Origin of the sequence: Acinetobacter sp. HA, assembly GCF_000264725.1 — a bacterium.
GTDB lineage: Bacteria > Pseudomonadota > Gammaproteobacteria > Pseudomonadales > Moraxellaceae > Acinetobacter > Acinetobacter schindleri.
Map to the genome: position 1 here is coordinate 1 of NZ_AJXD01000013.1, position 49,220 is coordinate 49,220.

A 49,220-nucleotide genomic window follows, 5' to 3' on the forward strand; every position below is an offset into this window, starting at 1 on the left:
AAGGGCGATGTCCTAGGCCTCTAGACGATAGGGACGTTGCGAGGTGATAGCTATGTTAAGGACTAAGCTAAGCTTTGTCAAAAGGCTTTTTGCTAAAAATGAATTAACAGATTAAACATTAAACAAGAACAAAGGATTAACGTGATTTCTGATTTTAAACTAGCGTATCCATCAGTTTATAGCATCAGAAATCGACATTAAAACCTCAAATTCCCGTCAATTTACAGGAGTTTAAGCAGTGTGGATTTAATGGTCAGGTGTTTGGGATTCGGCCGGTTGACTGGCTGGAACCATTTGTTCCGCAGGTGCTTCGGTTTTATCTTCACGATTGACGATATAGAGGTACAGTGCGGAAGGCGCTAAAATCACTAAAACCAGTAAGATCTTTTTTAACATGGCACAAATGCAAGAGATGAAATTGCAGTAATTATAGCCTAAGCAAATTAAAAAGAGCACCTGAGTGCTCTTGTCCATGAGTTAGAATTTAAAAGTGATATCTGCGATAAATTGGCGGCCAATTTCAGAGTACAGTTTGCTTCCACTCACATATAAATTATTGCGGTTAGTAATATTATTGACCGTTAAGCCAAAAATCGCTGAATAATCTTTTGAAACTTTCCAATCATAGGTGGTGCGCACATCCCATGTAAAACGAGGTTTTACATCTTGTAGCGTATAAGTATCGATTTTAACGCCATCATGCACCACTTTGTCAGCAGAGCTCGCTTCTAGCACTTGCTCATAGGTGTCTTTATAGCTAAAGAAGTTGGAAATTTTTAAAGGAAGAGAATCAAAGCCAATATTCCACATGACACGTGCAGTAATCGGTTGGTTATAGTTTGATGCAGGACGGTCACCATAAGGCATGATTTTGCCATCATAGGAAATCAGCTCCTGAAGATCTTCTTCGGTAAAGTTTTCCGTATAATCTGGTGCGCTACGGTACACCTCCGAGTAATTGACCGCTAAGCCTAAATTATGTTGAGTGCCTTTAAATTTAAGTGGCTCAATCGTATTAAGTTCTAGCGTTACGGTATCATTTTCGCCATAACCGCTGTTATCAAACTCATAAGAATAAGTAAAATAGTCATTTGGAATATCAGTTCTATTACGGGTGATTTCATCATCATACTGACGATTCACCCATTTTAAGCTAAGATTGGTGTTTTTAAATTGGCTATTAAACCCAAGGACAAATTCATCTGCAAATGGGGTTTTAAGATCCTTGCGGCGTGTATCATTGGCTGAAACTTTTGCTTCTTCAACCCATTCAGAATTTTGATCAGCACGGCTGATGTCAAAATCTAATGAGGTCAGATGTTGACGCAAGTCCGTCATATACGTTGGGGCATTATAGTAGCGGTTCCAACCTGAAGTCAGGGTTAATAATTTATTGGAAAAAGGCTGATAACTAATGCTGCTACGTGGTGCAAAGTTAAGATTATTATTTGATTCATCATAATCAGCACGCACACCTAAACGGGCATTGAGGTTGTTCCAGCGAATATTATCTTCTAGATACAAGGCTGCTTGATGATATTGACCAGCAAAGCTGCCTGCTTTGTATACATTACCCTTTTTAAAGTATTGGCCATCAAAGACCGTAGGGACTTTATTGTTCAGGAATACAGCTGTGGTATTTTCATCGCAGAGGGGATCATTGATTTGACATTGTTGACCTTTGAGATCAAACAAGTTTTGGGTTTTCCCTGATGTTACGCCATAGAAAGTTGAAAAATCTTTGGTACGTTCCCATTGCACATCATCATAATGATAGGCAAAACCGGCGCTGATTTGATGGTCGGTGTCTGCAAATTTAAAGTTATTAAATAGCGCATTTAACCCATAACTCACAGAAGATTGTTTTAAATCAATATCTGCAGAGGTTGCACCTTCCCATACTTTTTCAGTATTCGCCCAGTCTTTGCTCCCTGCTGCATATATCCAGTTCATACCGCGATCAGATGATGATTCACGTGCATTGTCAATTTGCTGGTAATTGAGCTGGTGTATTAATTGTCCCCAATCTTGTTTTTGTTGCATCTCTGCGAAAATCAAAGCTGATTGATTATTAGTGCTGCTGTGAGAGTTGCGACGTTTGTCTGCGTAAGTATTGTCTTCCAAATCACCTAAAGCGAAACCGAATTTCATACTGGTGTCTGCATTTGGATCGACATACAAGGTTCCGCCGACATTGGTGTTACGTTTTTCTTGATCAATTTGTTTTGGTACAGGTAAGCCACTTTCAACAGGAATTGTTGATTTACGTTGTGAAGCATAGAGATCGAACCCATAGACCTCTGAAAGCTTAGCAAAAATATTGGCACTAACACCTTGGCGAACATACTCTTTTTGGTTTGACTGGGTTGATGCACCTTCAAAGAGTCCTTTGTCTGCAGCAGTTTTTAAGTGGTAGCGGTTCCAGTCACTTTCTGTATAGTCATAAGTGATGCTACCATGGACTTTGCCAACTTCAGATTTAGGTGCACAGGTTTCTGCCTGAACCACACCACCGGTGAAGCCACCGTGTTTTGCACTAATGTTGCTGTCTAATACTTCTAAATTACACAATAAATCGGTGTTGATTGCCACACCTTGTGAACCGCCAGACACTGCACCGTAGTTGGTTGTTCCTGAACCAGCAGGGTCGAGGTTATTGCTGTTGCTGACGCCATTGACCACAAATTTATTATTAAATGATTGTGCACCATGAATCGAAATTTCAGTCGGTTTTAAATCAGCTTGTGAGCTGGCTGCCATATGTTCATTGCTAAACTGCACATTCGGATTTACTTTTAAAAAGTCAGTAATATTTTTAGAGCTATTCGGCGTCTTTTCTAAGTCTTCTTTTGAATAAATGGTTTTTCCAAATTCATTTTCTTGCTGAACTTCAATAATAATCGTGTTGAACTTAACCGTAGCTTCATTAAGGATGGATTCTTGATAATTTGATTCTTCTGCAAAGCTAGAGGTTGATAATGTTGTTAGAACTGCAATAGAAAGTGTTGAATAAGCAAAACGCATGAGAAGGGTTGAATCTGTAAAAGATAATGAAAGTGATCATCATTAACTTTGGTGTAATAATCAATAATAATGAGAATTATTTGCATTAATGGGTTTTTTATGTGTACGGAATTTAATCGGCTTAAATAGCTGAATAATAGAAATAAAAAGACAGAGGAAAATAGATGGCGTCCCTACGGGGATTCGAACCCCGGTTACCGCCGTGAAAGGGCGATGTCCTAGGCCTCTAGACGATAGGGACGTTTAGAAGATGGCGGTATCTTATTGATCCGCCACCAAAGTGTCAAGCAGGTGTGGGGTGAGTTTGTTTAAAATATAGCAAAATAGTTCAGCTGTCTTCTGCGTGTCGTATAATGCAGAATGGGCTTCTTTGCCATCAAACTCGATACCGGCCTGAATACAGGATTTTGCCAGTACTGTTTGACCAAACATCACCGCGCTCAAAGTCACTGTGTCGAAGACAGAAAAACTATGAAATGGGTTCTGGTTTTTGGTTCCTGTGCGGGCAATAGCTGCCTGTACAAAGCCTAAATCGAAATGGGCGTTATGACCGACCAGAACGGCATGGGTACAGTTTTGCTGGCGGCGTACTTCATTGACAGATTTAAAAATACGTTTAAGCGCAGTTTTCTCATCTTCGGCCATTGCAATACGCATCGGATTAGAGGGATCGATCCCAATAAAGTCCAGCGAACGGCGGTCAAGGTTTGCCCCTTCAAATGGATTGATATGTGCATGGTGAGCAGGGCCCGGCACAAATTCACCTTTCTCATTAAAAATAATAGGAATGGCAGCGATTTCCAGCAAGGCATCAGTTTGTGCATTAAAGCCTGCTGTCTCTACATCGACAACAACAGGCAGGAATCCACGGAAACGTTGACCAATGACTGGGAGAGTTTCATTTGTCACACTTTTCTCCATTGAATGGTTTTACCCGCATATAACGGAATAATCTGTTCACCATCCAAATAGTCCAGACTCTCAGGAATCACTTGATCTTGTTTTACCAGGGTAATGGTATTGGTATTACGAGGAAGGCCATAGAAGTCAGCACCAAAGTGGCTCGCAAAACCTTCCAGACGGTCAATTTTGCCGACCTGATCAAATGCCTGAGCATAAAGTTCAATTGCAGTGGGCGCACTATAACATCCTGCGCAACCACATGCATTTTCTTTGGCATTTTTTGAGTGCGGCGCACTGTCAGTTCCGAGGAAGAATTTTGGATTCCCACTCGTTGCGACTTCCAGCAGAGTTTGCTGATGCGTCTGGCGCTTTAAAATCGGCAGGCAGTAGAAATGCGGTTTCACCCCGCCAACCAGCATGTCATTACGGTTAAACAGTAAATGTTGTGGCGTAATAGTCGCAGCCACATTACGGTCCTGTTCCAGGACAAAGTTTGCCGCTTCACTGGTGGTGATATGTTCAAGCACCAGCTTCAGCTTCGGAAACTGTTTTAATAATGGAGAAAGTACTTCGTCCAGGAAACGTTTTTCACGATCAAAAATGTCGACATGGTTATGCGTGACTTCGCCATGTAGCAATAAAGGTACCTGATGTTCTTCAAGCTGCTCAATTACTGCATACACTTTAGAAATATCGCTTACACCGCTATCCGAGTTTGTAGTCGCACCAGCAGGATAAAGCTTGATGGCATTCACATACTCAGATTCTTTGATTTTTTAACTTCGGCAGGTGAAGTATTATTGGTGAAGTACAACACCATGCGTGGGTCAAAGTTGCAGCCTTCCGGCACATGCGCCATGATGCGTTCACGATAGCTGTTTGCCTCTTCCACGGTTTTTACTGGTGGAACCAGATTTGGCATACAGATTGCGCGGGAAAATTGTTGAGCTAGATCAGGAACAGTACGTTTAAGTGCTAGACCATCACGTAAGTGAGCGTGCCAGTCATCTGGCTGGAGAATCGTAATCGTATTCAAGGCGAATTCAATCAGAGAAATAATATGAATGATAATGCATCTATACCGAAAATGGTAATGTGAAATACTGACAAAAGATGCATTAACTATGAATTAATTTAAAAAAGTATGTTATTTTAAAAACACTAAAAAATTACATACATGCTTGCCATGGAATATAAGTATAATTTAGCAAAACTGCAGGATCAAAAGGAAAAAGTCGAAGAGCTTATTGCTGGGCAGAAATTGAGCCGAGTTTTTCCTCAACCGCTTGAAGATGAATTCTGGACCAAAAATCTGGAACGTGCCCGTAAGCACACCGATCAGTATGTCTGGGCAGGATTATTAATCTATTTTATCGGCATCCTTATCCTTATTCCTACCGATTACTGGATCATCGATAAACAATATTTTGTACATGATTTTGTATTGTCTTTAATAGGTATTATTAATGGCGGAATTAGTTTATTTGTTTTCTATTTATTCTCAAGTTTAGAACGCTTAAAACCTTTTTTTCAGCCTGCTTCACTGGTCTTGATATTCTGGGCACTGGTTTCAATTTCATGTCTGACTATGTCTATTCAGACCGCAGCCTTGCAACATCAATCCATGGCAATTGTCACCATTATTTATGTGCTGGGTTATATCCTTACTGGTGTCAAGCCGATTCAGATGATGATCACTGGTGTATTGGCAGCTGGAACTACGATTATTTGCCTGACCCTGGTTGGGGCTAACTTTAATCTTTTGGTATTTGGCCGAATTCTGTTGGGAAGTTGCCTGCTCGGTTTTGTTATTAGTCATATGATTTTTGCACGTGAACGGATGATTTTTCTTTATTCCATGCGGGCGCGGATCAGTGAGCAGATTCACCGGATTCACAATACCGAACTGTTACATCTGAGCCAGCATGATGAGCTGACCAAAATCTCGAATCGCCGTACCTTTGATGAAATGCTGGAAATTTACTTTTCTACCGCTCAGCGTCAGGAAAGCTCTTTGGCTATTTTATTTATCGATGTAGATTTCTTTAAGAACTATAACGATTTTTATGGACACCAAAAGGGTGATAATGTGATTTCGACCATCGCCAAAACTATCAAGAATGCGATCCGGCATATGGACTTTGTTGCACGTTATGGAGGTGAGGAGTTTGTGGTGCTGCTTCCAGAAACTGATGCGCATGGGGCTTATGCAGTATCTACCAATATCTTTAAAGCAATTGAACGTCTGGAAATACCACATGAAAAATCTTTGGTATCCAAGCAGATTACGGTAAGTCTAGGCATTACGGTTTATCGTGGTGAGCAAGCCATAACCAAAGATGAATTACTCGGCATTGCAGATCAGGCACTGTATCGTGCCAAGCAACTAGGGCGCAATCAGATTTATTATCAGAGCATTGCTTCGGTAAATTCAAAACCGCTGCATATCAGTTGAATTTTTCGTGAATTACAGACAATAAAAACCGCGCAGTTTGCGCGGTTTTTTTTTGACACAACTAAAACTTAGTTTTTGTCTTTTAATTGTGGAACAGCTGAACCGGTACCCACTGCAAGTAAACCCGCACCTGTGTAGATACCCAGTTTTGCACGCGTATCCGTAATGTCCAGGTTACGCATAGTTAACTGACCGATACGATCCATTGGCGAGAACATAGAATCACCTTTTTCCATCGTCAAGCGTTCAGCTTCGTATGTCAGGTTTTCAGATTCAGTGTTCATAATCGTGTAGTCATTACCACGACGTAGTTCTAAAGTTACAGTACCTGTGATTGCTTTAGCAACCCAACGCTGAGCAGTTTCGCGAAGCATAAGCGCTTGAGAATCGAACCAGCGACCTTGGTAAAGAAGACGACCCAAACGAAGACCGTTGATACGGTATTGTTCAATGGTATCTTCGTTATGAATACCCGTCACCAGACGTTCATAAGCAATGTGAAGCAGCGCCATACCCGGAGCTTCGTAAATACCACGAGATTTCGCTTCAATGATACGGTTTTCAATCTGATCCGACATACCTAGACCATGACGGCCACCGATACGGTTCGCTTCAAGAATGAACTCAACAGGATCTTCGATACGTTGACCGTTGATTGCAACTGGGAAGCCTTCTTCAAAAGTGATCGACACTTCTTCAGGTTTGATTTCAACTTCTTCTTTCCAGAACGCAACACCCATGATTGGGTCAACGATTTTGATGCCTGCATTCAGGTATTCAAGATCTTTGGCTTCGTGAGTTGCACCCAACATGTTTGAGTCAGTTGAATAAGCTTTCTCTTTTGACATTTTGTAGTCAAAGCCGTTGTCGATCAGGAACTGAGACATTTCAGCACGGCCACCAAGCTCGTCAATAAATGTCTGGTCTAACCAAGGCTTATAGATTTTAAGATTCGGGTTAGTCAACAAACCATAACGGTAGAAACGCTCGATGTCGTTACCTTTATAGGTTGATCCGTCGCCCCAGATGTTGACGTCATCTTCTTTCATTGCGGTAACAAGCATTGTCCCTGTTACTGCACGGCCTAGTGGCGTTGTGTTGAAGTAAGGAACACCACCAGTTGAGATGTGGAACGCGCCACATTGAATTGCAGCAATACCTTCTAATGCAAGCTGTAGACGGCAGTCGATTAAACGTGCTTTTACTGCGCCATATGCTTCAGCTTTCTTTGGAATCGCATCGTAATCATCTTCATCAGGCTGACCCAGGTTTGCAGTATATGCATAAGGTTCTGCGCCTTTTTGTTTCATCCACAACAGGGCTGCTGAAGTATCTAGACCACCAGAAAAGGCAATACCAACTTTTTTGCCTACAGGTACATTCTGTAAGATAGTTGCATTATCAGACATTGTTAATCCTAACGATAGAATAATATAGGCACCACTTATATTGGTGGCCAAAGAGAATTTTGAATGCAGATATTGTAACACCTTTCAAATGGCAAGTTTTCGCAAAAAAAATGCAAAATCTAAAAAATAGACAAAAAAATAAACAATCTAATGCAAATAGAGCCATCACAAATGGCCTTGAATTAGCCAAATCCAGGGTTTTAAAGCGGGCTAAGACTAAAGTTCTATAGGCTTCATTTTATCTCAACCTTTGCTCCTTTCAACCTGTTAAATACCCGATGTTGCTTAGCTTTCGCTCATATTGAATTCCATCTTTTAATATAAAAAATTGGTCATACCAATTATATTTTAATGATTTAACTGTTGCGGTATTTTAAATATTTTATTAATTTTAGCTACCTCAAAGACCGATATTGGTCTGTTTAATGTTAAATTGGTCATACCAATAATCTTTTGGACATGTCCTGTAATGACATAACAAACAAGCATTTCAAGGAGTAGAGAATGCTTCAACAGTGGCAACAAATCTACGATCCAATCGGAAATATTTGGATTTCCAGTGCGATCGCCCTCATTCCAATCGTATTCTTTTTCCTTGCTCTTGCTGTTTTCAGAATGAAGGGCAGTGTAGCTGGAACGATTACTGTGGCTTTGGCATTTCTGGTGTCAATGTTCCTCTACAAAATGCCAGTCACTATGGCATTGGCTTCCATGGTCTATGGGTTCTTCTACGGCTTATGGCCGATCGCCTGGATTATTATTGGAGCAGTATTCCTTTACAAGATTTCAGTGAAAACCGGTCAATTTGACATTATTCGCTCATCGATCCTGTCATTAACCGAAGACCAGCGTTTGCAAATGTTATTGGTTGGCTTCGCTTTTGGTACTTTCCTGGAAGGTGCTGCAGGCTTTGGCGCACCGGTTGCAATTACTGCTGCGTTATTAGTAGGTCTTGGATTTAAACCATTGTATGCCGCGGGTTTATGTCTGATTGTGAACACAGCACCTGTGGCTTTTGGTGCGATGGGAATTCCGATTATTGTCGCTGGTCAGGTATCAGGCGTAGACACCATGGAAATCAGCCAGATGGTAGGACGTCAATTGCCAATCATGGTACCCATTGTACTGGTGTGGATTATGGCAATCATGGATGGCTGGCGTGGTGTGAAAGAAACCTGGCCTGCAATTTTAGTCGGTGGTGGTTCTTTTGCCCTGGCGCAGTTCCTGACTGCTAACTATGTGGGTCCTGAATTACCCGATATCACTGCAGCGATTGCATCTTTGGTGAGCTTAACGGTATTACTCAAGTTCTGGCAGCCAAAACATATTTTCCGTTTTGATAATGAAAAACAAGTCGATAGCAATATTGCTTTGGCAAGCCAGCAAAAATATAGCATCGGTCAAATTATTAAAGCGTGGTCGCCATTTGCGGTACTGACTGCCATGGTAACTTTATGGAGCATCAAACCCTTTAAAGATCTGTTTGCCAAAGATGGGGCTTTAAGTGATTTAGTAATTTCCATTAAAGTGCCTTTCCTGCATCAAATGATTCAAAAGTTGCCGCCGGTGGTCGCTGAAGCGAAAGACTACGACGCGATCTATAAATTTGACTGGTTGTCAGCGACGGGTACAGCGATCATGATCGCTGCAATCATCACCATCATTTACCTGAAAATGAAACCGAAAGACGCAGTAGCGACCTTTGCTGAAACAGTAAATGAGCTGAAAACACCGATTTACTCAATTGGTATGGTATTGGCATTTGCTTTTATTGCCAATTACTCAGGCTTATCGGCAACCTTGGCATTAGCCTTGGCACATACAGGACAAGCATTCACGTTCTTCTCACCATTCCTGGGTTGGGTCGGTGTATTCCTGACAGGGTCTGATACTTCAGCAAACGCATTGTTCTCGGCTTTACAGGCAACTACGGCCCAGCAGATCGGTGTACCTGAAGTATTACTGGTGGCTGCGAATACCAGCGGTGGTGTAACCGGTAAAATGATTTCACCACAATCGATTGCAATTGCCTGTGCCGCAGTAGGTCTTGTCGGTAAAGAATCGGATTTATTCCGCTTTACCGTAAAACACAGTATCACCTTCACGGTGATGATCGGTATCATTATCACCTTACAAGCTTATGTGTTCCCATGGATGATTCCATAACACCATACTGAGGGCGATGCAATGAAAGTCTCTGATAAAGTCGTACAAAGTCTGCGTAATCTGATTGAAAAAAATCATATGCAGGTCGGGGACCGTTTGCCCGCAGAACGTAAATTATGTGAACAGTTAGGTGTGTCGCGCTCTTCGTTGCGAGAAGCGCTGCAACATCTGGTTAGCCAGGGCATGCTGGTGAGCCGTGTTGGTGCCGGTACTTATTTGCAAGAACTGCCGAATCACTGGTCACAGCATCATATTGTGCAGCCTTTAAGTGACCTGATGGATGTCGATCCTGAATACCGTTTTGATGTTCAGGAGTCTCGTCTGATTCTGGAAGGCGGTACAGCCTGGTATGCGGCACAGCGCGCCACACCCGATGATATAAAAAAAATCAGACAGTGTTATGACCAGATTGCGCACTATCAGCTGTTGGGTGATGACGATGAAGCAGCCCGCGCAGATGCCCGTTTTCATCTTGCGATTGCCGAAGCATCGCATAATGTGGTGCTGATCCAGTTGATGCGCAGTCTGTTCGACCTGCTGCAATTTAATGTGGTACTCGGACGACGCAAAGTCTATTCCGAGGCCCACCGTTTTGATCAGTTGCAGGACCAGCACTTTAAGGTGATGGCCGCAATTGAGCGTCAAGATCCAGAAGCTGCACGTCAGGCAGTTTGTGGACACATTGAGTTTGTCATTCAGCAAGTACGCACGATTGATGAGGATGAAGCCCGTCAGCAGCGTATGAGCCGATTAAACAGGATCTAAATTATGATTATCTCTTCTGCAAATGATTACCGTGAAGCCGCACAACGTCGTCTTCCACCATTCCTGTTTCATTATATTGATGGTGGGGCTTATGCAGAATACACGCTGAAACGCAATGTAGAAGATTTATCAAAAGTAGCGCTGCGTCAACGTGTCTTGAATGACATGTCAGCACTAAGTCTGGAAACTAAATTATTTGATGAAACCCTTTCGATGCCGGTGGCCTTGTCACCTGTAGGCTTGACCGGTATGTATGCACGCCGTGGGGAAGTACAGGCAGCAGTTGCGGCAGACCAAAAAGGTATTCCATTCACCTTGTCGACGGTATCTGTGTGCCCAATTGAAGAAGTGGCACCAGCGATCCAGCGCCCAATGTGGTTCCAGCTCTATGTCCTGCGTGACCGCGGTTTCATGAAAAATGCCTTGGAACGTGCCAAAGCTGCGGGTTGTTCAACGCTGGTCTTTACCGTGGATATGCCAGTGCCGGGTGCACGTTACCGTGATGCACATTCTGGCATGAGTGGACCAAATGCAGCGATGCGCCGTTATATGCAATCTTGCATGCATCCACACTGGGCCTGGAATGTTGGCTTAATGGGTCGTCCACACGACTTGGGTAATATCTCGAAATACCTTGGTAAACCGACAGGCCTTGAAGATTATATCGGCTGGTTGGGTGCCAACTTTGATCCTTCTATTTCCTGGAAAGATCTGGAGTGGATCCGTGACTATTGGGATGGTCCAATGGTGATCAAAGGGATTCTGGATCCTGAAGATGCTAAAGACGCTGTGCGTTTCGGTGCGGATGGCATTGTAGTATCCAACCATGGTGGTCGTCAGCTAGATGGTGTGTTATCCACCACACGTGCCTTGCCACCAATTGCTGATGCGGTAAAAGGTGAACTGAAAATCCTGGTCGACTCTGGTATCCGTAATGGTCTGGATGTGGTGCGTATGCTGGCAATGGGTGCGGACACCTGTATGCTCGGTCGGGCCTTCGTTTATGCATTGGGTGCTGCAGGCGGGGCTGGTGTCAGCAACCTTCTTGATCTGATCGACAAGGAAATGCGTGTTGCCATGACCTTAACAGGTGCCAAGACCATTGCTGACATTACACAGGATTGTCTGGTAAGGCTCGATCGCGAAATTTCACAATAAAACCAATCAGGATGACCACTCTAAATCGTGGTCATCCTAGAGCAATTCGGAACTACATAATTACTGCTATTTCATCTATTCAAGATTAAAAATCCAAAACATGCTTATGGCTAATTTTATAAAAAGATAGCTATAAAAATGAAACGGGGCTCTACTATGCAAAACTCATTTGACCCTACTGCGACCTTAAACAATCTGGTCGCTGTGGTCGGCCAGCGACATGTGTTGACGGACGATCACGATACTCGTCTGTATCGGCAGGGCCGGCGTTATGGTTCAGGTGAGGTGTTTGCGGTCGTCACTCCAGGTTCATTACTGGAACAATGGCAAGTATTGCAAATTGCTGTTGCAGTAGACTGTATCGTAATTATGCAGGCAGCCAATACCGGTTTAACTGGTGGTTCAACGCCGTTTGGTGAATATGACCGTCCAGTGATTGTGATGAGTACTCGCCGTCTGACAGGTATTCAGGTGATCCAGGAAGGCAAACAGGTTATCTGTTTGCCGGGTGCAACACTTGATGCACTGGAAAAACAGTTAGTGCCATTTAACCGTGAACCGCATTCGGTGATTGGTTCATCCTGTATTGGTGCTTCGGTGCTGGGTGGCGTGTGCAATAACTCCGGTGGAGCCTTGGTTCGCCGAGGGCCGGCCTATACTGAACTGGCATTATATGCGCGTGTGAATGAACATGGCGAACTGGAGCTGGTGAATCATCTCGGTATCCATCTGGGTCATAGTCCGGAAGAGATTCTGAAAAATCTGGAGCAGAAACAATATAACGAGCAGGATATCCAGCAGCAGGAACATCGCTGTGCATCTGATCATCGTTATAGTCAGGATGTGCGTCAGGTCGATGCTGATACTCCGGCACGCTTCAATGCTGATCCAAGCCGTCTGTTTGAAGTCTCTGGTTCTGCTGGCAAGGTGTGTGTTTTTGCAGTACGTCTGGATACTTTTGAAAAAATCCCGAGTCAGGTGTTCTATGTTGGCACCAACTCACAGGATGATCTAACAAAAATCCGTCGCTTTCTGCTCAAAGATCTGCCAGGTCTGCCGATTGCTGGAGAATATATTCACCGTGTGGCTTATGACATCGGTGCGGAATACGGCAAAGACACTTTTATGTTCATTGAAAAATTTGGTACTGCCAAAGTGGCTGCCGCATTTGCCATGAAAGACAAGGTTGATGGGATATTGCAGAAAATGGGGCTACGTGGCTTAAGTGACAAAATTTTGCAAATGATCAGTAAAATGCTGCCATCACACTTGCCAAAACGCATGAATGAGTACCGTGATCTGTATGAGCATCATCTGATTCTCAGAATTGAAAATCAGGATGTGGCACAGGTACAGGCCTTCTTTGAAGGCTACTTTAAGACCCATCCTAACGGGAACTATTTTCTCTGCACCGAAGACGAAGGACGTAAGGCATTTCTGCACCGTTTTGCCGTAGCAGGTGCAGCAATTCGTTATCGTGATACTCATTTAAGTGAAGTAGAAGATATTGTGGCGCTGGATATTGCGCTGCGTAGGAATGACCGCCAATGGGTAGAAACCCTGCCACAGGAAATGGAGGAGCAGATCTTACATAAACTTTATTATGGTCACTTCCTGTGCCATGTATTCCATCAGGATTATATCGTGAAAAAAGGGGTTAATCCGCTGAAAATGGAACATGCCATGTGGAAGCTGCTGGATGATCGTGGTGCGGAATATCCGGCTGAACATAATGTAGGGCATCTCTACATTGCCAAACCGGCATTAAAAAATCATTACCAGAAGCTGGACCCGACCAATAGTTTTAATGTTGGGATTGGGCATAGCTCAAAGCTGAAATATTGGAAATAAGCAGAAAAACTGGGAATAACAACAATAAAAATATGATCTGGCCTATCTCATGCAGTGCTCGCACTGCATTTTTTTATCTATAAAACATTGGAAAAATACAGGGTGTACGAATCTTGCAATAGATCGAAAAATTGCTGATTTAAATCCAGTCTTGGGGTTTAATATGCCAAGTAGAGATCATGATCTGTTCCTGATACGATAAAACCAACAATAACAAGTTTTTAGGAGTCTCTTATGAATTCAAGTATCACCCCGCCACAGCTGCCACGACTACATGAGCGTAATCAGACTTTGTCTGTATTGCATGGCATTTATGCCGGCCTGTTGATCTTTAGTGGCGCAGTATTTCTTTATCTTGAATCTCAGCAAAGAACCGCTTCAACCATCAGCCTGGGATTTGTCATTCTATTAATGCTGGTATTGATCTATTTCAATATTCAGGCAGCTCTGAAAGTTAAGAAAGGTCAGGGCGAGGGACGTACACTTTCCCGAATTATGGCGGTGCTGATGCTGTTGAGTTTTCCTGTAGGAACAGTACTGGGGGCAATTGCATTATGGAAAAGCTCGGCGAAACAGTGGGAGGCCTGAGTTGACCTGAGAAAGCAATAATTTTGTGAAAATGCCATAAACAAAAATAAAAAACACGCTAGAGTAATATGCAACAAGTTGCAAAGCCATCATCAAAGGGAATAGCCATGACAACGACTCGTTATGCGAATATTTTAAAACCGCTTCATCTGGGATTTACCACGATTAAAAACCGGGTGGTGATGGGTTCAATGCATACCGGGCTGGAGGATCGTTTCTATAATTATCCCAAACTGGCAGCTTATTTTGGCGAGCGTGCCAAAGGTGGGGTAGGGCTGCTCATCACGGGTGGTATTTCTCCAAACCGTCAGGGCTGGTTACTGCCTGCAGGTGGGACCATGAATACCTTGGGAGATATTGCTCCGCATCGACTGGTAACCCATGCCGTGCATAAGCATGGTGCCAAAATCCTGTTGCAGATCCTGCATGCCGGCCGTTATGGCTACCAACCTTTTGTGGTTTCAGCGAGTCCAATCAAGTCACCGATTTCTCCTTTTAAACCACGCCAGCTTTCAGAAAAACAGATTCTGGATACTATTCAGGACTATGTAAAAACTGCCAGTCTGGCAAAAAAAGCCGGCTATGATGGTGTGGAAATCATGGGTTCAGAAGGTTACCTGATTAACCAGTTCCTGAGTCGTCATGTTAATCAGCGCAATGATCGCTGGGGTGGTTCGATCGAAAACCGGATGCGTTTTGCGGTGGAAATTGTCAAAGCGATTCGGGCCGAGATTGGTGAAAAATTTATTATCTGCTTCCGTCTGTCTTTACTGGATCTGGTGCATGATGGCAATACCATGCAGGAAGTCATTACCGTCGCTAAAGCATTAGAGAAGGCCGGAATTACTTTACTTAATACCGGGATCGGCTGGCATGAAGCACGTATTCCAACCATTGTTACGTCTGTGCCACGGGCTGCTTTCGTCGAGTACACTGCAGAAGTAAAGAAAAATGTTACTGTTCCGGTGATCGCATCGAATCGTATCAATATGCCAGATACTGCTGAAGAAATCCTGGCATCAGGGCAGGCGGACATGGTGCAAATGGCACGTCCTTTACTGGCAGATGCTTTCTGGGTCAATAAAACAGCGACCAACCGTGTTGATGAGATCAATACCTGTATCGCCTGCAACCAGGCTTGTCTGGATCATACGTTTAAAAACCAGCGTGCTACCTGTTTAGTGAATCCGCGTGCTGGATATGAAACTGAACTGGTTTATGTAAAAACCAAAAAACCGAAACGGATCGCCGTTGTGGGTGGTGGCGTTGCAGGTATGTCAGCGGCAACGGTGGCTGCCGGACGTGGTCATGAGGTGACCCTGTTTGAAGCAACGAACGATGTTGGTGGCCAGTTCAATCTGGCAAAAGTAGTGCCGGGTAAAGAAGAATTTCATGAAACCATTCGTTATTTCAAGGTTCAAATAGAAAAGACTGGGGTTGAATTACGTCTGAATACCAAGGTCAATCGTGAACAGCTGGAACGTGAAGGTTTTGATGAGGTGATTGTGGCGACTGGCGTTGTACCACGCGCCTTGAAGATTGCGGGTAGTGATGCACCACAGGTCTTGTCCTATACCGAAGTGTTGAATGGAGCATCTGTCGGAGATCGAGTTGCCGTGATTGGTGCAGGTGGGATTGGTTTTGATGTATCTGAATTTTTGCTAAAACCGCCATTGCAACCCCAGCCAATGCCTGTAGAGGAATGGAAGCGTGAATGGGGAGTAGATCCAAATCCAAATTATGTAACGGAAGGGGGGATGCAGCCTGCAGAGGTTGAAGCACCAGTCCGGGAAATTTATCTGCTTCAACGTAAAACCACACCACTTGGTGCGGGTTTAGGCAAAACCACAGGCTGGGTACATCGCGCACAATTGAAAAACATGGTGTACGTATGCTGCGGGGTGTGCAGTATAAGTCGGTTACTGATGAAGGCTTATGGATTGAAGTGGATGGACATGACCAATTGCTACGCGTAGATACGATTGTGGTATGTGCCGGTCAGGAATCAGTGAAAGAAATCATGCCAGTTGAAGGTCAAAAAACTATAGCTAAGTATCATATTATTGGTGGTGCCAAACTGGCGGCAGAGCTGGATGCCAAACGCGCGATTCGTGAAGGTGCTGAACTGGCAGCCAGATTGTAAGGATTTGATGAAACTATATGCAGTTGATTGCATTCACTGTAATTTTCACTTGTCAGGTGAGAAAAAGCTCCGTATGATGGCGCACATGGAAGCGTGGCAGAGCGGTTTAATGCACCGGTCTTGAAAACCGACGAGGGCTTATACCCCTCCGTGAGTTCGAATCTCACCGCTTCCGCCAGATACGAAAAACCCCAGTCAATGACTGGGGTTTTTTTATTGCCTGGATATTTTGAGTTACGGGTATAGGTAATTGAATTATATAATAAATTAGAATATGCGGACATATAAACAACTGATATAGATTGACAGTGACAAAGTAGTAAAAAGTGCCAAAAGCTAAAACCTACACCTTTTTTTGCATGGTGAATGGGATTACATGTGGTTTAAGTCAATTAGCCGCTATAACCACTATAGAGGTTAAAAAAGCAGAACTTCATCTGGACAAAATAATAAAGCTGCCAGCTGGCGAAAATCTTGATCTATGTATTGATACTGATCCTCATGGGAGCAAGTGCTCAAACTTAAATAACAGAAAATAAAATTTCAGCTTTAGGGGGAATTTTATTTTCTGTTTGCATGATTATTAGAGTTCTTTCATAAATTATGTTTAATCACTATCAAGACAGTTCCTTCTCCTTATAGAAGATTTGCGAAACAGGCTCCTTAGGAAGAGCTTTCCACCCCCTCATCCTGTTGCGAGGCAGTGCTTCTTATCCCAAAGAGAGAAGGCACTTTTAGTATCCATTTAAAGATAAATAGCACGATCATTTTTTGATTTATAAAAGAGATCTATTAAATTCAAATTAATTTTGAATATATCGTCGAATTTTGATGGTCAGTCCTACTGGCTGACGCTGCTGAAATCCAAGGTGGTATTGATAATTACCTAGCAAGCTTTTAACCAATGCCAGTCCCAGACCATGGCCGTGCTGCTGAGCAGATTTTCGCCAGAAGCGTTGTCCTAAATGTTGGATATCCTTGGCTGTAAGTTGTTGTCCATCATCTTCAATCACCAGGCCATGAGACTGCATGGAAATCCAGATATGGGTAGCCTGTGCATGCAGCAGTGCATTTTCAAGCAGATTTTTCAGTACCGTATACAGCACAAATTCAGGTAGCTGAATTTCGCCTAGACTTTCCCAGTCCACCTGTATTTTTTCATTAATTTCAGGATAGCGTGTACTTAAGTCTGCAAGCACCTTCTCAAGCGTGGGGCGAAGCCAGATGGTCTCAGTCATTTCCTGGAGACTGTTTTCTGATTGGGTCAGCAATAAAAGCTGCTCGAGTAACAGCGTATAACGCCGGATGCTCTCATTGGCCTGCTGCAAATTGTGCTGAATGGATTCAGGCAGGTTCTGCTGCTGACCGATCAGCTGGGCCAGTTGTACATGGGTTTTAATTGCGGTCAGGGGACTGCGTAATTCATGTGCAGCATAGGCACTAAAGGCTTTCTCCTGTTGCAGACTGTCATTGAGTTTCTGAATCAACTGCGTGGAATTGTTGACAAAAGGCTGTACTTCCTGAGGGATGCTTGCAGGCTTGAGCTGCATTAAAAAATCTGCCGCCTGTGAATAGTTGAGGTTTTTCTGGTTCAGGTATTGACTGAGCTGATCCAAAGGCCGGAACTGTCTGCGGATAATAAAGATGATCAAGGCAATACAGATCAGCAGTGAGAAGACCAAGGGAACCAGTACGGACTGCAGAATCTGCTGTAGTAGCATATCCCTCAAGAACATGCGTTCTGCCGCCACCACCTGAATATCGCCACGACGCAGGACATAACTGCGCCATTCCGTATCACCCTGCTGCCAGGTACTGAATCCTTCTGGTCGCTGGCTTAAATTTTTTGGGGCACCGCGTGTTTTGGCAATTACCTGATTGCCTAACGAGATGTCAGAGCTAAAAAGAGAGACTTCACAGGCAATTAACTGGTTTGCATCATCATTCTTGGCTAATTTGGATAAGGTTGCATCCCCCAGACTATCCAGTGGTAACTGCTGAATCAGCCGGGCAACCATTTGTGCAGATGCCGATAAGCGTTGATCCAGTGTGTCTTGTAAGCGTTGTTTCAGGTCAATATACAGCCATGAAAATACCGCACTCCACAGCACAATAAACACGGCCAAAAGACTCATGACCAGACGCCATTTCAAGCTGTGACTAAACATGACGATGCTCAAACGGTTTGAAAATATATCCCACACCGCGAACGGTTTGAATCAAGTCTGGATGCAGTTTTTGTCTCAGGTGATAAATGTGTACATTCAGGGCATTGCTCTCAATAGCGTCCTGAAAACCATAGAACTTATCAATAAGCTGTTCATTTTTCAGGATCTGATTGGGGTGGCTCATCAGGGTTTTCAGCAGGCTGAATTCACGGCGAGATAAATTCACGGCCTGGTTTTGATAGGTCACAGTCTGGGTATCCCGGTTTAGAACCAGTTCATCAAATTGCAGGGTATTCGATGCAAAGCCGCGGTGGCGACGGGTGAGGGCATGAATCCGGGCAATCAGTTCCTCCAGCTCAAAAGGTTTGGTCAGGTAGTCATCGGCACCGGCATTCAGGGCCTGAACGCACTGATCGGTCCGTAGCCGCGCCGTCAATACCAGTACTGGGAGATCAATTTGGTCGCGTCGCCAGCTATGCAGCAGCTCCAGGCCATCCTGATCCGGCAGGCCTAAATCCAGTAAACACAAATCGACTGCAGTATGCCGGATAAAATAATCCGCAGCACGTGCGTGACTGACATGCTCTACTGAAATATTCAGATAGTTCAGAGCAGCACAAATGCTCTGTGCGATATAGGGATCATCCTCAACCAATACAATAAACATAGAACATCCTGATCAAACTGCCATTATTTTATAAATGATTTGCGCTGTTAATGTTGCCTTAATTTTAGTTTTTCAATAATGCAGTCCTAACAGGAGGAGAGCAGCTGGATGTTGAAGTGGATATTGGGTGCCGTGATCGGCGGTGGAATCATGACGGGAACTGCATATGCAGATTTTTTACCACCAGATCAGGCATTTCAGTTTCAGGTGGTTTCTACAAGTCAGGATCAGGTAGAGCTTAGCTGGAAAATCGCAGAGGGTTATTATCTGTATCATGACCAGCTTAAAGTGTCTCATCAGCAGACCCCAGTTAAGTTGGCACTGCCCAAACCCGAAGACAAAGACGATCCCAATTTCGGTTTGACCCAGGTGTATTATGGGCAAGTCAAAACCAATATGAATGTGCAGCCCAACCAGCAGTTTGTGGTGCAATGGCAGGGCTGTGCAGAAAGTGGTTTATGTTATCCGGTGCAACGTACCACAATAACAACTGATGCAGATGGTTTATTTCCAGCGCAAAACTTAAGCAAGCCTCAAAAGCTGCTGGTCAGCACTACACAGCCAGAAGCAAACAAACAGATTCTGACTGCTCAGAAAGATGAGCTCCAAGCTATAGAGCAAACTCCAAGTACAAATCAAGCGCTGGCTGAAGAAAAGGTAGAGGAAATGCAAGTCGCTGCAGTTTCTGAACCTGTGGTGCAGCCTGAGGTGGAATTAACAGAGAAAAATGACCCGCCTATTGCAGACCCTAAAAATCAAACTTCGTCAGCAGGCATGAATAGCCAGTGGAACAATGACCAGTATTTTTTAAGTCTGCTGTCAGAACAAGGTCTGTTAATTAATGCTCTGATTTTTCTCGGGCTTGGCATTCTGCTGGCATTTTTACCATGTTCTTTACCTTTAATTCCAATTTTAACGGGAATTCTGGTTCAGCAGCACCGGGGCTACCGGGCGGCACTGATTGCGCTGGTCTTCGTTTTGGGTATGGCACTGGTCTATGCGGTCATGGGACTTGCTGTGGCACAGCTCGGTTACAGTTTTCAGCGCTGGTTTCAAAGTCCGGTATTCATCAGTATTTTCAGCATTCTGTTTGTTTTGTTCGCGCTTAATCTGTTCGGAGCATTTCAACTGTCCCTACCCCAGGGAATGTTACAGCGTCTGGATCAATGGCAGCAAAAGCAGAAGGGTGGCACGCTGATTGGTGCTGGTCTCATGGGTATGATCGCCGCACTGATTGTCGGACCATGTATGAGTGCACCGTTGGCCGGTGCCTTAATCTATGTGTCTCAGCTCAATCAACCGATGCTGGGAGCCAGTTATCTGTTCGTCTTAGGCTTTGGGCTGGGCTTGCCGCTATTTATTGCTGCCGTATTTGGGTCCCATCTTTTACCCAAACCTGGCATATGGAGGGATCGCCTGAAGTTTAGCTTTGGCTTTGTCATGCTGGCGCTGGCCTTGTATTTCGCCCGTCCATTATTGCCCAGCATTTTATACCTGAGCCTTTTGGGTGTGGTACTGATCACCTGTTCAGGCTACTTCTTGTTCAAGATGCTGCCCCATGTGCATCGGTCTGTATCGAAAATAGTCTTGATGCTGCTCAGTGGTGTACTGGTCTATGCAGGAGGTATGCAGCTCTATCATGTCTGGAGCCAGGTACAGGTCGCCCATGTGGAATCACGGCTTGAATGGCAGAAGGTCAGCACAGCCGCACAATTGCAACAGGTTTTAGCCAAACATCCTGCACAACCGGTGGTGATAGATGTCTATGCGGACGGGTTTGTGGCTTGTCAACCGATTGAAAAAGAAGTGATTCCACGTAGTGATGTTCAGGCTGCTTTACAAAATGTGGTTCGTATCAAATTGGATCTGACCCACTATCATCCAAGTCAGGATGAGCTGCTAAAAGAATGGCAAATCCTCGGCCCACCCACCTTTATATTTTTAAATGCAGCGCATCAGGAACAGCGGGACTTGCGTTTGACCGGAAGCTTTAGTGCGACACATTTACTAGGCACATTGCAGCAACTGCAAGGGGAGTAACCATGATGATTTCCAGTGATGCATTGCATCTGGGACCTTTGATGTTGCCCTGGACACTCATAATTGTTGCCACTGGCTTGATGCTGTTATCTGCCGTTTTGTTTGGATTAGCCAGAAAGTATTCATGGTCTAAACAGCAGCTTGGACAAAGTCAGGATTTGCTCTGGAGCAGTTTTTTGCTGGGGATGCTGGGTGCACGTCTTGTTTTCGTCCTGCTCAATGCCGAGCTGTATTTTGCAGCACCCATCGACATACTGAAAATCCAGGATAAGGGTTTTCATTTATGGGGCGGGGTGCTGATTGGTGCTTTGTGGTATCTCATTCGAAACAGACAGTTGCAGATCCGATTCAAAGCCATCTTGTTGATCATCTTTATACTTTGGATCGGGCTTGGGCTCGCATTCAAATCCAGTCTAAAAACTGAAGTGGCGTTTCCTGATCTAGCCTTTGCTGGGCTAGAACAGGCGCATCTGGGTACAGACAAGATTCCACTCAGCCAATTCATTGGCCAGCCCACGGTAATTAATTTGTGGGCAAGCTGGTGTCCACCGTGTCACCGCGAAATGCCAGTGTTGGCCAAAGCAGCCCAGCAGCATCCTCAAGTGAATTTTGTCATGCTCAATCAGGGTGAGGAGGTAGCCACCGTAAATGCCTATTTAAGAAAACATCAGTTTCAATTTAAACATGTCCTGCTGGACCCATATGGTGAACTACCCCAGCAGCTGAATAGTTTTGGCCTGCCAACGATGCTGTTTTTTAATGCTCAAGGCCAGCTGGTCGAGCGGCATATGGGGGAACTCAGTCCGGCCATGTTGCAGCAATATTTAAACAGAATTTCAGATCAACCTTAAAAAATGGAAGGACTTAGTATGAACAAAATTTACCAGGTGCTTGGTGCAGGTATGTTCCTGATCATGAGCATGCACACGCAGGCAAATATAAAACAGAACATTGAAAAACAGGGTTTTGTGTTTGTAAAACAGATTCCGGCACCACAAGGAATGACCGGCTGGGTAGGGCATGAAGACCAATACTCCAATACGCTCTTTATCTCCAATGATAATAAATACTATATCAAGGGCGAACTGTTTGATGCGCAAGGGAAAAGCCTGTCCAATGAGCAGATTGAAAAGCATATGAAAAAAGCGGTATTGGACGATGTCTGGAAAACCCTGGAAAAATCGACCTGGATTCAGGATGGCAAGCCAGATGCACCACGGGTGGTCTATGTCTTTTCCGATCCGAATTGTCCATATTGCTATAAATTCTGGCAGGCGGCCCGGCCTTGGGTCGAATCAGGCAAGGTACAGCTGCGTCATATTCAGGTCGGCGTGATCCGTGAAGAAAGCCGGGGTCAGGTGGCAACATTGTTAATGTCGAAAGATCCAGCGGCAGTTTTTAACGATATGAACAAGAATAAAGGCAAAAAGCAGCTCAAGAAAATGGAAAAGATTCCTGCCGAAATTGCTGAAAAGATTGATGCCAATCAGGCCTTGATGGGGAAATACGGCTTTTTTTCCACACCGTCGATGGCCTGGAAAAATAATCAGGGTGAATTTAAATCTACTCAAGGCCTGGCGATGGATGTCAAGGAAATTTTTGAACAATAATATTTTAACTGCATGATAGAAAAGTAATTTTTACTTAAAACATCTATACATGATAGGGAGGCAGATTTACATTGGTGGATAGGCTAAGCATGAAGAGCAGATAAGAAATTTCAAATTTGGATGATCCACGGGTACTGCTTGCTTTGGAACGAACCGCTCTGGCGTGGAATCGGAGTGGTTTGGCATTAATTGCTTTTGGTTTTGTGATTGAAAAATCCAACCTGCTAGTGCAACTGGTGGACCCAGACACTTATGCACAGAAAATAGCTTATTCACAATGGCTGGGAATTGCGGTGATTGTATTTGGTATGTTGGTAAATTTCGCCTCAATCCTGCAATATCGACGGGGGTTGACATCACTGCGACCGCCGGAATTTATTGAAGGTTATTACACCCAGTATCCCGTATGGCTAAATCTGTTTACTGCTTTTAGCGGACTGCTTCTGATCATTTCTTTTTGGCTGCACTAAGAAGAGGGCTGGGCGCAATACAGCTCGTACAGCTTTTGCATCAGGCTCAAGACCTTGGGGTCACTCAGACGATAGAAAATCTGTTTGCCCTCACGTCGGGTGCCAACCATGTCGGCCTTACGCAGTACAGTCAGCTGTTGTGAAAGTGTAGGTTGATGAATATTGGTAGATTCTTCAATTTCCTGAACATTCATTTCCCCGTCGACTAAGATACATAAGATTTTCAGACGATCAGGATTGGCTAAAACTTTTAGGCATTGGCTGACGAAATCGACCTGTGAAAAATCAATTTTGGCATTTGCAGCAATCATATCCATAGATGTCCTCGAAACCTTTGATGTAGCCCGTGCAGTTTACACAATTTACCATAAAACTGCTTGATTATTATTTTTTATTATATAATATAAAAAAGTATATTGTATAGGGATTGATTCATCATGCATGACTTCCTCATCGCATTTATTGGCGGTTTAATGCTCGGACTTTCAGTGGTCGGCTATCTTTACGTCAATGGCCGTATTGCAGGAATCAGTGGTTTGGTTGGGCAGGTATTAAACCCAAAAACCGTATTTAAAACGCCTGCGATCTGGTTTTTATCAGGTTTAATCATCACACCGTTTATTTATGGTCTGTTTGTACAACCTGAAATTGAATTGAATGCCAGCCCATTGATGATGATTGTGGCAGGTCTGCTGGTAGGCTTCGGGACACGTTTGGGGTCGGGCTGTACCAGTGGTCACGGAATTTGTGGCATTAGTCGGCTGTCTAAGCGTTCTATTGTCGCGACGATGACTTTTATGTTTGCAGGTTTTGTCACCGTTTATATTATCCGTCATATCACAGGAGCATTCTAAAATGAAAAATGTGTTTGCCTTTTTATTTGGTGCTCTGTTCTCTGTGGGTCTGATGGTGTCAGGCATGTCCAATCCTGAAAAGGTACTCGATTTCTTGGATCTGTTTGGTGATTGGGATGCCAGTCTGGCCTTTGTGATGATGGGCGCGATTGCGGTGGCCTTTATTCCCTTCCAGAAAGCATTACGTAAGGCTCAACCGAAAACAATATTTAATGAGCCTATTGATTTGCCTAAAAATAATCAGATAGATAAGAAACTGATTACGGGTGCGGTTTTATTTGGTGCAGGTTGGGGGATTGCGGGCATCTGTCCGGCACCAAGTTTCACCTTGATCGGTTTGGGTCACTATCAAGTGCTCTATTTTGTTGTAGCAATGCTGGTGGGTGTATGGATTCACCGTAAATGGTCAGGAGCTTAACTATGCAAGATATTTCAATGGAAAAACAGGTACAACAACCGGTTGTGCAAGATTTCTTTGAAGAAAACACCAATACCTTCAGTTATGTGGTGAGTGATCCTGCAACCGGACATTGTGCCATTATTGACAGTGTCCTGGATTATGATGCGGCCTCGGCCAGCACATCGACTACACATGCAGATCGTATTATTGCCTATGTTAAGGCACAAAATTTAACTGTCGAGTGGATTCTGGAAACCCATGTTCATGCCGATCATCTGACAGCAGCGCAATATCTCAAGGCAGAACTGGGTGGAAAAATTGCCATGAGCCAGAAGATTTCTGTGGTACAGGAAACCTTTGGGGCGATTTATCATCTGGACATGAAACAGTTTAATGCCCTGCAGCCATTTGACTACCTGTTTGAGGATCATGAGCATTTCAAGATTGGTGAAATGGATGCCTATAATATTCCTACGCCAGGGCATACACCGGCCTGTCTCAGCTATGTGATCGGGGATGCGGTATTTGTGGGTGATACCCTGTTTATGCCGGATTATGGTACGGCACGTTGCGATTTTCCGCGTGGTAGTGCATCGACCTTATTCGATTCGGTACAGTCACTGTATCAGCTTTCGCCTGAAACTCGGATGTTCTTGTGTCATGACTATTTGCCTGCAACGCGTCATGATTATGTCTGTGAAACTGATGTACACACCCAGAAAACCCAGAATATTCATATCCAAGAAGGCACCAGTAAAGCAGAGTTTGTCGAAATGCGACATCAGCGTGATGCTACTTTAAATATGCCGAAACTGATTTTGCCGGCAATTCAGATTAATATGAAAGCAGGGCAGTTCCCTGAACCTGAAGCCAATGGTATGTCTTATCTGAAATTGCCATTGAATTATTTTAAATAGTTTTGAACTGCTGCTTCTGTAAGCCCTGTAGATACAGGGCTTTGTTGTTTATAAGACTTGATTATAAAAGGGAAATGCCAGCTCATTTTATTTCCTTCCTATGCTTCACCTCATTCTGTGCCACACTACATTTAAGCATCGGAGGAAAAAAGCAGCTTAGTCTTGATAAATTAAAATAAGTATTTAACTATCCTAAATAATTTTAAAAACTTAACATGACCTGAATATGAGTTCCCCGACCTGAAGACAGGATATTCAGTGTACCATTTGCACGTTGAGCACGTATTTTCATACTTTGTAGCCCTATATGCTTGGCTTCTATAATACATTCAGGATCAAAACCGACGCCATTATCCCGAATATTCAGGATTAATGCATGCTCTGTCTGTTCAAGTCCGATACTAATCTCGCTTGCCTGACTGAACCGTACCGGGTTTATCGGAGCGCAGTATAGCCAACTAGATACAAAAGCATTCCGCGAATCGGCGTTAGAAAGTACAGATCCATTGGCTTTACAGTATGAAAAAACGAGTGTCTATAGTGCGCCGTTATTCATCGGTGCGCAGTTTGACAAAAACTTTGTCTTTAGCGAAGGCGTGATTCAGCCATATGCCCGTTTTGCATTCAGCCATGAGTTGTCTAGCAAACGAGAAATGGATGCAAGTTTTGTTTCTGCACCAGGTTATGTCTTTAGGACACAAGGTGGTGAACCACAACGTAATAGTTTTGATATGAATGTGGGCTTTAAAATGACCTCGATTACCAATCTGTCAATTTTTGGTCAGTACTATGGAAAGTACGCTTCATCAAGTTCGAGTGATCAAGGCGGAAGTATCGGTTTAGAGCTGAACTGGTAATAGATGAGTTAATAAAAACCGGCATAGGCCGGTTTTTTATTAAAGATAAATCTTTAAAATATCAATAAATTACTGGGATATTTTTTTATAGATTTTTCATAAAATTTATAAGTTTTCTGAGTATTTACACATTAAATAAAGAGCTTTTAATGACGACAATATTATTTTTTGACTTCAATTTTCACTAACGCCAAAGCAATCCTGTCCACATGCTGATAAGCCGGTTGTTCTAATTCTTCTCCAAAGATGTCCGGGTCAATCTCTTCATAAGACCAGCTGATATTTTTATACTGCTTCATTAATTTTTCTAAATACTCTACAAAACGATTGCCATCCTGAGTGACGGTAACGCCTGTATATAAGAATATACATCCCCGTAGATTAAGATGCTGGATACCTTCTTTAATGATGCGAAAAGAGAGAGCATTGCCATCTAGCTCATCACCGCCATGCCGGTATTGACGTTGATGTGGGTCGATTAAATAGGGGGGATTGGCAAAAATCAGGTCAAACCGGCCTTGCAGATTTGCAAATAAATCACTCTGTACCGGATGGATTTTTTTTAAACCAGCAAAGTCGATATTCATTTGACTATATAACAGGGCTTTCGGATTAAGATCCGCGACAATCAACTCATCATAATCTAGAAAATTTTTTGCGATACTGACGGCAGCTGCCGAAGTACCACAACATAATTCAACTGCGCGTTTCAATGGATCAGATCGGCTCGCTAAATATTGCTTCAAGTGATAGGCAAAACGATAAGTATCTGGGCCAAAAAATACTGCATCCTGTTCTATGGTCGGAAAGGCAGAGTGAATAAATAACGCATTGTTAAGAGAAGCTACTCGTACCTGACTTAAATATAAGTTTTCCTGAATTTTGAGAAGCTGATGTTCTTCGAGTATGGAAAAAAGCGCAGGATCAAGATCTGTTTTTTTAAATCCAAGATTCCAGCCAAATATATCCTTTAGCGTAATTTCTTTGTTTACATCATTTTGTTTACGATCCAGAATCCGTTGATGAGAAAGTGGGGTAATTGCAGTAAATTGATAGTCTTGCTGTTTTAAGAAATTCAATAAATAAAGTAAAGCCTGTTGTTGGCTGGTTTTTATATCTAAGATCTGGTTCATAAGGATTTTCTCTTGTGATTCTTAGAAAATATCAAGTAATCATTCTGTTGTGCTCATAATAAAAAATGACTCAAAGGATAGCCATAAGAATTGGTTAAGTTTCTTCGTACGTGATAGACAGGTACTTAAAATGAATAAGCTTAATCATCGCTGAAAATGGGAAACTCTTAGGTAAAGAAGTGCTGTGGATTGGTATTATTTATTTTTATCTGCAATCTTGCATAGAGAGAAATAAGTTCACGATATAAAAAATAAAGGCTATCCACCTTACAGATGAATAGCCTTTTAGAATTAAAATTGATAAAAGTCTTAGTCTTTGACTTCCGGTAAATCAAACCAGATTACTTGAGCATCATCCAGAGCTCTCATATCTACTTCATCCAGGAAAGCGATTGCATCACCTGCATTTAAGGTGTATTCGGCAATCTGTACTGAACCTGAAATCACATGCACATAGTTAATATGCTGAGTGGCTTTGATTGCTAAAGCCTGATCTTTTTTGATCACTGCGGTTTTCACTTCAGCATTCTGGCGAATATGCATCGGTGCGTTATCATTTGGTCCACAAATGAGATGCCACTGGTTAGGTTGTTCACGTGGATCCAGCTTAATTTGCTGATAGTTCGGTTGTGCATCATGTTCGTTTGGAATGATCCAGATTTGTAGCAAATGGACCTGTTCATCACCTTGGTTCATTTCACTATGGCGAACACCTGTACCGGCACTCATCAGTTGCCACTCACCCGCAGAAATCCCGCCGTGATTGCCCATGCTGTCCTGATGGGTAATCGTACCTTTAAGTACACAGGTCAGGATTTCCATATTGTCATGTGGGTGTTGACCAAAGCCTTGGTGACCATCGATCAAGTCGTCATTAATCACACGCAGTGCGCTGATACCCATATATTTAGGGTTATACCAGTTACCAAATGAAAAGCTGTGTTTAGATTCCAGCCAGCCCATTTTGACATGACCACGGTTTTCGCTTTTATGCAGGAAAGCATCCATTTTTCATCTCATCTATTTTTTTAACATGATCCTATCTTAGCGTTGTATTTATTTTATAAAAAGCCTATCCATGCGACAGATCATTGCAGTTTTGCAACGATCTGAATTTTATTGAAGCATAAAAAAGCCCACTCGAAAGCGGGCATTTTTTATATAGAACTGATTATTCCAGGAAGCGGACAGTTACACCTGACTTCACTTTACGGCCAAGATCATTGGCATCCCAGTTGGTCAAACGGATACAACCGTGTGAATAAGACTTGGAAATCATCGATGGATTTGGCGTACCATGAATACCAAATGATTTCTTGCTCAGACCAATCCAGATATTACCGACTGGACCATTCGGGCCAGGGGGTAAGGAAAGCGGTTTGGTGTTATTACCTTGAACAAAGTTAGAAGGTGAATAGCTATAATACGGGTTACGCGCCACACCTGTTACTTTATAAGTACCCGTTGGAGAAGGCGTACTAGTATTACCAATACTTGCCGGGAAAGAGGCAATCATTTTATTTTTGCTGTTAAACAGATACAGCTGTTTGGCACCTTTGTGCGCTACAATCAAATGAATGTCTTCAGGCAGGTTGTTACGGACATTAGCAACCAGAAGTTTTTGGCCTGCTTTACTGAAGTTTGCTCCTGGATTGAGCTGTTTCAGGAATGCTTCATCCATGTGGAATTTTTCAGCAAGCATTTCCGACATGCTGGTGTAGTACAGACCAGGCATTTTAGCCTGTAGCGCATAATCAGATGGAATTGATTTTGCCAAAGGTACTTTCAGATCGTCTGCTGAAATGGTGTATTCGACAAATGCAGGCTTAGACGCTTGCAATTCTATCAACTTATCCCAGGTTTCTTTGGTCAATGTACCGGTCGGCTTGATACCATTCATTTGCTGGAAAGAAGCCAGCGCTTTCAGGGTATTTTTACCACTAGTTCCATCAATTGCACCTGGCGAAGCATGAGCATTGTTCAGCATGACATGTGCACGTGCGTAAACAGGGAACTGACCTTTACCAATATCTTCATACCATTCAGCATTATTCAGACCATCTAGCGTCCAAGATGCTTTATTGGCATGAGCAGATGTACTTTTAGCGGCTGCTGTTGGGGCAGCACCGATATCCGCATTTTGATCTTCAGCTGCCTGCAGGCCATCCAGGGTCTCAGAAGCCTGAGTAAGATCGCTTTGTTCCCGAGCTGAAATAGGAGTATCTGTAGATTTGGCTGCTGATGCTTCTGTAGCAAGCGGATCGATCGGGTCTTGAACCGTAACATCAGTCGCTACTTTTTTGGGATTTAATGGCTGTTCAGTAGCAGAAGCAGCGAAGGCAGTACCTGCAATAATGCAACTTAAACTCATTGCGAGCATTGTGCGAACGAACATGTAATTCAACCTAATTATTCATAAACTATTTAAATAACGTAATAAGTATTACAGAAAAACTATGGAGATGCAGTAGTTGTTTTGTGACACCCTTAATTCTTCACTTATGATGATCGATTTTTAAAGTAATGTGAAGTTATTAAAAATGGAGGCTTTTTGCTATGATGTCCTGAATGTCAAAGATTGATGGTAATGTGAATGACGACCTTAAAAAATGATCGTTTTCTGCGTGCATTGTTGCGTGAACCTGTAGATACCACACCCGTATGGATGATGCGCCAGGCAGGCCGTTATTTACCAGAATACCGTGAAACACGCGCCAAGGCAGGGGATTTCCTGTCTCTTTGCAAGAATACCGAATTTGCCTGTGAAGTGACCTTGCAGCCGCTGCGCCGTTATGAACTTGATGCAGCCATTCTATTTTCGGACATTTTGACTGTGCCGGATGCATTAGGTCTGGGTCTGTATTTTGAAGCCGGTGAAGGTCCTAAGTTTCATAAAACCGTACGTACCGAGCAGGATGTAGCGAATCTGCCAGCATTTAATGCCAAAGCAGATCTAGACTATGTCATGAATGCGGTTACTACGATCCGTTCAGCATTAGGTGGACAAGTTCCCTTAATTGGCTTCTCGGGCAGTCCATGGACACTGGCGACTTATATGGTTGAAGGTGGTTCCAGCAAGGATTTCCGCTTTACCAAACAAATGATGTATGCACAGCCTGAAGTGCTGCATGCATTACTTACACGTCTGGCAGATGCAGTAACGGATTACCTGAATGCCCAGATTGATGCAGGTGCTCAGGCGGTGCAGATTTTTGATAGTTGGGGTGGTGCACTAGCGCATCGTGAATATATCGAATTTTCACTTAATTATATGCAGAAAATTGTCGCAGGTTTGCAGCGTGAAAAAGAAGGCCGCAAGATCCCTGTGATCCTTTTCACCAAAGGTGGTGGCCAGTGGCTTGAACCAATGGTAGCAACAGGTGCAGATGCTTTTGGACTGGACTGGACTACGCCGTTGAATGTTGCCCGTCAGACTGTTGCTGGTCGTGCAGCACTACAAGGCAACCTTGATCCTGCAACCTTATATGGTTCTCCAGACGCAATTGCTAAAGCTACCCGGCTGATGCTGGACGATGCATATGCTAATGGTGAAAAGACCGGTTATGTGGCAAATCTTGGACATGGCATTACACAATGGGTAGATCCAGCCCATCCTAAAGCGTTTATTGATACCGTGCATGAGTACAGCGCTAAATATCTTTAGGATGTAAACCTTGATCAACCTACTCAAATCAGGGTTTGAATTTTCTTATAAGGCAGCATCGGCTGCCTTATTTGGGATCTTACTCCTGCTGGCTTTTGCTTTTAGCGCTTCAATGGGGAGTGAACTCTTTTACGGCTTCTACCGTTATGACTACCTTCTATTTTATGCTCTGGTGATTCAGGTCATTCTGTTATATGCCAAATTAGAATCCTGGCCAGAAGCCAGAGTCATTGCGCTATTTCATATTCTGGCGATGGTGATGGAAATTTTTCTAACCCATCCTGCGATTGCTTCCTGGCATTATCCACAACCCGCCATTTTCAAGATCTTAACCGTCCCGTTGTTTGCAGGATTTATGTATTCAGCGGTTGGCAGTTTTTTTGCGCGTTCATTACGTCTGTTTCAGGTCTCTTTTAATCACTTACCTGGTTTTGCCAATATGATGGCACTGGCCTTGTTGTCCTATATTAACTTCATGAGCAAGTTCTTTATTCCAGACTATCGTATTCTTCTTTTTATCTGGAGCGCGCTGATCTTCTGGAAAACTCAAATCCGCTTTCAGCTGAACCGGCATTCCTTTCAGTTGCCGATGTTACCGGTCCTGGCTTTACTGGCCTTTATTATCTGGATTGCAGAGAATATCAGTACCTTTTACCAGATCTGGCTCTATCCAAGTCAGGTAGAAAATTGGCATATGGTCGGCTGGGCAAAATTAGGTTCCTGGTACTTGTTATTATTGCTCAGTCTGGTGCTGGTTATGAAGATTTTAGGGGTACGTGATTCTAGAGGAAATTGGCAGTTGAAAGCTTCTTCATAAAATTAATGTTTTCTTTGGTTAACATGGACGTTTTTAACATTTCGTATCGATCAGCTTCCAGCTAATCTGCTTAATGTGTAATATAAATTACATAATTATATCAATAACAAAGATGCAGAGAATAACCGGAGAATAAGTATGTTGAAAAAAATTATGCTCGCAGCAGTATTAGCGACTGGTTCGAGCCTGGCGATGGCTGACAATGATGTTGGTTGTGGTGTCGGTAGTCAGGTGTGGGCAGGTCAGTCAGGCATTATTCCTAAACTGCTTGCTGGTACTACAAACGTTCTGTTTACTAACCAATGGCTAGGGATTACTTTCGGTACCTTGGGTTGTAGTCAGGGAGGAACAGTCACGGCACAAGTTGTGACGTTTACCAATGAAAATGCGGAAGCATTGGCACGCGATATGGCTGTTGGTGAAGGTGAAAGCCTGAATGTACTTGCAGAATTGCTGAATATTAAATCTGAAGATAAGGCACGCTTCTTTACTTTATCCAAGCAGAATTTCTCTGAAATCTATTCAGAAGAAAATCAAAATACTTTACAGGTTTTGAGCTCATTACAAAACGTGATGGCTAAAGATGAAGTGTTAAAATCTTACATCTAACGGATCCTTAAAAAACCCTGCTACTGGCAGGGTTTTCTTATGACTATAAAAACCCGAGAATACGTTGACTGAATGAAATATGCCTTTTTACTCATAGCTTTGCTATCGAGTCCCGTAAGTTTTGCTACGACCATTTCCCCAGATATTCAGCCTTATCTTGATCAGGCGGTACAGAAGCAGCTGTTTAAGGCGGAAACCTGGCAGCGTTTAATGTATGCCAATAGCAAAGGTCAGAGTGAGGTCAGCTACTCTGGTTATTTTCTGGCAGAGCAGGGAGGAAGTAACCTGCAACAGGAAATGCAGCAGAATATACAGGCATTATTTTTAGCAGCTGCCCCCAACCAGTCCGTGCGCTGCAAGTTTCCCGCACGTAGTCACTGGCTCATGCAGCAGTTAAATATCTCTGAGCAGCAATTGCCTGAGCTAAGTTGCCCTGATCTTGAACGCTGGATTGGGGAGGTTAAGCCTTATAAAGCTACCCTGATTTATGCGACAGATTTTATGGGGAATCCGAGCTCAATGTTTGGGCATACTTTGCTGCGTCTGGACCCTAAAGACCAGCAGGAACTCAAGCTGATTTCTTATGCAGTCAATTATGCAGCGACCGTAGACAGCAATGATAACTGGTCTTTTGCCTGGAAAGGCTTAACCGGGCAATATCCGGGTGAATATTCACTGATGCCTTATTATCGTAAGGTCAAAGAGTATGGGGATTTTGAAAGCCGAGATTTATGGGAATATGAACTTAATCTGACGCCCGAAGAAACCACTTTTCTAGTACAGCATCTGTGGGAAATGCAACAGGTCAATTTCCCTTATTATTTTATTAATGATAATTGTTCATATCGTCTCTTAGGTCTGCTCGACTTAGTCCGACCTGGACTGAATCTGCAAAAACAGTTCGGTACAACCGCTATTCCGGTAGAAACCCTAAAAGTTGTCGAGCAGCAGGGGCTGATTCGGGAAAAAATCTATCGACCAGCCCTCGAAACCCAGTTGCTGGCTCAATCTCGCCAGCATGGTAAAGTTCTGGCAAAAACTGCACATCAGGTCGCTTATGTAGAAACTGCTAAGATGTCTGAGATCTTGCACAACTATCCTGCTGAAGATCAGGCCAAGATACTGGAAATGGCCTATGATCATTTATATCTGGATTTTCTGCGTCAGGAAGTAGATGAAGCATTTGCCCAACCACGCTTTCGCAAGTTATTGGGATTAAGAAGCCAGCTGGCCATAGAGAAACAGCGTCAGCAGCCAGAAACTCCAAAAGTAGATCCGACCCAAAGCCATCATGCACGTAATTTCGTATTTAAGGCTGGACAGGTACAGGATCAAACTGCGATTCAGTTAGGTTTCCGTCAGGCTTATCATGATCTGATGGATCCACAAGGCGGATTACGCACAGGCACTCAATTATTATTTCTCGATGGTGCGCTGCAATACCGTGATGATCGTATCAAACTGGAACATCTAGACCTGTTAACAGTTAATTCTTATAACCCGATTCATGCATTTAAGGTTCCGTTGTCTTGGGGCTTTAATCTGAGCTGGAAACAGGAAGCTCTTGACCGGGAAGGAGGGTTCAGTACTGAGCAGCAGCATGGTGTAGCCAATTTTCAGGTACAGGGTGGCTATAGCTGGGCTAATGCCGAACGTGAACATCTATGTTATGTGCAATTACAAACGCATGTGCAGGCTGGTAAAGCACTTGATGAGGGCTGGCGTGCAGGTCTGGGGCCAACCGCAGGCTGTCAGAATATCTGGACAGACCGAATTAACAGTCTGGTACAGATAGAGCTCCCGTATTGGCATGACAGTCAGCAATGGATGCTCAACCTGAATACAGAACTGCAATATAGCCTAAATATGCAAAATGCCATTCGGATTGGATGGCAATACCAGCATCAGGGAAGCCTAGACTGGCAGGCATTGCATTTACACTATATTCGTTATTTTTAAGTGAATTTTCGAGTAAAATCTCTAAAAGTTACTGATTTAAATAAAAAATAGAAGTTACAATAATATAAGGATTTTGTGGCTGTTTTAGATGTTGTTTCATCAAAATTATGGATGCATGGGGTAACGATAGCTTATAAATTTGATATATTGTTCACCTAATTTATTGGGGTGTTTGAGTATGGACAATGAATGTATGGATATGCTAGCGGGACAGTGGCAGCATATATGCCAAAATTATTCATCAGATGATTTAGTCCATGCCTTCCAGTTTATACAGGATAATGCCCTGATACTGGTGGAAGAGTTTTATAAAAATATGCGGCTGGAAAAAGAGTCGGCAGAGTTCTTTTCTGACGATCTGATTCAGCAGCGTCTGCGCAACACCTTGCATCAATGGCTGTTAGAAAGTTTTAGTGTCGGTATCAATAAGCACTATTTACAGGCTGTACAGAAACAGCATACCGTCGGTCATGTCCATGCCCGGGTAGGTATTCCGTCCTGGCTGATTATGCGTGGTGTACGTGAAATTGAACGCAAGATATTTGAGCTGTTAGAAGAAGATGATCAGTTGCTGACACTGACGACCTGTAGCTATCTGGTACAGGTTATGAGCTTCGCTACTGAAATCATGTGCCGTTCCTATGAGGCAAAAACTGCCAAAAATCAGGAAATCAAGCACAGTTATCGTCTGTTCTCTGCCATGCAGGATGTTGCAGTACAAAAAGATAAGCAGCGTAGTTGCTTACTCGACTGGGAAAATGAGCTGATGTACAAAGTGTTCTCAGGTCAGGAAACCCTACGTCATCCACTACTGTCCAAATCTGAATTTGGCCTATGGTTTATTCATAAAGCCTCGTATGCATTTACTGGCTCAGATCAGGTTCAGCTAATTATTGAACGCATTCATCAGGTCGATACGCTAAATCAGATCATTTTAGAATGTCAGGATGAAGCGAAAAAACTGAACCTGATTCAGCAGATTCGTGAGCTGAATCGTGAGATTCAGCATCTGATTGATCAGCTATTTCAGGTGGCAGAATATATTGAATCGGGTAATGATTCCCTGACTCAATTACTCAATCGTCGCTATCTAAATACCATTATTTCCCGCGAAATTACTTATTCACGTCAGAACCAGACACCGCTTGCCTTATTGGCGCTGGATGCCGATTTCTTTAAAACCATTAACGACAAATTTGGTCATGCGGCGGGTGATCTGGCTCTGAAATTTATTGCGGATGGATTACAGCAATACAGTCAGGGCAGTGACTATGCTTTCCGTGTGGGGGGCGAAGAATTCTTGCTATTGCTGGTTGATACCGATCAACGCCGTGCCATGCATATTGCAGAAAATATCCGTAAATTTGTTGAAGAAGGCATAATCACGACTGCACAGGGTATTCAGTTCAAGTTTACCGTGAGTATTGGCTGTGTGATTTATGATGGTCATCCGGACTACCAGAAGTTCCTGGATACTGCCGATACAGCTTTATATGCAGCAAAAAATACTGGTCGTAATCGGGTGTATCTGGCAAAAAATGACCCGGATACGCGGGTGTTGAATACACCATCACTGACCTAAATTATTGATGGGATTGCAGCGATTCAATCCAGTCTTTAAATTGCTGTTTTTGCTTAATGTACTCGGGATGAAGTTTGGCTTCATCCCATTTTTTTTTAAAGATACGTGCTGCGGCAGCTTTAACGGGATCTTCTCGCTGACGAGGCAATTCGTCTCTGCCGTGGGCGCCGCTCAATCCTTTTTTGTCATCTGGCACCGGACCGTCATATTTTTTACCGCCTTTATGATTAGCATAGCGGCGGGCACGGGTATAGCCCATCTGCAAGAATTTACGTGCCATATCCGCACCAATAAAATCTTCTTTTTCCAGATAATCTATAAACATGGCATAAATCTTAGTACTGCTCGCTTGGGCTTTCTCTTCATCGGCAAAACGCCAATGTGGCAAAATTTCCGATTTATACGGTTCAACTGAAAGCACGCCCTGTTCACCACGTCCAATCCTGTACAATTCAGGCCGTTTTCTAAAATCAATTTTTTCAAAATCCAGCGAGTAATCAAAACTGGTCGAAACTACCCGCGAGGTTTTACGGGGAACATTTTTTGAAGATTTTTTAATCGTCATATTTTCTCCTTATGTATCTATATTTCCCTATAACCATGAATGCCTGTCTGTATTTTTGAAGTCCATGAGCTTTCTTAAAATGTATGTATTTTTTATTAAGTGCAATAGACAAGCAGATCAATCTGCATAACTGAACAGATGATCAGGAATAATGTAGGATGGAAGTGTGCTAAAGCGGGTAGTGATGCTGTAATGAATTGTAGAAGTCGAATTTATTTATAATTTTAAAAAGAAAAACCTGCAAAAGCAGGTTTTAGGCTTCAACTACGACAAAGTATTTTTTGACTGCCTCTACCACTTCAAAAGTACCGACAAAGCCTGGCGGAATAATACCTGCATCACCGGCTTTGATTTCTACATAACTTTTTTTGTTGGCATCATGCAGGCGAACTGTACCTTCAATGACCGTAAAGAATTCCTGTTTATTCTCAGCGAACACAATATTCCATGCACCTATTTCACATTCCCAGATACCACAATTCATATTGGGATGATCATACAAGCTTTGTGTAGAACGTTTAGGATTGCCAGCGACCAGGCGATCAGGACGGGGATAATCAATTATGGTTTCACTCTGGGTTAAACCATGACCTGCTAACCAAATTGATGACATAGTGAATCCTCAAGTTAAAGTTATCTGAAATTGAACAAATTAAAGCACATATAAAAAAGCCTCAACAAGTGTCGAGGCTTTTGAAATCAAAACGATTAGTAAGCTTCAGGTACTGCGCTCAGGAATTCACGACGTTCTTCTTTATTGGTTTTAAAATCACCCACAAAAGAAACAGTACGTGTCGTTGATTCCTGCTTACCCACACCACGCATCATCATGCACATATGCGCAGAATCAATTACTACAGCCACACCACGTGCGCTAGTCACTTCAGCCACTGCTTCTGCAATTTGCTGGGTCAGATTTTCCTGAATCTGTAAGCGACGTGCAAACATTTCAGTAATACGGGCAAATTTAGACAGACCTAAAACACGGCCTTCTGGCAAATAAGCAATGTGCACACGACCATAAAATGGCAATAAATGGTGTTCACACAGCGAATAGAATTCGATATTTTTGACCAAAACCATCTCATGGTTATCAGACGGGAATACCGCATTATTGGTCACTTCTTCCAGAGTCTGGCTATAGCCGGAAGTTAAATACGAAAAAGCTTTCGCAGCACGCACAGGCGTATCTTTGAGACCAGGGCGATTTAAATCTTCACCAACGGCAGTAAGAATGTTTGCGTAGGATTGCTGCATAGTCATATGACGTATTCACTTACACTGAGATAGAACAAGGACGGCATTGTAGCAGAAAACTATTACATTGCCTTAATTTGGAGTTAATTCCGATTACTGTTTGAACTTTGGATTCTTTTCCGCACGCTTGAGCAGAACCAGCACAGCGCCAGTACCGCCCTGGTTTTCAGGTGCGCTGACAAAGGCCAAAACATCACGGTGCTGACGCAGCCAGCCATTTACGTAGGTCTTTAAAATGGCTTCCGGACCTTTACCATGTACGATCTTAATTACGTTCTGATTTTCATCTTTCGCCATCTGGATAATTTGCAATACTGCAACACGTGCTTCTTCCACGGTACAGCCGTGCAGATCGACTGCTTCATACCAGCGCAGATTGCCGGCTTTCAGATCTTCAAAGACTTTGTGCTGTAGGGTCGCAATGCGATAGCTCAACGCAGCCTGACTTCCGACTGGATTCAGTATGGCCTGGGTATCTGAAAGGGCAGTTTCATCAGTCTGCATCGGACCTTCAGCAGCAGCACGTTTGGCTAGTGTCTGTGCATCCGGTTTTTTCTTGCCGGCTTTTTCGATTTTTGCGATATTGCCATTATCGATTTTTTGTACACCCTGCATCTGTTTACGAAACAATTCCAGCTCATCAGCTTGTTCCTGTTCAGGTGTTTTCACCACAGGTGCTTCAACTTCAACGCGTGGCTGTGGATTGCTGATCTGTTTTTTAAATTGCTTTAGTAAGTTAAACTGATCTTTGGAAAGCGAAGAATCGTGTTTGCTCATAATCAAAAAACATGCAAGATGCGAAAATATTGATAAATTATAGTCCTGATTCAAGAAAATGAGAACTGCATTGCGCTTATACTGTTTAGGTATTCTGTTCAAGTGAATATTTAAATGAAATTTAAACGTGAATATACAATAAGAGCTCACGTTTATTATTTGATTTTTTAGGTCTTACTGTTCATATAAGCAGAATGTATTTGATTATATCCAGGCTGATAGGCTGATAGGCTGATAGGCTGATAGGCTGATAGGCTGAATTTTAGAGAGAGATTTCAAGCTGGGGCAGAACAGAAAAACAGATAAATTAGAAGGTCTAAAAGTTGATTCAGGGAGTAGGAAGAATCAGGGCAAAACGAATTTTGCCCTGAATTGAAAATTTTTATACAGCTTCTGGTTCACCAAACAGTTCGCGGAATGCATGATCCGGACGCGGCTGTTTCATAAAGCTTTCACCAACCAGAAAGGCATGAATATCATGTTCCTGCATCATCGCGACATCTGCAGGTGTTGAAATACCACTTTCAGTCACCAACAGGCGAGATGGATCGAGTAACTGTTTTAAACGCAGTGAGGTATTTAAATCAACATCAAAGGTCTTCAAGTTACGGTTATTTACCCCCAACAGGCAGCGATCTGAAAGTTTAAGCGCACGTTCGAGTTCGGCCTCATCATGCACTTCGACTAAAACATCCAGATGATGCTCAAAAGCAGTCTTCGACATTTCTTCCAGTTGCTGATCAGACAGGCAAGCCACAATCAGCAAGATACAGTCTGCATGTAAAGCTCGCGCTTCAATCACCCCATAAGGATCAATCAGGAAATCTTTACGTAGGGCTGGCAAATCGCAATGCGAACGTGCAATCTGAATATTCTCATCAGCACCCTGGAAGAAATCCACATCGGTCAATACGGATAAACATGCAGCGCCTGCATCCTGATACTGTGCGGCAATTTCCGCTGGATTAAAGTTTTCACGGATAATGCCTTTGGATGGAGAGGCTTTTTTGATTTCAGCAATCACCCCCGGGCGCTTAGCCAGCAATGATTGAGCAAAGCCACGTACAGGTGTGGCAGCTTGAGCCAGCTCTTCAACATCCTTATAACTTTTTTGCTTCAGACGTGCAGCAAATTCTTCTTTTTTCCGGTCTACGATCTTACCTAGAATCGTATTTGCGATATCTACCATGATTAAAAATTCCTGCTGTCTTAGATGTCGTATTCTTTGAGCGTATTGCCAAATTCTGCCAAAATGCCCATTTTTTCTAGAGCTTGCCCCCCATAAATAATGTCATGGGCAAGAGCAACACCCTGTTTATAGCTGGTGGTTAAACCAGCTACATAGATACCTGCACCAGCATTAAGCGCCACCATATTTGCGGCTTTTTCACCAATTTCAGATTTCTTTTTGCTTAATGCGTCTTTAATCAGTTTTAAGCTGTCGGCAGCACTGTCAATGGTTAGACCTGTTAAGGTTTGAGAGGCAATATCGACCTGTTCAGGAATAATTTCCCATTCAGTGATTTCACCATTCTTGAGTTCAGCCACATAAGTTTTAGATGCTAAACTGATTTCATCTAAACCATCTTGTGAATGCACCACCATGACGTGTTCAGCACCGAGTTGCTTAAGCACTTCAGCCATTGGGCGGCACAATTCATGTGAGAAAACACCAATGACAAAGCGTTTTACTCCAGCCGGATTCGTAAGCGGGCCGAGTAAATTAAAAATACTACGGAAACCCAATTCTTTACGTGGCACAGCGGCATATTTCATCGCTTTGTGATGATTTGGGGCGAATAAAAACCCTACACCAATTTCACGAATGCAACGTTCACTTTGCTCAAGACTCAGATCAAGGCGGATACCTGCTTGCTCTAGGACATCAGATGAACCTGATTTACCAGAAACCCCACGACCGCCATGTTTAGCAACAGTTCCGCCTGCAGCCGCAATCACAAAACTTGAAGCAGTAGAGACGTTAAATAAGTTCTGACCATCACCGCCTGTGCCAACAATGTCGACCAAATATGGCAAATCGCTGACATCAATTTTCAGTGCCAATTCACGCATTACACGTGCTGCAGCAGTAATTTCATCGATGCTTTCGCCTTTTAAGCGTAGACCCATCATCAGGGCGCCAATTTGTGCATCAGTGGCTTCACCCGACATGATGCAACGCATCACGTCTTCCATTTGTGGCTGAGTCAGGTGAATGTTTTTTGTAATATGGTTTAAAGCTTGTTGAATGTTCATCATTATTTACGCATAAATTTCTAGGAAGTTTTTAAAGATTTGATGGCCATGCTGGCTCAGGATGGACTCCGGATGGAACTGCACACCTTCAACAGGCAATGTCTTATGTTTTACGCCCATGATTTCTTCCATTGAGCCATCTGCTTCATTGGTCCAGCAGGTCACTTCCAGACATTCCGGCAAGGTCGCCTGATCAATCACCAATGAGTGATAGCGCGTCGCAGAAAATGGAGAAGGCAGGTTGCTGAAAATCCCTTTGTCACTGTGATACATGTCGGATAGACGGCCGTGCATGACACGTTTAGCGCGTACAATGTCACCGCCAAATGCCTGACCAATACTTTGATGGCCGAGACATACGCCTAATAGCGGAATCTTGCCAGAAAAGTGCTGAATCGCAGGAATGGAAATACCGGCTTCACTTGGAGAACATGGACCAGGACCAATGACCAGATACTTGGGTTGCCATCGCTCAATATCTTCCAAAGTCACGGCATCATTACGGACTACTTTTACTTCTTGATTCAGCTCGCCAAAGTACTGGACGATGTTGTAAGTAAAGGAGTCATAGTTGTCGATCATTAAAAGCATGAGCTTAACCTATTGAAATTAATGTACTTAAATTGTGCTTGAGTAATTCAGAGCGTGCTTTATTAGCAGTTTTTTAGCTAGCTAGAAAAGCTGACTAAACTGTTGATTTCATTGTGTGAAAATAAAGCGACAATCATCATAGCAAATAATCTGAAACTACGGCGCAACAATTTGCCCAATTTTTCTGCTTAGCCAAATGAACAGGGTTGATAAGGCTCAACACATACGGTGATATAACCAAAATATAGTAAATAACTAAAAGTAAGTTTAGGTCAAAAAATATGTATACATAATTTTGATGCTTTAATTTTTTTATGAGTTGCTTTAAAAAACAACAGTTGATTAGCAGGTGGAGAAAACGGAACAGTATTCTTATCGTTTATTTATCTAAAGTGACTCAATTTGGTGAGTATTTTCTTAACCTTAAACTTTAAGAAAAACTGAATATTTGCAGTAAAATACAAAAATACCTTTTAAATCGGTTAAGAACTCACCTAAAGTTTATAAAAGCTACATAAGCTCATCATTATTTACCAGAAATAACATCTATAGTGAATTTACCGCACTGTTAAGGTGCAGTGTGAAATCTAACGAAACAAAAATCACAGAGAATGCTTGAATATAGTGCATTTAATTATACAGACAGTATAATAGGCCGAAAGTATTTCTTTCAATCCACGTATTCTCATAAGGATTTCAAGATTTTAGCTATACTTTTAAAAGTTGGTACGGTAATTGCTTAATAACTACCAACTACTAACACGCACTTCGTAAGTGCAACAAAAAAACATCGGAGCAAATTGAGCATGGCGAACAAGGTCCTTCAACTCATCCAAGAAAGTGGCGCAAAATGGGTAGACTTCCGTTTTACAGACACTAAAGGTAAAGAGCAACACGTGACTTACCCAGCAGACACTATTGATGAAGATACATTTGAAGACGGTAAAATGTTCGATGGTTCTTCAATCTCTGGCTGGAAAGGTATTGAAGCGTCAGACATGATTTTACGCCCAGATGCTGAAACAGGTTTTATCGACCCGTTCTTCGCTGAGCCTACAGTTGTTGTGACTTGTGATGTCATTGAACCTTCAACTGGTCAAGGTTATGACCGTGACCCACGTTCAATCGCTCGCCGTGCAGAAGAATACCTAAAATCTACTGGTATTGGTGATACTGCATTCTTCGGTCCTGAACCAGAATTCTTCGTATTTGACGAAGTAAAATGGGAAATCGACATGTCTGGCGCTCGCCATACATTGATCGCTGAAGAGGCTGCATGGTCAACTGGCAAAGACTACGAATCAGGTAACTCTGGTCACCGTCCACGTGTTAAAGGCGGTTACTTCCCAGTTCCTCCTGTAGATTCTCACCACGATATGCGTGCAGACATGTGTGCAAAAATCGAAGAGATCATGGGCCCAGGCCGTGTAGAAGTACATCACCACGAAGTTGCATCTTGCCAGCTTGAAATCGGTGTAAGCTTCAACACAATGGTTCGTAAAGCAGACGAAGTACAACAGTTTAAATATGCTGTTTGGAACGTTGCGCACCAATACGCGAAAACTGCGACTTTCATGCCTAAACCAATGGTAGGCGATAACGGTTCTGGTATGCACGTTCACATGTCAATCTCTAAAGATGGCAAGAACCTGTTTGCTGGTGATGAATATGCAGGTCTTTCTGAAACTGCACTTTACTTCATCGGTGGTGTGATCAAACACGCGCGTTCATTGAATGCGATCACTAACCCGTCTACAAACTCATACAAGCGTCTGGTACCGCACTTCGAAGCACCAATTATGTTGGCTTACTCTGCGCGTAACCGTTCTGCTTCTATCCGTATTCCATACGTTTCTAGCCCTAAAGGCAAACGTATCGAAGCACGTTTCCCTGATCCAATGATGAACCCGTACCTAGGTTTCGCTGCATTGTTGATGGCTGGTCTTGATGGTATCCAGAACAAGATCCATCCAGGTGAAGCTGCAGACAAGAACTTGTACGATCTTCCTCCAGAAGAAGAGGCTAAAATCCCTACAGTGGCACACAGTCTTGAAATGGCTCTTGAAGCGCTTCAAGCGGACCAGGATTACCTGCTTAAAGGTGGTGTGTTCACTAAAGAAATGCTTGATGCCTATATCGAGCTTAAAACTGAAGAAGTACGTCGTCTGAACACGACTACTCACCCAGTTGAATTTGATATGTACTACAGCCTGTAATTCTTCCAAGAATTTCACTGTAAAAAAGACCCGCCTTTGTGCGGGTTTTTTTTGTATGATGTTGTTATTGATTAAAGATAAATGATTATGGCAGCACGTAAAAAACATACTGGCTTTTTTCCCTGGATTGATCCGCAAGATCACAGTAAAGGTTTTAAACTGAATTTTTCTGAAGTGACCTATATAGAAGTCGGACGTACACCTGAAGGTTATAAGCAGGTGGAATTCGTTGCATTGCGAAATCCTGAATTGGCTTTGGATTATAACTATCCGCAAAGCTTTTATATCACCACAGATGGAATAATTCTGAAAAAACTGCCAAGTGGCAAATATGAAGTTATCGCCAAGACAGATAATGCCTGATCATGAAGTTGGGAATGTTGTGAGTTTAAAATTTAAGAATCAGCCTAGACAGCAAATACCAGCTGTATTTCGGGAATGGCTATATGCATCAGGATCATTAACCCAGCAATTAACTGATTTGGCAGATGGGCAATTTAGGGTGCAGCCATTAAAAGAACATTTTCAGCGTTTAAGCTTTGAAAATGCCAGCTGGATGGGGATGCCACATCAACATACCTCTTGGGTGCGGGAAAGCTATTTATATGGTTGTGATGAACAACCTTGGGTGAAGGCTAGAAGTATTTTCCCGATTTTAAGCCTGCAAAAACGGGCACGGATTTTTCAGTATATTGGATCGAAGCCGATTGGCTGGCTGTTATTCCAGCGTACTAATCCGCATTGTGAGCGTCGTGTGATCTATCTTGAAGATGGGTGGACCCGCCAGAGCTGTTATACTTGGCATGGCTGTAAATTTATCGTACAAGAAACATTTTTACCGGCTTTCCAGCAATATATAGAAAATCAACAGGCTTAACTTGATATGGCAACTGCACAAGCAATTAACTGGCGTGAACGTCTGAGCGCCTATTATTATCTTTGTCGTTTTGATAACCCCATTGGCACAGAACTGGTTTTTTGGCCCACCATGTGGGCGCTTTGGGTGGCTGCAAAGGGAATACCTGATCTGAGTATTCTGGTGCTAATGATTCTTGGTGTCATCTTTATGCGTGCAGCAGGTTGTGCCATTAATGACTTTGCCGACCGAAAGGTGGATGCACATGTGGAGCGAACAAAAACACGTCCACTGGCAACTGGAATCATTAGTGGTAAAGAAGCAGTAATGGTATTCCTGGTGCTGGTGGCTGCTAGTGCCTGCTTGCTGTTCTTCTTACCGATTGAAACGTTCTATTGGTCATTTGGGGCTTTATTTCTAGCTTTCATTTATCCTTTTATGAAACGCTATACGCATTTACCGCAGGTATTCTTGGGTGCGGCATTTTCATGGTCCATTCCCATGGCTTATACCGCAGTAGGGCAGACTCCGGATTTAACCTGCTGGTTGCTGTATTTTGGTAATCTGGCCTGGACTGTAGCATATGACACCCAATATGCGATTACGGATCGTGAATATGATCTTAAAATTGGGGTGAAATCGACAGCTATTTTATTTGGCCAGCATGACATTCAAATTATTAGTGCTTTACAGGCCGTTAGTATTGGGTTGATTGCTGCGGCACTTTGGCTGGAAAATTTATTGCTTCCATTTGGTCTGGCTGCACTCATTGTTGTAGCTATTGATTTTATTTACCAATGGTACAAAACACGTGATCGAGATCCTCAATGGTGTTTTTGGGCATTCCGGCATAACCGTTGGGTAGGGCTGATGATTTTCCTGGGAATCTTTGCTGCATTTCTGTAACTGCATGCTGTCGATTCATAACAAAAGCATCCTATAAGGGTGCTTTTTTTTATGATTAATTCAAATCTGCTTCATGAAAATATAAACAACAATAAGGGATTAGAATATGAACAGCATAATGAAAAACGGTTTCAAAAAAACTTGTCTGGCGGTCATATGTTCAATGACATTGTTAATGACAGCATGTAATGACGATGATGATGATTCGTTTCGCCCCCAGGAAAGGGTATTTTTAAATCAGCAGTCGTATGATGCAGATACCTTACCTGAAGCTTCAGACATTCAAGTCATACGCTATAACATGCCAAATGTACGAGGTGAGCGTGCTGAAGCGACAGCCATGGTTTTTTATCCAAATACACCTCAACCTCAAGATGGTTGGAGGGTTGTGGTTTGGGAACATGGTACAGTCGGTAGCGGTGATTCTTGTGCACCAAGTAATAACCAGCTGAATAATAATTTTAAAGGACTGGCTAGCAGCTTGCTTGCACAGGGATATGTGATCGTTGCACCTGATTATGAAGGGCTAGGTACTCGTGGGATTCATCCTTATTTAAACTTAAAAAGTGCTGCACAATCGGCTATCTATGCTGTAAGAGCCTTTAAAGAACAACAAGGAAATCGATTTAATGGTGCTTGGGTCTCAGTGGGACAATCACAAGGAGGGCATGCATCACTTGCTACAGCACAGTTTGCTGATGAAGATCCAAATTATAAGGCAGCAGTTGCAGCAGCTCCGGCTTCAAGTCTGGGTTATATTATTAGTGAAGTTGCACCGCAAGCGCTAAATGGTCTGGTTGAGGCGGGGCAAGATGATGTGGCAAAAGCAGTCTATGCGGAATTGCTTGCTTACGCCGCCTATGTGGCAGTAGGCATTAAAGCCTATGAACCAAACTTTAATTATCGCAATATATTTTCAGATCGTGCAGGGATTGTGGCTGAAAAAGCAGAAGGCACGACTGGAGAAAATGGGCTTTGCCTAGGGCCACTGATTGCTGAATATATTCAAGATATTGATAATTATTTGGTTGATAATCCAGAGCAGACTGTCGTTGATTATCCAGGATTAGTAGAAAATTTCCAGGATAATCCGTCGGTGAAAAAGTTTCTTGAGGACAATCAGCCTGCAACTGAAAAAATTAATGTTCCTGTAATGATCATTCAAGGTACTTTAGATATGGCTGTACCGTATCCAGTAACAGATGGTTTGCAGCAAGGCTTAAAAGATATGGGTACTGCAGTGACTTTTGTACCGGTAGTTGGTGCTTCACATACTGAGGCCATTGTACTAAGTAGAGACCAGTTAGTAAGTTTCATTAATACTCATATGCCTTCAGGTATTTCTGTGAGTCCTTAATCAAAAAAAGGAGCTTCGGCTCCATTGCTGTCCCACAATTTTTCACAAGAGGAAGCTCAAATGAGCTTCCTCTTGTTTTATGGGTATTTTATCGGGTGAAAATAAAGCTTTTAAAGTTCTTCTTTCAAACAAATTCACTTGAATTATTCTGAGTAAACGTTGAACTGTCCAACCTGTTTTTCCTAAATGTTGAGCGAAACTCACCAATAAATAGGCGATCATCGCAATCCAGATTTGTGTCTGAATTGCGTTCCTGCTGCGGCCTAGAAACGCTTTTAATTTGAGATTCTGCTTAATCGCCTTAAAGAACAGCTCAACTTTCCAACGATCTTTATAAATCGCCGTAATGGTGGAGGCGGCTAAATGAAAGTTATTGCTGAGAAAGCTAAAGTGCTTGCCACTTTGCTGATCTCTATATTCAATTCTTCTTAACACTGGGGCTTTTCTTTTTAGGGCATGTGCGCTATTCAGCTGAATGGTTTCATCTTTTAGAATACCTTTGGATTCAAGCACTGGATGTTGCTGGATCACCTGATACACAGATTTAGGCCTAAAACGTGTGACAAATCCAATGTTTTGAGCAGTCAGATTTGCATACCATTGGTAATCGACATAGCCTTTATCAAAAACTACAATGCTGCCAGCAGGAAACTGGAATTTGCGGCCTTGTACCATGTCATTTTCTTTGCCATTTTCAACTGCAACAAACTCAGGAATATCATTGCTGTGATTCAATCCTATGCTGAGTTTCATGCTGGCTTTTGAGTCGTGAACTTTGGCCCATTCACATAAGGAAAGCGACAGGTCAATATGACTGGCATCCAAGGAATACAAGGGATTCTTAAAGCGAAATTTATGAGCTACTTTTGAGTGTTCATAGTATTTAAGCAACTTGTAAAATAGCTGTTGATACAAGGCAGCAGGCTGCTGCTCATTGATTCGTGCCAGCGTGCTTCGGGGAATAGACTTTGCTCCGAGATGACTTAGCTTTTCCTGTTGGCACTCCAAATTGGATTGAATATCTCTCAGACTTTGCCTACAAGAGAATTGAGACATCAATATGGCAATAAACTGATCCCACCGGGAAGCCGCTCTAAATTTCTGTCCAACATGGTGTACTTTAGCAAGTTGTTCAAAATCCTGTCGCACAACAGGTTTAATTAGCTCATGAAATACGGTATTCTGATGGGACAAAACCTGAATCCTGGTCGTTAAAGTGTTTGTTTGCACTCATATTTTAACTGTTAGGACTCAGGTTTTTTTATTTAAAGCAAACTATGGGACAGCAGTGGCTTCGGCTCCTTTTTTTATTTGTTATCTTGCTAAGTCTTGAGCAATCATCTGAGTTTGTTATAGTGGCTCAAGATTTTAGATCAAGAGTATAGGTTTGTTATGTCGCAACAGACAAAAACCCGCAGTGTCAAGAAACTGGTTATTTTTGGAACCCTAGCTTTATGTATTCCAATCTTTTTGGTCACGATGGCATTTCTGGCTGTAAATAGTGATGCCAAAAATCAGGAAAAGTATAAACAGCAGCAGGCTGAAATGATCGCCCGAATTGAAGCACGTGAGGCAGCTGAGAGAAAGCAGGCAGTGGAACGGCAAGCGAATGCTGAAACAGACGTGCAGGCAGCCTCAGAGGCCAATATTCAGCAATAAGTATTTTATATAAATTTATTATCTTAAATCCCGTTGTAGTTGTCTGATGCTCGGTATTTCCGTGTATCGGACAACGGTATAGCCTGCTGCAATCAGCATGGCATCGCGTTCAGCATCTTCCTTTTCTTTGCCAAAATGACTCGGATCATCGAGCTCTACAATTGCAACGACATTATATTCCCGGTCCATCACTACAAAGTCAGTCACCTTGCGATTGAATTTACTCCGCATATTCATCTGGTCATGAGTAATCAAGGCACTGAAAGCAACTTGTGCCAAAATATGATGATGAGGAAAAGCATCTTTCAGACGAGTAAACATCCTGCTTTCAAAGGCAGTAATGACACGTTTGGGGTAAAATTTTTGCTGGCGGGTAAACAGGTGCGGGAAGAGCAGGCAAAATAAGGCGAAACTTGCCAGACAGCCAATCACAAAAAAAATAATCTGACTCAAATGAAACACAGTAGAACTTAGAACAAATAAAAAACCCACTTCATAATGAGTGGGTTCTTCGAGAATCTTGGCTCTCCCACCTGGGCTCGAACCAGGGACCTGCGGATTAACAGTCCGT

General features: G+C 42.9%; 44 protein-coding genes, 2 tRNA genes and 2 pseudogenes. 27 read left to right on the forward strand and 21 right to left on the reverse strand.

What is annotated here, in order from left to right:
* Positions 1–246: 246 nt before the first annotated feature.
* From HADU_RS15595 to pyrC, 5 genes and pseudogenes are all read right to left on the reverse strand, one after another.
* Positions 247–396, reverse strand: coding sequence for a hypothetical protein (locus tag HADU_RS15595; RefSeq protein ID WP_171056637.1), 150 nt, complete (start codon positions 394–396; stop codon positions 247–249).
* A gap of 81 nt (positions 397–477) precedes the next feature.
* Positions 478–3,024 carry a TonB-dependent receptor plug domain-containing protein gene (locus tag HADU_RS03470; RefSeq protein ID WP_008303610.1) on the reverse strand — a complete coding sequence of 849 codons (2,547 nt, stop codon included), beginning with the start codon at positions 3,022–3,024 and terminating at the stop codon, positions 478–480.
* Positions 3,025–3,189: 165 nt separating this feature from the next.
* A tRNA-Glu gene (locus tag HADU_RS03475) sits at positions 3,190–3,265 on the reverse strand.
* Positions 3,266–3,285: 20 nt separating this feature from the next.
* A complete protein-coding gene (rnt, locus tag HADU_RS03480) occupies positions 3,286–3,945 on the reverse strand; it encodes a ribonuclease T (protein WP_008303612.1) in 660 nt (219 codons plus the stop codon).
* A pseudogene (gene pyrC, locus HADU_RS03485) lies at positions 3,930–4,963 on the reverse strand (dihydroorotase). Before pyrC ends, rnt begins: the two are co-directional and overlap by 16 nt.
* Before the next feature lie 150 nt (positions 4,964–5,113).
* Between pyrC and HADU_RS03490 the strand changes: the two are divergent.
* Positions 5,114–6,382: a GGDEF domain-containing protein gene (locus tag HADU_RS03490; protein WP_034592203.1), complete on the forward strand. Its 1,269-nt coding sequence runs from the start codon at positions 5,114–5,116 to the stop codon at positions 6,380–6,382.
* Between the two features lie 68 nt (positions 6,383–6,450).
* Here HADU_RS03490 and argG read toward each other — a convergent pair whose 3' ends face one another.
* The gene (gene argG, locus HADU_RS03495; RefSeq protein WP_004893689.1) at positions 6,451–7,791 is read right to left on the reverse strand and encodes an argininosuccinate synthase; all 1,341 of its coding nucleotides are present in this window, start codon (positions 7,789–7,791) and stop codon (positions 6,451–6,453) included.
* A gap of 504 nt (positions 7,792–8,295) precedes the next feature.
* Between argG and lldP the strand changes: the two genes are divergently transcribed.
* From lldP to HADU_RS03530, 7 genes and pseudogenes are all read left to right on the forward strand, one after another.
* Positions 8,296–9,957 (forward strand): L-lactate permease, encoded by a 1,662-nt coding sequence (gene lldP / locus HADU_RS03500; RefSeq protein ID WP_008303614.1) that lies wholly within the window; start codon positions 8,296–8,298, stop codon positions 9,955–9,957.
* Positions 9,958–9,978: 21 nt separating this feature from the next.
* The gene (gene lldR / locus HADU_RS03505) at positions 9,979–10,722 is read left to right on the forward strand and encodes a transcriptional regulator LldR (protein WP_004810656.1); all 744 of its coding nucleotides are present in this window, start codon (positions 9,979–9,981) and stop codon (positions 10,720–10,722) included.
* Positions 10,723–10,725: 3 nt separating this feature from the next.
* Positions 10,726–11,880, forward strand: coding sequence for an FMN-dependent L-lactate dehydrogenase LldD (gene lldD, locus HADU_RS03510; protein WP_008303618.1), 1,155 nt, complete (start codon positions 10,726–10,728; stop codon positions 11,878–11,880).
* Positions 11,881–12,036: 156 nt separating this feature from the next.
* Positions 12,037–13,731 (forward strand): D-lactate dehydrogenase, encoded by a 1,695-nt coding sequence (dld, locus tag HADU_RS03515; RefSeq protein WP_008303619.1) that lies wholly within the window; start codon positions 12,037–12,039, stop codon positions 13,729–13,731.
* 234 nt (positions 13,732–13,965) lie between these two features.
* On the forward strand, positions 13,966–14,319 hold the full coding sequence (locus HADU_RS03520; RefSeq protein ID WP_008303621.1) for a hypothetical protein: 354 nt from the start codon (positions 13,966–13,968) through the stop codon (positions 14,317–14,319).
* 107 nt (positions 14,320–14,426) lie between these two features.
* Positions 14,427–16,462, forward strand: a pseudogene (locus HADU_RS03525) (FAD-dependent oxidoreductase).
* 87 nt (positions 16,463–16,549) lie between these two features.
* Positions 16,550–16,640, forward strand: a tRNA-Ser gene (locus HADU_RS03530).
* 625 nt (positions 16,641–17,265) lie between these two features.
* Here the strand turns inward: HADU_RS03530 and HADU_RS03535 are convergent.
* Both HADU_RS03535 and HADU_RS03540 read right to left on the reverse strand, forming a co-directional pair.
* Positions 17,266–18,630 carry an ATP-binding protein gene (locus HADU_RS03535; RefSeq protein ID WP_008303623.1) on the reverse strand — a complete coding sequence of 455 codons (1,365 nt, stop codon included), beginning with the start codon at positions 18,628–18,630 and terminating at the stop codon, positions 17,266–17,268.
* Complete coding sequence (locus HADU_RS03540; RefSeq protein WP_008303625.1) at positions 18,623–19,297, reverse strand: response regulator transcription factor; 675 nt, start codon at positions 19,295–19,297, stop codon at positions 18,623–18,625. The genes HADU_RS03535 and HADU_RS03540 overlap by 8 nt, the downstream gene beginning before the upstream one ends.
* Before the next feature lie 108 nt (positions 19,298–19,405).
* On the opposite strand from HADU_RS03540, the gene dsbD reads away from it, so the two are divergent.
* The 4 genes from dsbD to HADU_RS03560 all read left to right on the forward strand — a co-directional run bounded on the left by dsbD (position 19,406) and on the right by HADU_RS03560 (position 23,417).
* Positions 19,406–21,337: a protein-disulfide reductase DsbD gene (gene dsbD / locus HADU_RS03545; protein WP_008303627.1), complete on the forward strand. Its 1,932-nt coding sequence runs from the start codon at positions 19,406–19,408 to the stop codon at positions 21,335–21,337.
* Between the two features lie 2 nt (positions 21,338–21,339).
* On the forward strand, positions 21,340–22,188 hold the full coding sequence (locus HADU_RS03550) for a TlpA disulfide reductase family protein (protein WP_008303629.1): 849 nt from the start codon (positions 21,340–21,342) through the stop codon (positions 22,186–22,188).
* An 18-nt stretch (positions 22,189–22,206) separates the two neighbouring features.
* Complete coding sequence (gene dsbG / locus HADU_RS03555; protein WP_008303631.1) at positions 22,207–22,947, forward strand: thiol:disulfide interchange protein DsbG; 741 nt, start codon at positions 22,207–22,209, stop codon at positions 22,945–22,947.
* A 107-nt stretch (positions 22,948–23,054) separates the two neighbouring features.
* A complete protein-coding gene (locus HADU_RS03560; RefSeq protein WP_004646570.1) occupies positions 23,055–23,417 on the forward strand; it encodes a YidH family protein in 363 nt (120 codons plus the stop codon).
* On the opposite strand, the gene HADU_RS03565 is transcribed toward HADU_RS03560, so the two are convergent.
* Positions 23,414–23,734, reverse strand: a complete 321-nt coding sequence (locus HADU_RS03565; RefSeq protein ID WP_008303634.1) for an ArsR/SmtB family transcription factor — start codon at positions 23,732–23,734, stop codon at positions 23,414–23,416. The two genes, HADU_RS03560 and HADU_RS03565, sit on opposite strands and share 4 nt — an antisense overlap.
* A 120-nt stretch (positions 23,735–23,854) precedes the next feature.
* Between HADU_RS03565 and HADU_RS03570 the strand changes: the two genes are divergently transcribed.
* The 4 genes from HADU_RS03570 (at position 23,855) to HADU_RS03585 (ending at position 26,445) form a co-directional block, all read left to right on the forward strand.
* The gene (locus tag HADU_RS03570) at positions 23,855–24,271 is read left to right on the forward strand and encodes a YeeE/YedE family protein (protein WP_004810628.1); all 417 of its coding nucleotides are present in this window, start codon (positions 23,855–23,857) and stop codon (positions 24,269–24,271) included.
* A 1-nt stretch (position 24,272) separates the two neighbouring features.
* Positions 24,273–24,689, forward strand: a complete 417-nt coding sequence (locus HADU_RS03575) for a DUF6691 family protein (protein WP_008303636.1) — start codon at positions 24,273–24,275, stop codon at positions 24,687–24,689.
* 2 nt (positions 24,690–24,691) lie between these two features.
* Positions 24,692–25,588: an MBL fold metallo-hydrolase gene (locus HADU_RS03580; RefSeq protein WP_008303638.1), complete on the forward strand. Its 897-nt coding sequence runs from the start codon at positions 24,692–24,694 to the stop codon at positions 25,586–25,588.
* Positions 25,589–26,025: 437 nt separating this feature from the next.
* Positions 26,026–26,445 (forward strand): autotransporter domain-containing protein, encoded by a 420-nt coding sequence (locus HADU_RS03585; protein ID WP_081398997.1) that lies wholly within the window; start codon positions 26,026–26,028, stop codon positions 26,443–26,445.
* A gap of 161 nt (positions 26,446–26,606) precedes the next feature.
* Here the strand turns inward: HADU_RS03585 and HADU_RS03590 are convergent, their stop codons facing one another.
* The 3 genes from HADU_RS03590 to HADU_RS03600 all read right to left on the reverse strand — a co-directional run bounded on the left by HADU_RS03590 (position 26,607) and on the right by HADU_RS03600 (position 29,973).
* On the reverse strand, positions 26,607–27,578 hold the full coding sequence (locus HADU_RS03590) for a methyltransferase (protein ID WP_008303640.1): 972 nt from the start codon (positions 27,576–27,578) through the stop codon (positions 26,607–26,609).
* Positions 27,579–27,887: 309 nt separating this feature from the next.
* Complete coding sequence (locus HADU_RS03595) at positions 27,888–28,586, reverse strand: pirin family protein (RefSeq protein ID WP_008303642.1); 699 nt, start codon at positions 28,584–28,586, stop codon at positions 27,888–27,890.
* Positions 28,587–28,749: 163 nt separating this feature from the next.
* Positions 28,750–29,973, reverse strand: coding sequence for a L,D-transpeptidase family protein (locus tag HADU_RS03600; protein WP_008303645.1), 1,224 nt, complete (start codon positions 29,971–29,973; stop codon positions 28,750–28,752).
* Between the two features lie 198 nt (positions 29,974–30,171).
* Here HADU_RS03600 and hemE point away from each other — a divergent pair, with 198 nt between their 5' ends.
* From hemE to HADU_RS03625, 5 genes are all read left to right on the forward strand, one after another.
* Positions 30,172–31,242, forward strand: a complete 1,071-nt coding sequence (gene hemE, locus HADU_RS03605) for a uroporphyrinogen decarboxylase (protein ID WP_005221411.1) — start codon at positions 30,172–30,174, stop codon at positions 31,240–31,242.
* 10 nt (positions 31,243–31,252) lie between these two features.
* Positions 31,253–32,059: a DUF817 family protein gene (locus HADU_RS03610; RefSeq protein WP_008303648.1), complete on the forward strand. Its 807-nt coding sequence runs from the start codon at positions 31,253–31,255 to the stop codon at positions 32,057–32,059.
* 138 nt (positions 32,060–32,197) lie between these two features.
* A complete protein-coding gene (locus tag HADU_RS03615; RefSeq protein WP_004810609.1) occupies positions 32,198–32,668 on the forward strand; it encodes a DUF3015 family protein in 471 nt (156 codons plus the stop codon).
* A 72-nt stretch (positions 32,669–32,740) separates the two neighbouring features.
* Complete coding sequence (locus HADU_RS03620) at positions 32,741–34,627, forward strand: DUF4105 domain-containing protein (RefSeq protein WP_008303651.1); 1,887 nt, start codon at positions 32,741–32,743, stop codon at positions 34,625–34,627.
* A 178-nt stretch (positions 34,628–34,805) separates the two neighbouring features.
* The gene (locus HADU_RS03625; protein WP_008303653.1) at positions 34,806–36,209 is read left to right on the forward strand and encodes a diguanylate cyclase; all 1,404 of its coding nucleotides are present in this window, start codon (positions 34,806–34,808) and stop codon (positions 36,207–36,209) included.
* A gap of 1 nt (position 36,210) precedes the next feature.
* On the opposite strand, the gene HADU_RS03630 is transcribed toward HADU_RS03625, so the two are convergent.
* From HADU_RS03630 to HADU_RS03660, 7 genes are all read right to left on the reverse strand, one after another.
* Positions 36,211–36,774 (reverse strand): DUF4385 domain-containing protein, encoded by a 564-nt coding sequence (locus tag HADU_RS03630; protein ID WP_008303655.1) that lies wholly within the window; start codon positions 36,772–36,774, stop codon positions 36,211–36,213.
* Between the two features lie 253 nt (positions 36,775–37,027).
* Entirely contained in the window at positions 37,028–37,387 is a 360-nt protein-coding gene (locus tag HADU_RS03635) for a cupin domain-containing protein (RefSeq protein ID WP_008303657.1), read from the reverse strand.
* A 95-nt stretch (positions 37,388–37,482) separates the two neighbouring features.
* On the reverse strand, positions 37,483–38,031 hold the full coding sequence (folE, locus tag HADU_RS03640; protein ID WP_017401324.1) for a GTP cyclohydrolase I FolE: 549 nt from the start codon (positions 38,029–38,031) through the stop codon (positions 37,483–37,485).
* A gap of 93 nt (positions 38,032–38,124) precedes the next feature.
* Positions 38,125–38,808: a Smr/MutS family protein gene (locus HADU_RS03645; protein ID WP_008303660.1), complete on the reverse strand. Its 684-nt coding sequence runs from the start codon at positions 38,806–38,808 to the stop codon at positions 38,125–38,127.
* A gap of 382 nt (positions 38,809–39,190) precedes the next feature.
* Positions 39,191–39,997, reverse strand: a complete 807-nt coding sequence (gene trpC / locus HADU_RS03650) for an indole-3-glycerol phosphate synthase TrpC (RefSeq protein WP_008303662.1) — start codon at positions 39,995–39,997, stop codon at positions 39,191–39,193.
* A gap of 20 nt (positions 39,998–40,017) precedes the next feature.
* Complete coding sequence (gene trpD / locus HADU_RS03655) at positions 40,018–41,064, reverse strand: anthranilate phosphoribosyltransferase (RefSeq protein WP_008303664.1); 1,047 nt, start codon at positions 41,062–41,064, stop codon at positions 40,018–40,020.
* A gap of 6 nt (positions 41,065–41,070) precedes the next feature.
* Positions 41,071–41,655 carry an anthranilate synthase component II gene (locus HADU_RS03660; protein WP_004893775.1) on the reverse strand — a complete coding sequence of 195 codons (585 nt, stop codon included), beginning with the start codon at positions 41,653–41,655 and terminating at the stop codon, positions 41,071–41,073.
* Between the two features lie 806 nt (positions 41,656–42,461).
* On the opposite strand from HADU_RS03660, the gene glnA reads away from it, so the two are divergent.
* From glnA to HADU_RS03685, 5 genes are all read left to right on the forward strand, one after another.
* Entirely contained in the window at positions 42,462–43,871 is a 1,410-nt protein-coding gene (gene glnA / locus HADU_RS03665; RefSeq protein WP_004810587.1) for a type I glutamate--ammonia ligase, read from the forward strand.
* A gap of 87 nt (positions 43,872–43,958) precedes the next feature.
* A complete protein-coding gene (locus HADU_RS03670; protein ID WP_004810585.1) occupies positions 43,959–44,234 on the forward strand; it encodes a hypothetical protein in 276 nt (91 codons plus the stop codon).
* Positions 44,227–44,748 (forward strand): chorismate--pyruvate lyase family protein, encoded by a 522-nt coding sequence (locus HADU_RS03675; protein WP_008303670.1) that lies wholly within the window; start codon positions 44,227–44,229, stop codon positions 44,746–44,748. Before HADU_RS03670 ends, HADU_RS03675 begins: the two co-directional genes overlap by 8 nt.
* Before the next feature lie 6 nt (positions 44,749–44,754).
* Positions 44,755–45,633, forward strand: a complete 879-nt coding sequence (gene ubiA / locus HADU_RS03680; RefSeq protein WP_008303672.1) for a 4-hydroxybenzoate octaprenyltransferase — start codon at positions 44,755–44,757, stop codon at positions 45,631–45,633.
* 118 nt (positions 45,634–45,751) lie between these two features.
* Positions 45,752–46,990 carry a lipase family protein gene (locus HADU_RS03685; protein WP_193759966.1) on the forward strand — a complete coding sequence of 413 codons (1,239 nt, stop codon included), beginning with the start codon at positions 45,752–45,754 and terminating at the stop codon, positions 46,988–46,990.
* A gap of 42 nt (positions 46,991–47,032) precedes the next feature.
* Here the strand turns inward: HADU_RS03685 and HADU_RS03690 are convergent, their stop codons facing one another.
* Positions 47,033–48,184, reverse strand: coding sequence for an IS4-like element ISAbe18 family transposase (locus HADU_RS03690; protein WP_008303675.1), 1,152 nt, complete (start codon positions 48,182–48,184; stop codon positions 47,033–47,035).
* 198 nt (positions 48,185–48,382) lie between these two features.
* On the opposite strand from HADU_RS03690, the gene HADU_RS03695 reads away from it, so the two are divergent.
* Positions 48,383–48,649: a hypothetical protein gene (locus HADU_RS03695; protein WP_008303677.1), complete on the forward strand. Its 267-nt coding sequence runs from the start codon at positions 48,383–48,385 to the stop codon at positions 48,647–48,649.
* Positions 48,650–48,667: 18 nt separating this feature from the next.
* Here HADU_RS03695 and HADU_RS03700 read toward each other — a convergent pair whose 3' ends face one another.
* Entirely contained in the window at positions 48,668–49,111 is a 444-nt protein-coding gene (locus HADU_RS03700) for a DUF2726 domain-containing protein (RefSeq protein ID WP_026056769.1), read from the reverse strand.
* Between the last annotated feature and the right edge of the window lie 109 nt (positions 49,112–49,220).

Coding starts and splice junctions, on each gene's coding strand:
- HADU_RS15595 (WP_171056637.1), bottom strand. CDS start 396: ATGTTAAAAAAGATCTTACTGGTTTTAGTGATTTTAGCGCCTTCCGCA.
- HADU_RS03470 (WP_008303610.1), bottom strand. CDS start 3,024: ATGCGTTTTGCTTATTCAACACTTTCTATTGCAGTTCTAACAACATTA.
- rnt (WP_008303612.1), bottom strand. CDS start 3,945: ATGGAGAAAAGTGTGACAAATGAAACTCTCCCAGTCATTGGTCAACGT.
- HADU_RS03490 (WP_034592203.1), top strand. CDS start 5,114: ATGGAATATAAGTATAATTTAGCAAAACTGCAGGATCAAAAGGAAAAA.
- argG (WP_004893689.1), bottom strand. CDS start 7,791: ATGTCTGATAATGCAACTATCTTACAGAATGTACCTGTAGGCAAAAAA.
- lldP (WP_008303614.1), top strand. CDS start 8,296: ATGCTTCAACAGTGGCAACAAATCTACGATCCAATCGGAAATATTTGG.
- lldR (WP_004810656.1), top strand. CDS start 9,979: ATGAAAGTCTCTGATAAAGTCGTACAAAGTCTGCGTAATCTGATTGAA.
- lldD (WP_008303618.1), top strand. CDS start 10,726: ATGATTATCTCTTCTGCAAATGATTACCGTGAAGCCGCACAACGTCGT.
- dld (WP_008303619.1), top strand. CDS start 12,037: ATGCAAAACTCATTTGACCCTACTGCGACCTTAAACAATCTGGTCGCT.
- HADU_RS03520 (WP_008303621.1), top strand. CDS start 13,966: ATGAATTCAAGTATCACCCCGCCACAGCTGCCACGACTACATGAGCGT.
- HADU_RS03535 (WP_008303623.1), bottom strand. CDS start 18,630: ATGTTTAGTCACAGCTTGAAATGGCGTCTGGTCATGAGTCTTTTGGCC.
- HADU_RS03540 (WP_008303625.1), bottom strand. CDS start 19,297: ATGTTTATTGTATTGGTTGAGGATGATCCCTATATCGCACAGAGCATT.
- dsbD (WP_008303627.1), top strand. CDS start 19,406: ATGTTGAAGTGGATATTGGGTGCCGTGATCGGCGGTGGAATCATGACG.
- HADU_RS03550 (WP_008303629.1), top strand. CDS start 21,340: ATGATGATTTCCAGTGATGCATTGCATCTGGGACCTTTGATGTTGCCC.
- dsbG (WP_008303631.1), top strand. CDS start 22,207: ATGAACAAAATTTACCAGGTGCTTGGTGCAGGTATGTTCCTGATCATG.
- HADU_RS03565 (WP_008303634.1), bottom strand. CDS start 23,734: ATGGATATGATTGCTGCAAATGCCAAAATTGATTTTTCACAGGTCGAT.
- HADU_RS03570 (WP_004810628.1), top strand. CDS start 23,855: ATGCATGACTTCCTCATCGCATTTATTGGCGGTTTAATGCTCGGACTT.
- HADU_RS03575 (WP_008303636.1), top strand. CDS start 24,273: ATGAAAAATGTGTTTGCCTTTTTATTTGGTGCTCTGTTCTCTGTGGGT.
- HADU_RS03580 (WP_008303638.1), top strand. CDS start 24,692: ATGCAAGATATTTCAATGGAAAAACAGGTACAACAACCGGTTGTGCAA.
- HADU_RS03590 (WP_008303640.1), bottom strand. CDS start 27,578: ATGAACCAGATCTTAGATATAAAAACCAGCCAACAACAGGCTTTACTT.
- HADU_RS03595 (WP_008303642.1), bottom strand. CDS start 28,586: ATGGATGCTTTCCTGCATAAAAGCGAAAACCGTGGTCATGTCAAAATG.
- HADU_RS03600 (WP_008303645.1), bottom strand. CDS start 29,973: ATGTTCGTTCGCACAATGCTCGCAATGAGTTTAAGTTGCATTATTGCA.
- hemE (WP_005221411.1), top strand. CDS start 30,172: ATGACGACCTTAAAAAATGATCGTTTTCTGCGTGCATTGTTGCGTGAA.
- HADU_RS03615 (WP_004810609.1), top strand. CDS start 32,198: ATGTTGAAAAAAATTATGCTCGCAGCAGTATTAGCGACTGGTTCGAGC.
- HADU_RS03620 (WP_008303651.1), top strand. CDS start 32,741: ATGAAATATGCCTTTTTACTCATAGCTTTGCTATCGAGTCCCGTAAGT.
- HADU_RS03625 (WP_008303653.1), top strand. CDS start 34,806: ATGGACAATGAATGTATGGATATGCTAGCGGGACAGTGGCAGCATATA.
- HADU_RS03630 (WP_008303655.1), bottom strand. CDS start 36,774: ATGACGATTAAAAAATCTTCAAAAAATGTTCCCCGTAAAACCTCGCGG.
- HADU_RS03635 (WP_008303657.1), bottom strand. CDS start 37,387: ATGTCATCAATTTGGTTAGCAGGTCATGGTTTAACCCAGAGTGAAACC.
- folE (WP_017401324.1), bottom strand. CDS start 38,031: ATGCAGCAATCCTACGCAAACATTCTTACTGCCGTTGGTGAAGATTTA.
- HADU_RS03645 (WP_008303660.1), bottom strand. CDS start 38,808: ATGAGCAAACACGATTCTTCGCTTTCCAAAGATCAGTTTAACTTACTA.
- trpC (WP_008303662.1), bottom strand. CDS start 39,997: ATGGTAGATATCGCAAATACGATTCTAGGTAAGATCGTAGACCGGAAA.
- trpD (WP_008303664.1), bottom strand. CDS start 41,064: ATGAACATTCAACAAGCTTTAAACCATATTACAAAAAACATTCACCTG.
- HADU_RS03660 (WP_004893775.1), bottom strand. CDS start 41,655: ATGCTTTTAATGATCGACAACTATGACTCCTTTACTTACAACATCGTC.
- glnA (WP_004810587.1), top strand. CDS start 42,462: ATGGCGAACAAGGTCCTTCAACTCATCCAAGAAAGTGGCGCAAAATGG.
- HADU_RS03670 (WP_004810585.1), top strand. CDS start 43,959: ATGGCAGCACGTAAAAAACATACTGGCTTTTTTCCCTGGATTGATCCG.
- HADU_RS03675 (WP_008303670.1), top strand. CDS start 44,227: ATGCCTGATCATGAAGTTGGGAATGTTGTGAGTTTAAAATTTAAGAAT.
- ubiA (WP_008303672.1), top strand. CDS start 44,755: ATGGCAACTGCACAAGCAATTAACTGGCGTGAACGTCTGAGCGCCTAT.
- HADU_RS03685 (WP_193759966.1), top strand. CDS start 45,752: ATGAAAAACGGTTTCAAAAAAACTTGTCTGGCGGTCATATGTTCAATG.
- HADU_RS03695 (WP_008303677.1), top strand. CDS start 48,383: ATGTCGCAACAGACAAAAACCCGCAGTGTCAAGAAACTGGTTATTTTT.